Source organism: Polyangium sp. y55x31 (genome assembly GCF_029946505.1).
Lineage (GTDB): Bacteria > Myxococcota_A > Polyangia > Polyangiales > Polyangiaceae > Polyangium.
In genome coordinates this window covers 1-57,187 of record NZ_JARZHG010000018.1, presented here as the reverse complement: position 1 = coordinate 57,187, position 57,187 = coordinate 1, and the positions used below count along the sequence as shown (strand labels likewise).

Annotated in this window: 50 protein-coding genes and 1 pseudogene (1 of these 51 cut by a window edge); 30 read left to right on the top strand and 21 right to left on the bottom strand. The window is 69.5% G+C overall.

Translation table 11 applies throughout. The features are described from left to right. Positions 1-462 carry the 5' portion of a deaminase gene (locus tag QHF84_RS27860; RefSeq protein WP_281316481.1) on the bottom strand. 42 nt of this gene lie to the left of the window's left edge, so 462 of the gene's 504 nt are visible here — the first part of the coding sequence; it begins with the start codon at positions 460-462; its stop codon lies beyond the left edge, outside the window. 122 nt (positions 463-584) lie between these two features. Continuing rightward, positions 585-1,694: a right-handed parallel beta-helix repeat-containing protein gene (locus QHF84_RS27855; RefSeq protein WP_281316480.1), complete on the bottom strand. Its 1,110-nt coding sequence runs from the start codon at positions 1,692-1,694 to the stop codon at positions 585-587. A 317-nt stretch (positions 1,695-2,011) separates the two neighbouring features. Between QHF84_RS27855 and QHF84_RS27850 the strand changes: the two genes are divergently transcribed. After that, on the top strand, positions 2,012-3,148 hold the full coding sequence (locus QHF84_RS27850) for a hybrid sensor histidine kinase/response regulator (protein ID WP_281316479.1): 1,137 nt from the start codon (positions 2,012-2,014) through the stop codon (positions 3,146-3,148). 43 nt (positions 3,149-3,191) lie between these two features. Here QHF84_RS27850 and QHF84_RS27845 read toward each other — a convergent pair whose 3' ends face one another. Next, positions 3,192-3,779 carry a hypothetical protein gene (locus QHF84_RS27845; RefSeq protein WP_281316478.1) on the bottom strand — a complete coding sequence of 196 codons (588 nt, stop codon included), beginning with the start codon at positions 3,777-3,779 and terminating at the stop codon, positions 3,192-3,194. Between the two features lie 42 nt (positions 3,780-3,821). Here QHF84_RS27845 and QHF84_RS27840 point away from each other — a divergent pair, with 42 nt between their 5' ends. Continuing rightward, complete coding sequence (locus QHF84_RS27840) at positions 3,822-4,427, top strand: hypothetical protein (protein WP_281316477.1); 606 nt, start codon at positions 3,822-3,824, stop codon at positions 4,425-4,427. 16 nt (positions 4,428-4,443) lie between these two features. Then, positions 4,444-4,863, top strand: coding sequence for an NUDIX domain-containing protein (locus QHF84_RS27835; protein ID WP_281316476.1), 420 nt, complete (start codon positions 4,444-4,446; stop codon positions 4,861-4,863). Between the two features lie 51 nt (positions 4,864-4,914). On the opposite strand, the gene QHF84_RS27830 is transcribed toward QHF84_RS27835, so the two are convergent. The 3 genes and pseudogenes from QHF84_RS27830 to QHF84_RS27820 form a co-directional block, all read right to left on the bottom strand. After that, entirely contained in the window at positions 4,915-6,075 is a 1,161-nt protein-coding gene (locus QHF84_RS27830; protein WP_281316475.1) for a thrombospondin type 3 repeat-containing protein, read from the bottom strand. Positions 6,076-6,875: 800 nt separating this feature from the next. Continuing rightward, positions 6,876-7,172, bottom strand: a pseudogene (locus QHF84_RS50280) (thrombospondin type 3 repeat-containing protein); the annotation flags it as partial. Between the two features lie 646 nt (positions 7,173-7,818). Then, entirely contained in the window at positions 7,819-8,190 is a 372-nt protein-coding gene (locus QHF84_RS27820) for a hypothetical protein (protein WP_281316473.1), read from the bottom strand. A gap of 107 nt (positions 8,191-8,297) precedes the next feature. On the opposite strand from QHF84_RS27820, the gene QHF84_RS27815 reads away from it, so the two are divergent. The 3 genes from QHF84_RS27815 (at position 8,298) to QHF84_RS27805 (ending at position 10,040) form a co-directional block, all read left to right on the top strand. After that, positions 8,298-8,723: a hypothetical protein gene (locus QHF84_RS27815; RefSeq protein ID WP_281316472.1), complete on the top strand. Its 426-nt coding sequence runs from the start codon at positions 8,298-8,300 to the stop codon at positions 8,721-8,723. A 151-nt stretch (positions 8,724-8,874) separates the two neighbouring features. Continuing rightward, positions 8,875-9,525, top strand: a complete 651-nt coding sequence (locus tag QHF84_RS27810; RefSeq protein WP_281316471.1) for a hypothetical protein — start codon at positions 8,875-8,877, stop codon at positions 9,523-9,525. A 47-nt stretch (positions 9,526-9,572) separates the two neighbouring features. After that, positions 9,573-10,040 (top strand): hypothetical protein, encoded by a 468-nt coding sequence (locus QHF84_RS27805; protein ID WP_281316470.1) that lies wholly within the window; start codon positions 9,573-9,575, stop codon positions 10,038-10,040. An 18-nt stretch (positions 10,041-10,058) separates the two neighbouring features. Here QHF84_RS27805 and QHF84_RS27800 read toward each other — a convergent pair whose 3' ends face one another. Both QHF84_RS27800 and QHF84_RS27795 read right to left on the bottom strand, forming a co-directional pair. Further along, on the bottom strand, positions 10,059-10,649 hold the full coding sequence (locus QHF84_RS27800; protein ID WP_281316469.1) for a serine protease: 591 nt from the start codon (positions 10,647-10,649) through the stop codon (positions 10,059-10,061). A gap of 55 nt (positions 10,650-10,704) precedes the next feature. Beyond that, positions 10,705-11,751: a ParB N-terminal domain-containing protein gene (locus QHF84_RS27795; RefSeq protein ID WP_281316468.1), complete on the bottom strand. Its 1,047-nt coding sequence runs from the start codon at positions 11,749-11,751 to the stop codon at positions 10,705-10,707. 106 nt (positions 11,752-11,857) lie between these two features. Between QHF84_RS27795 and modB the strand changes: the two genes are divergently transcribed. The 5 genes from modB to QHF84_RS27770 all read left to right on the top strand — a co-directional run bounded on the left by modB (position 11,858) and on the right by QHF84_RS27770 (position 17,303). Then, positions 11,858-12,523, top strand: a complete 666-nt coding sequence (gene modB, locus QHF84_RS27790; RefSeq protein WP_281316467.1) for a molybdate ABC transporter permease subunit — start codon at positions 11,858-11,860, stop codon at positions 12,521-12,523. Beyond that, positions 12,520-13,245: an ATP-binding cassette domain-containing protein gene (locus QHF84_RS27785; protein WP_281316466.1), complete on the top strand. Its 726-nt coding sequence runs from the start codon at positions 12,520-12,522 to the stop codon at positions 13,243-13,245. Before modB ends, QHF84_RS27785 begins: the two co-directional genes overlap by 4 nt. Continuing rightward, positions 13,221-13,631 carry a hypothetical protein gene (locus QHF84_RS27780; RefSeq protein WP_281316465.1) on the top strand — a complete coding sequence of 137 codons (411 nt, stop codon included), beginning with the start codon at positions 13,221-13,223 and terminating at the stop codon, positions 13,629-13,631. Before QHF84_RS27785 ends, QHF84_RS27780 begins: the two co-directional genes overlap by 25 nt. A gap of 126 nt (positions 13,632-13,757) precedes the next feature. Continuing rightward, positions 13,758-16,127 (top strand): 3-hydroxyacyl-CoA dehydrogenase/enoyl-CoA hydratase family protein, encoded by a 2,370-nt coding sequence (locus tag QHF84_RS27775; RefSeq protein WP_281316464.1) that lies wholly within the window; start codon positions 13,758-13,760, stop codon positions 16,125-16,127. 12 nt (positions 16,128-16,139) lie between these two features. Then, on the top strand, positions 16,140-17,303 hold the full coding sequence (locus QHF84_RS27770) for a thiolase family protein (RefSeq protein WP_281316463.1): 1,164 nt from the start codon (positions 16,140-16,142) through the stop codon (positions 17,301-17,303). Positions 17,304-17,639: 336 nt separating this feature from the next. Here QHF84_RS27770 and QHF84_RS27765 read toward each other — a convergent pair whose 3' ends face one another. The 5 genes from QHF84_RS27765 to QHF84_RS27745 form a co-directional block, all read right to left on the bottom strand. Beyond that, on the bottom strand, positions 17,640-19,562 hold the full coding sequence (locus tag QHF84_RS27765) for a hypothetical protein (protein ID WP_281316462.1): 1,923 nt from the start codon (positions 19,560-19,562) through the stop codon (positions 17,640-17,642). After that, entirely contained in the window at positions 19,559-20,401 is an 843-nt protein-coding gene (gene hisF / locus QHF84_RS27760) for an imidazole glycerol phosphate synthase subunit HisF (protein WP_281316461.1), read from the bottom strand. The genes QHF84_RS27765 and hisF overlap by 4 nt, the downstream gene beginning before the upstream one ends. A 43-nt stretch (positions 20,402-20,444) precedes the next feature. Beyond that, the gene (locus QHF84_RS27755; protein WP_281316460.1) at positions 20,445-21,242 is read right to left on the bottom strand and encodes a hypothetical protein; all 798 of its coding nucleotides are present in this window, start codon (positions 21,240-21,242) and stop codon (positions 20,445-20,447) included. A gap of 175 nt (positions 21,243-21,417) precedes the next feature. Further along, positions 21,418-24,561, bottom strand: coding sequence for a multidrug efflux RND transporter permease subunit (locus tag QHF84_RS27750; RefSeq protein ID WP_281316459.1), 3,144 nt, complete (start codon positions 24,559-24,561; stop codon positions 21,418-21,420). Positions 24,562-24,603: 42 nt separating this feature from the next. Then, complete coding sequence (locus QHF84_RS27745; RefSeq protein WP_281316458.1) at positions 24,604-25,794, bottom strand: efflux RND transporter periplasmic adaptor subunit; 1,191 nt, start codon at positions 25,792-25,794, stop codon at positions 24,604-24,606. A 670-nt stretch (positions 25,795-26,464) separates the two neighbouring features. Here QHF84_RS27745 and QHF84_RS27740 point away from each other — a divergent pair. The 9 genes from QHF84_RS27740 (at position 26,465) to QHF84_RS27700 (ending at position 35,649) form a co-directional block, all read left to right on the top strand. Beyond that, on the top strand, positions 26,465-26,644 hold the full coding sequence (locus tag QHF84_RS27740) for a hypothetical protein (protein WP_281316457.1): 180 nt from the start codon (positions 26,465-26,467) through the stop codon (positions 26,642-26,644). 24 nt (positions 26,645-26,668) lie between these two features. Beyond that, a complete protein-coding gene (locus QHF84_RS27735; protein WP_281316456.1) occupies positions 26,669-26,836 on the top strand; it encodes a hypothetical protein in 168 nt (55 codons plus the stop codon). 494 nt (positions 26,837-27,330) lie between these two features. Then, complete coding sequence (locus QHF84_RS27730; RefSeq protein ID WP_281316455.1) at positions 27,331-27,615, top strand: sigma-70 region 4 domain-containing protein; 285 nt, start codon at positions 27,331-27,333, stop codon at positions 27,613-27,615. Positions 27,616-27,722: 107 nt separating this feature from the next. Next, entirely contained in the window at positions 27,723-28,382 is a 660-nt protein-coding gene (locus QHF84_RS27725) for a glutathione S-transferase family protein (RefSeq protein ID WP_281316454.1), read from the top strand. A 388-nt stretch (positions 28,383-28,770) separates the two neighbouring features. Further along, positions 28,771-29,475 (top strand): hypothetical protein, encoded by a 705-nt coding sequence (locus tag QHF84_RS27720; RefSeq protein ID WP_281316453.1) that lies wholly within the window; start codon positions 28,771-28,773, stop codon positions 29,473-29,475. 684 nt (positions 29,476-30,159) lie between these two features. Continuing rightward, on the top strand, positions 30,160-31,518 hold the full coding sequence (locus tag QHF84_RS27715; RefSeq protein ID WP_281316452.1) for a hypothetical protein: 1,359 nt from the start codon (positions 30,160-30,162) through the stop codon (positions 31,516-31,518). 22 nt (positions 31,519-31,540) lie between these two features. After that, entirely contained in the window at positions 31,541-32,425 is an 885-nt protein-coding gene (locus QHF84_RS27710) for a hypothetical protein (RefSeq protein ID WP_281316451.1), read from the top strand. Between the two features lie 105 nt (positions 32,426-32,530). Further along, on the top strand, positions 32,531-34,387 hold the full coding sequence (locus QHF84_RS27705; RefSeq protein WP_281316450.1) for a hypothetical protein: 1,857 nt from the start codon (positions 32,531-32,533) through the stop codon (positions 34,385-34,387). A gap of 2 nt (positions 34,388-34,389) precedes the next feature. Then, the gene (locus tag QHF84_RS27700; RefSeq protein WP_281316449.1) at positions 34,390-35,649 is read left to right on the top strand and encodes a PQQ-binding-like beta-propeller repeat protein; all 1,260 of its coding nucleotides are present in this window, start codon (positions 34,390-34,392) and stop codon (positions 35,647-35,649) included. Here QHF84_RS27700 and QHF84_RS27695 read toward each other — a convergent pair whose 3' ends face one another. Continuing rightward, entirely contained in the window at positions 35,650-37,851 is a 2,202-nt protein-coding gene (locus QHF84_RS27695; RefSeq protein WP_281316448.1) for an ATP-binding protein, read from the bottom strand. A gap of 134 nt (positions 37,852-37,985) precedes the next feature. Between QHF84_RS27695 and QHF84_RS27690 the strand changes: the two genes are divergently transcribed. From QHF84_RS27690 to QHF84_RS27680, 3 genes are read left to right on the top strand one after another with little or no spacing between them, the layout of a single operon-like run. After that, on the top strand, positions 37,986-39,575 hold the full coding sequence (locus QHF84_RS27690; RefSeq protein ID WP_281316447.1) for a L,D-transpeptidase: 1,590 nt from the start codon (positions 37,986-37,988) through the stop codon (positions 39,573-39,575). A 54-nt stretch (positions 39,576-39,629) separates the two neighbouring features. Then, positions 39,630-40,019, top strand: coding sequence for a hypothetical protein (locus QHF84_RS27685; RefSeq protein ID WP_281316446.1), 390 nt, complete (start codon positions 39,630-39,632; stop codon positions 40,017-40,019). Between the two features lies 1 nt (position 40,020). After that, positions 40,021-40,944, top strand: a complete 924-nt coding sequence (locus QHF84_RS27680) for an alpha/beta hydrolase (protein WP_281316445.1) — start codon at positions 40,021-40,023, stop codon at positions 40,942-40,944. On the opposite strand, the gene QHF84_RS27675 is transcribed toward QHF84_RS27680, so the two are convergent. The 4 genes from QHF84_RS27675 to QHF84_RS27660 all read right to left on the bottom strand — a co-directional run bounded on the left by QHF84_RS27675 (position 40,928) and on the right by QHF84_RS27660 (position 45,556). Beyond that, on the bottom strand, positions 40,928-41,956 hold the full coding sequence (locus tag QHF84_RS27675) for a hypothetical protein (protein WP_281316444.1): 1,029 nt from the start codon (positions 41,954-41,956) through the stop codon (positions 40,928-40,930). The two genes, QHF84_RS27680 and QHF84_RS27675, sit on opposite strands and share 17 nt — an antisense overlap. Before the next feature lie 74 nt (positions 41,957-42,030). Next, positions 42,031-42,789 (bottom strand): 4'-phosphopantetheinyl transferase superfamily protein, encoded by a 759-nt coding sequence (locus QHF84_RS27670; protein ID WP_281316443.1) that lies wholly within the window; start codon positions 42,787-42,789, stop codon positions 42,031-42,033. After that, positions 42,786-43,616, bottom strand: a complete 831-nt coding sequence (locus QHF84_RS27665) for a metallophosphoesterase (RefSeq protein ID WP_281316442.1) — start codon at positions 43,614-43,616, stop codon at positions 42,786-42,788. Before QHF84_RS27665 ends, QHF84_RS27670 begins: the two co-directional genes overlap by 4 nt. 20 nt (positions 43,617-43,636) lie before the next feature. Then, positions 43,637-45,556: a serine/threonine-protein kinase gene (locus QHF84_RS27660; protein WP_281316441.1), complete on the bottom strand. Its 1,920-nt coding sequence runs from the start codon at positions 45,554-45,556 to the stop codon at positions 43,637-43,639. 123 nt (positions 45,557-45,679) lie between these two features. On the opposite strand from QHF84_RS27660, the gene QHF84_RS27655 reads away from it, so the two are divergent. After that, on the top strand, positions 45,680-47,332 hold the full coding sequence (locus QHF84_RS27655; protein WP_281316440.1) for a DUF2961 domain-containing protein: 1,653 nt from the start codon (positions 45,680-45,682) through the stop codon (positions 47,330-47,332). On the opposite strand, the gene QHF84_RS27650 is transcribed toward QHF84_RS27655, so the two are convergent. Then, positions 47,333-48,379 carry a Ca2+-dependent phosphoinositide-specific phospholipase C gene (locus tag QHF84_RS27650; protein WP_281316439.1) on the bottom strand — a complete coding sequence of 349 codons (1,047 nt, stop codon included), beginning with the start codon at positions 48,377-48,379 and terminating at the stop codon, positions 47,333-47,335. 165 nt (positions 48,380-48,544) lie between these two features. Next, positions 48,545-49,399 carry a pyrroline-5-carboxylate reductase gene (gene proC, locus QHF84_RS27645; RefSeq protein WP_281316438.1) on the bottom strand — a complete coding sequence of 285 codons (855 nt, stop codon included), beginning with the start codon at positions 49,397-49,399 and terminating at the stop codon, positions 48,545-48,547. 300 nt (positions 49,400-49,699) lie between these two features. On the opposite strand from proC, the gene QHF84_RS27640 reads away from it, so the two are divergent. Beyond that, complete coding sequence (locus QHF84_RS27640) at positions 49,700-51,208, top strand: Do family serine endopeptidase (RefSeq protein WP_281316437.1); 1,509 nt, start codon at positions 49,700-49,702, stop codon at positions 51,206-51,208. Between the two features lie 52 nt (positions 51,209-51,260). Further along, positions 51,261-52,742, top strand: a complete 1,482-nt coding sequence (locus QHF84_RS27635; protein WP_281316436.1) for a 2OG-Fe(II) oxygenase — start codon at positions 51,261-51,263, stop codon at positions 52,740-52,742. Positions 52,743-52,755: 13 nt separating this feature from the next. Here QHF84_RS27635 and QHF84_RS27630 read toward each other — a convergent pair whose 3' ends face one another. Then, complete coding sequence (locus QHF84_RS27630; protein WP_281316435.1) at positions 52,756-53,229, bottom strand: hypothetical protein; 474 nt, start codon at positions 53,227-53,229, stop codon at positions 52,756-52,758. A 139-nt stretch (positions 53,230-53,368) separates the two neighbouring features. On the opposite strand from QHF84_RS27630, the gene QHF84_RS27625 reads away from it, so the two are divergent. The 4 genes from QHF84_RS27625 to QHF84_RS27610 all read left to right on the top strand — a co-directional run. Further along, on the top strand, positions 53,369-54,334 hold the full coding sequence (locus tag QHF84_RS27625; RefSeq protein ID WP_281316434.1) for a DMT family transporter: 966 nt from the start codon (positions 53,369-53,371) through the stop codon (positions 54,332-54,334). 19 nt (positions 54,335-54,353) lie between these two features. Next, positions 54,354-55,499 (top strand): ATP-dependent 6-phosphofructokinase, encoded by a 1,146-nt coding sequence (locus QHF84_RS27620; RefSeq protein WP_281316433.1) that lies wholly within the window; start codon positions 54,354-54,356, stop codon positions 55,497-55,499. Beyond that, positions 55,496-56,422, top strand: a complete 927-nt coding sequence (locus QHF84_RS27615) for a tetratricopeptide repeat protein (protein ID WP_281316432.1) — start codon at positions 55,496-55,498, stop codon at positions 56,420-56,422. Before QHF84_RS27620 ends, QHF84_RS27615 begins: the two co-directional genes overlap by 4 nt. A 76-nt stretch (positions 56,423-56,498) precedes the next feature. Next, positions 56,499-57,187, top strand: a 689-nt coding sequence (locus tag QHF84_RS27610) for a response regulator (RefSeq protein ID WP_281316431.1), incomplete at its 3' end; no start/stop codon positions are given.

Below are 57,187 nucleotides of genomic sequence, written 5' to 3'. Positions count from 1 at the left end.
CGGATCTTTCGGGCCCTCCGTCGTTTCCACGAGGATGCCGTGTCGGGTCAGATACTCGACGCCGTTTTCGCCCGCATACCCCTCGGCCACCACGATGACCTTCGTGATGCCCGCGTGGTGGATGAGCTTGGCGCACAGGATGCACGGCTCGCCCGTGACGATGATCCACGCGCCCCGCGTGGCCACGCCGCTCGCGGCCGCGTTGCAGACGACGTTCATCTCGGCGTGGTGGCAGCCGATCTCCATGCGCGTGCCGCTCGGGATGTTCATGCTGTCCCGCAAGCACACGTCGCCCCCGCAGAGGTCGCCGCCGCCGCGGGGGCCGCCGTTGTAGCCGTCCATCAGGATGACGTTGCGGTCGGGGTCGAGCAGGAGGGCGCCGAACTTGCGGCGGGGGCAGTTCGACGCCTTGGCGAGGGCCAGGCATTGCTCGATCCGGATGCGCAGATGTTTCGCCTTCATGACGGGGACGTCTCGGCGAGGGTTTTACCCGGCTCGCTCGATCGGCGCAAGGACGATCCCGCGCGAAGCGATCCAGCGAGCCGGGCCCGGGAGGGGCGTCGTCGAAATGGGCGCGGCGCGCCTCAATTCGTGCATTCGATGTTCGAGAGCATGCCCGTGCCCGTGATCGTGTTGTCGCATTTCACGACGTTGCCCGTCGTGCCAGGGCCGATGTTGATGCCGAGGTTCGGGTTGTCGATGCCGTTCGCCGTGTTCTTCTCGAAGATGTTGTCGTTGCCCCAGCCCATCGTCGCCTGGCGCACGACGAAGCCGTCCTTCGGGCTCTTTTCGCCGACGTTCTCCGCGAAGAGGTACTTGCTGCCCGTGACGGCCACCCACGAGTCCTCCGAGCCGTCGGGCGTGAGGCCCTCGCCATTGAAGGTATTTCCGCGGACCTCGCCGCCCTGCGTGCCCTCCTTCAGGTCGACGTGCTCGGTCTTGATGCCGGGGCCGAACTTGTTCCAGAGGATCTTCGTGCCGTCGCAGGCGTCCGGCGTATTCGGATCCGGCCAGGCGCTGTCGTCGCTGCCCACGTAGACGCCCTCGGCCGAATCCGGCACGGCGAGGCCCGTGTTCGTGATCTCGCAATACTCGACCGTGTTGCGGCTGGCCCCATTGCGGAGCTGAATGGCGATCTCGCCGACGTCGTGCACGAAGAGATTCGAGAGGACGTTGTCGCTCGATCCGTCGACGTAGATGCCCTTGCGGCCGCCCGTGATCGTGATGCCCGAGACGACCCAGTAATTCACCTGGAGCAAGCGCAGGCCGGTGTTCGAAGGCATGGCGCTCGCGTCGAGGATCGCCTCGCGCGGGCCGCACACGACGATGGGTTTGTCCGCGGTGCCGCTCACCATCTCGAGGTCGAACGTATCGGCATAGGTGCCCGCCGCGAGGCGGATGAGCTGGCCGGGCGCGGCCTTGGAGAGCGCGTCTTTCAAGGCCGCCGCGTCGGCGACCTCGACCACGGCGTCATGCGGCCAGTCGCAAGGATCGGCCGGCGGGCCGCCGCCCATGCCACCCATGCCACCCATGCCGCCCATGCCGCCCATGCCACCCGCGCCGCCCGAGGCCCCGGCGGCGCCCGAGCCGCCCGTTCCGCTGGACCCGTCCCCACACGCGGAAACGACGGGGAGCGCGAGCAAGAGAGCGGTCAAGGAGATGACACCCGAGCCCGAAAGGAAGGAACGGAGCATCGACGAAGTACGCGAGTTTCTGGCAATCATGAAGGTTCTCCAACGAAGAGCTTACCTTCTGGCGTGGCAGGCGGGAACCATTTTGCATCGAGCAGAAGCGTGCTCGCGCGGAAGGCGCGCGGGCCATTGTCGGCCGTGATGCATTGGATCGTTTGGCGCTCCGGAAAGCGCGCGCCGGTCCGCGAGCGCATTCGGAGATGCGGGCCACAAGGCCGATCCTGGGCAGATTCCTGCACCACGGACGGACGTTTCGTATGTGCTCCAATGATTGCCCGCTTGACCCGGCCCGGGGGGCCATGCGTATTTTTTGATACATCATGCAGGAGCCGCCGCCCCCGAAGGTGCTCGTCGTGGACGACAGCGAGCAGAACCGCGCTCTGGCCGAGGAGACGCTGCGCGTCGAGGGCTACGACGTCGTGACCGCGACGACGGGAGAACACGCGCTCGAGGTGTTCGTCCGCGAAGCGCCCGATCTCGTGCTGCTCGATGTGCGTATGCCCGGGCTCGACGGGTTCGCCACGTGCACGCGGCTGCGCGCCCTGCCACGCGGGGACGAGACGCCCGTCGTGTTTTTGACGGCCCTCCGAGACCTCGAGACGTTCGATCGCGCGAGCCGCGCCGGCGCCGACGATTTTCTCACGAAGCCGGTGCGCCCCGCCGAGCTCGTGACGCGCGTGCAGACGCTCCTGCGCATCCGGCAGCTCAGCGCGGAGCTGCACGATCACTTCCGGGTGATCCGAAAGCAACGCGACGACCTCGTGCGGCTGCAGCTCCAGAAAGAGCAGCTCGTGTCGTTCGTCGTGCACGATCTGAAGAGCCCCGTGAGCTCGATCGAGCTGCACGCGCACCTGCTCGCGCGCGAGGCGTCGCTCTCCGCGGACGGGAAGGAGAGCGCGGCGTGGATCGTGCGCGAGGTGCAGACGATGAAGCGGCTCGTGATGAACCTGCTCGACATCGGAAAGGCCGACGACGGCAAGCTCGATCCGCGGCGGAGCTCCGTCGACGTCGGCGCCGTGGCGGTGGCCGTGGCGAACGCGGCCGGCGTGCGAGCCGCCGAGCGCGATCAGCGCCTCCTCGTGCAGGTGGCGAGCGGGCTGCCCGCGATCGAGGCCGACGTGGATCTCGTGCGCCGCGTGTTCGAGAACCTGGTCGACAACGCGCTCCGTTATGCGCCGCGCGGCGCGCCGGTCTCGATCGGCGTGTCGGCCGGCGAAGGGCCGTTCGTGGTCGTGCGCGTGGCCGATACGGGGCCGGGCATTCCGGAGTCGATGCACGAGCGGATCTTCGATCGTTACGTGCAGGTCGACGCACTTCCGGGGAGCGACACGCGCGCAGGCCGCGGGCTCGGGCTCGCGTTTTGTCGGCTCGCGGTGGAGGCGCACGGCGGGTCGATCTGGATCGATCCTGCCGCGCAAGGCACGGTTTTCTGCTTCAGGTTGCCCCATGGGCGTTGACGCGCGGCTCGCCCACGCGACCCGACGAAGCACGAGGCGCGGATCAGTAGGACCAGCCGAAGCGAAGCTCGAAGCGCGGGGACGCGTCGCGCGGGATGACGCCGACGAGCTCCAGCGTGGAGGGGACGGGGAGGAAGATCCGCCGCACCGCGCCCAGGAAAAACGCCGGGGAGGAGGCGCCGATGCCGAACCGCGCCGCGCCGATGTCGAGGGCCGAGCCGAAGCGATAGCCGCCGAGGAGGTAGACGGTTCCATTGAGGAGATACCGGCTCGTCGTGCTGAACCAGGCCGAGCCGAGGCGGAGGTCGACGCCGAACGGCAAGGCGATCTCGTCGCCGGCGCTTTGAACCTCGAGCGCCCCGGCGAGGGACCAGAAAAACGTGTGGGGTCCCGACATGGGGTAGTGGGCCACGCCGAGCCAGGCGCCGCCGAGGAAGCGTGTCTTCGGCGCGCCGAAGCTCGGGCCGAGCACGAGGCCGGCCGTGGGCAGGAGCGGAAAGCGGCGGCGCTTGAAGGTGCGCAGGTCGTCGACGTCGACGTCGGGTGCGTCGCCTCCGCGCGCCGGCGTGGTGATCGTGGTCAGCGCCGCGAGGGCGACGAGGAGGGAAGGCAAGGCAAGGGTCAATCTCATGCCCCCGATCATGGCACGGGCTGGTAGGCTGCGGACGCCCTCATGAAACTTCGTGCCTCTGGGATCGTTTCGGTCGTCGTCTGTTGTCTGCTCTCCGCCTGCGGCGGCGAGAGCGCGTCGTCCCCGCCGCCGGAAATGCCGCCGCCGAGCGGCGCCGCCGAGCAGGAGGAAGCGCCGCCCCCGCCGCCCGAGGCCGATCACGGGCCGGAGCCCGGCGAGAGCCCCGAAGCGAGCAAGGACGAGCCGAGCCCCAAGGCGCCGCCGGCATCCGCGGACAAACCCCAGGCGCCGGGAGGAGGGGCCGCCGCGGCGGCGTCGGACGTGCCGGGCGCGAACTTGTCGGTCGGGCAGCTCGAAGCGGACGGGCTCGTGGCGAAGGACATCCAGTGCAAGACCGAGGGCGGTGGAATGGCGCTGCTCGGGGCGGTGCTGGTGACGGCGTGGATGTCGCCGCAGAAGAAGGCGCTCGACGCCTGTGCGCCGGCCGGTACGGAGACGCGCGTGGTGTGGAAGGCGCGCGGCGGGAAGGTGACCGAGGTGCAGGCCGCGGGGAGCCCCAAGGTGAAGGCGTGCGTCGAGCGAGCGCTCTCCGGGGGAAAACCCGTGCTCGAAGGGCATTGCGCCGCGACGGTCGTGCACGGAAAATGAAGGGGAGGACGATAGAATGACCCGTCGCGCATTTTCCGTTGCGGTGTATCCGCGGTATGAAGGGCGAATTCTGCTGATTCGTCATCGGAGGCTCGGCATCTGGCTTCCGCCGGGCGGGGAGATGCTGCCGGACGAGACGCCGCTCGAAGCGGCCGCGCGCGAGCTACGGGAAGAGACGGGGCTCGTCGGTCGGTTTCCCGTGGTGAGCGACGTCGACGGGACGCCGGCGGGGTTCATCGGATACGAGGAGCATCCGGCCGGGAGCAAAGGGATTCACCTGAATTTCGTGTTCGTGGCCGACGTGGACACGGACGAGGTGCATCCGAACGACGAGTTCGAGGAGTGGCGCTGGGTAACGCATTTCGACGACGTCGGCGGCCCGCCGAACGTGGCCCAGCTCGGGAGGATCGCGCTCGCGGCGCGGGCGCGCGGGTGAAGGGCGCGCGGGGCGGCAGATCGTGCGCCCCGCGCGTCGGTTCAGCGAGCGTCAGTAGACGTACTTGATCCAGTCCTGCATCGCGCTCGGGCTGCAGCCGACCTTCAAGTGGCCTGCGCCGAGGCCGAGCGCCTTGACGATCTGCGCGCAGGAGCAGCCGGACGTGTCCTTGATCGTGAAATCGAAGTCGGGGCCGTTCGGCGCGCCGATCTGGAAGTCGAGGCCGCCGACCCAGATCGAGTGGTTCGGGTTCAGGCCGCCGGGCGCCGTGTCATACTTCGTGTAGGGGCACTCGTCGACGTTGTTGCAGACGCCGTCGTAATCGCTGTCGCCCGTGCAGTCGTACTCGCAGGCGTTGCCGACGCCGTCGTAATCCGCGTCCTTCTGGGCGGGGTTCGCCACGTACACGCAGTTGTCGCAGATGTCGCCGACCTTATCGTAATCGCCGTCCTCCTGGTAGGGGTTCGGCTTGTACTTGCAGTTGTCGCAGGCGTCGCCGACACCATCGTAATCGCCGTCGTACTGATCGGCGTTCGCGGTGTACTTGCAGTTGTCGCAGGCGTCGCCGACGCCGTCGTAATCGGCGTCCTCCTGGTAGGGGTTCGCCGTATACGGGCAATTGTCGCAGGCGTCGCCGACGCCGTCGTAATCGGCGTCCTTCTGGTCGGCGTTCGCGGTGTACGGGCAGTTGTCGCAGGCGTCGCCGACGCCGTCGTAATCGGCGTCCTTCTGGTCGGCGTTCGCGGTGTACTTGCAGTTGTCGCAAGCATCGCCGACGCCGTCGTGATCGGCGTCGTACTGGTCGGCGTTCGCGGTGTACGGGCAGTTGTCACACGCGTCGCCGATCTTGTCGTAATCGGCGTCGCTCTGATCGGCGTTCGCGACGTAGGGGCAGTTGTCGCAAGCGTTGCCGACCTTGTCGTAATCGGCGTCCTCCTGGTAGGGGTTCGCGACGTAGGGGCAGTTGTCGCAAGCGTTGCCGACCTTGTCGTAATCGGCGTCCTCCTGGTACTTGTTCGCCACGTAAGGACAGTTGTCGTAAGCATTGCACACGTAATCGTAGTCGGCGTCCACGCAATCCAGGCGGCCTTCGGCCGTCCCGAGCTCCTGCGCCTCGTCTTCGGGTTCGGGAGTCGCGGCATCCATGCAACCCACGGCGATGAACGTCGTCAAGACGGCAGCCAAGGAGTAGAAGGCACTCTTTCGTTTCATGCGAAACACACCCCTCTTTTCCTGCGAAATAGGCATGCAAGTGCGCTGCTCGTCCCGCTCCATGAGACGAACGCGCGGCGCAGGTTCGGTGACGGCAAACCCCTCCGTGTGCGGCATTCGTTCCCCACACGAGGGCCAGGCATCATCATGGCCCCTGACCTGCGTCGAATTCGTGCGGGTACTATTCCCCACGATGGGTCGAGCATCAAGGCGAATTCGGGAGGTGAAGGCGAGGCAGGGAGAGCCCTCTCGAGGGTGGGGTTTTCCGGACGAGAGCGCTGGGCGGTTCCCATCGCTTCGTCGAATCGAGAGGCGAGCAGGGAGGGGCGACCGCTCGGCCGTGGAGGCGGCGGTTCGTCACGAAAGTGGAATGCGTCCGCCGGCGCGGGGACCGCGTGATCGGTGAATCACTTGTTCACGAGGTCGATCCAATGCTGCATGACGCCGGGGGGACACCCGAATTTCTCGAGGCCCTTGCCATTGATGCCAAGCGCCTGGCGGATCTGCTTGCAGGAACAGCCTCGGGTCTCCTCGATCGAGAACGAGAAGTTGGAGGGGTCGCCGTTCCCCAGGTCGCCGACGTCGAACTCGTCTCCGTGCGTCCAGATCGAGTGATTCGGTTTCAGGCCGCCCGGCGCCGTATCCGCGACCGTTCCGGGGCAGCGGTCGCCGTTGTTGTCATCGCAGACGCCATCTTTATCCGGATCACTCGTGCAGCCGACGACGACGACAGCATCGCACGCGTCCCCCTTGCCGTCGCCGTCCGTGTCCACCTGACCAGGGTTCGGGTCCTTCGGGCAGTTGTCGCAGGCATCGCCGACGTCGTCGCCATCCTTGTCCGACTGATTGGCGTTCGCGACCGTGGGGCAGTTATCCTCTTCGTTACAGACACCGTCTTTGTCCGCGTCCGCGCAGAGGACGGCCTCACACGCGTCGCCGGCGCCGTCGCCGTCCGTGTCCACCTGTCCGGGGTTTGACGTCGTGGGACAGTTGTCGCAGGCATTGCCGACGCCGTCCTTGTCGCCGTCCGCCTGCCCGGCATTGGCGACGGTCGGGCAGTTGTCATCGATGTTGCAGACGCCGTCGTTGTCGGTGTCCGCGCAACCGGCGATGAGCTGTTCCTCCGCGGTCCCCTCGAGCTCGTCCTCGCGGCGCGAAGAATCCATGCAGCCGACGGCGACGAGCGTGGCGAAGAGAGCAGTCACGTAGTGGAAGCCATTGGTTCGTTTCATGTCGAGACCCACCCCTCTCGTTCGTACGGGAACGATCATGGTCGAGCCCGGCGCTTCGCTGCGCGAAGGCGTTCGCTCGACCCGCGAAATTGCCATTGCGCTGTTCCCCCCGATGCTCGTGGGCGGAACGCGCGACGCGTGGGGACGGTGGCGGCAGAACCCCCCCTCCGTGCGCGGTTTTCACGCTCTCACGAAGGCCGGGACAATCAGGAGCACCGCCCCCGCGTCGAATTCGTGCCCGCACTATTCAACACGGAGCGAAGGTCATCAAGGAGAAATCGGGAGGTCGAGGCGAGGAGGGAACGGGTTCCACGAATCGACGGATCAACCGGGCCCGAGGCGCAAAGCCGCGACGAACCCGCTCCGTCGGCGAAAAGCCGCGGTCGTCGGGAACGCCGACGGTTTTCCCATCGCTTTGGTGATTGTCTGGAGGATCGGGAGGAGGGCCCGCGATATGGAGCGGGATGTGGTCAATGGAGTGACCAGGCGAGCGCGCGGGGCATTGCAGCGATTACTTGTTCATGTGGAAAATCCAGTATTCCATCGTGGAGATGCTGCAGCCGTGGTCGATCATCCCCTGGCCGAGCCCGAGCGCTTGAATGATCTGCTCGCAGGAGCAGCCGCGCGTATCCTCGAGCGTGTAAATGCGCGGCGCCGGCTGGCCCTTCAGGCCGCCCGTGTCGAAGACGGGATCACCGTCGACGAGGGCATAGCGATTGTACCAGAGCGAGATGGCCGGTACGGATACCTCGGGGATGACCGTGAACTTGCAGAAGTCGTCCTGGTCGCAGATGTAATCCCGGTCCTTGTCGGCGCATGCGCACGCCGGGTCCGGGTCCTCCGGGCAAACGTCGTCGAGGTCGCAGATGCCGTCGGCGTCCACGTCCGAGCAAGGAGGCGGGGGCGGCGGGGGCGGAGGCGGGGGCGGGGGCGGAGGCGGCGGCGGCGGCGGCGGCGGAGGCGGAGGCGGCCGGGGCGGCGGCGGACGCGGTGGCGGTCGGGCGCGGGGACGCGGAGGCGCGCGCGGAGGCGGTCGCGGGCGCGGCGGCGGACGCGGACGCCGTGACGGAGGCGGTCGGGGCAGCCGCGGGCTCCTCCGTGGTGGGGGCGGCGCTCGTGGTGGCGGCCGCAGCGGCGGCGCTCGGCGGCGGCGACGCGGGCGTGGCGGAGGGCGTCGGGAGCGCGGTCGGGGCCGGGTCGTCCTGGCAGGCGGCGAGGGCGAGGAGCAGGGCGGAGGTGGCGAGGAGCGGGCGCTTCGGCATGTCGATCGTCTCGGCTTGTAGCAAAGGACTGGAGGGGCGTCGTCGAGATCTTTCGGCGGCGCGGACCCCGGGGGAACGGCGCTGGGGCTCCGGAGGTTACATGCGATACGAGGGGGGCATTCCGCGCGGCGGAAGCTCGACGAGAGGAGCCTGACGGCCTTCTCGTGGGCTGTGGTCGTGGCCTCGATTGGGGAGCGCACGATTTCTGCGTGAGCCGTTTTCCTTCGCTCGGGCGTCCTTGGGTTTGGCGCGTAAACACGCGTATCGGTCGGGCGGATCGCCCTGGTTCACGAGGAGAATGGAAAATGATGGCGAAGAGGCAGCTCTCTCTGGTGCTCGTGTCCACGATGGCTCTGCTGGGTATCGCGTGCGGGGGCGGGGAAGTACCGCAGGCCGAGACACCGCCGCCGCCCCCGCCGCCCGCCGAGACCACGACGCCGCCGCCTCCGGCCGAGGCCACGCCGCCCGCGACGACGGCCGCAGCGCCCGCCCCGACCCAGGCCGCCCCGGCCCCCGCGCCCGAGGCTGCCCCCGCACCGAAGCCCGGCAAGGAGCGAATCGTGGGGCAATGGCAGTTCGATTTCTCGGGCGAGCCGCGCGCCGCCGCCGAGGCCGACGCCAAGAAGAAGGCCGGCAAGGACGAGAAGAAATATGCCGCGCTGATGAAGGAGCTCGAAGACGCCGCCGCCGGCGAGTGGATCGAGTTCACCGCCGATTCGATGTACGTCTCGCACGTCACCGAGAAGGGTAAGGACAAGGTCATCCTCAAGGTGAAGTACGACGTCACGAAGGACGAAAACGGGACGATCGTAATGAAGCCCGCAGGCAAGGACGAGATCTCGAAGAAGGAGATGCCCAAGGATCTCGAGATCACCGTTACGCTGAAGGATGACAAGACGTTGGAGCTGAAAGATCCGAAGAAGAAGATGACGCTCGTCTTCAAGCGCAAGTCCTGATCCTGCTCCGGGGCACGCGCGGCTTGCGAAATGCTCCTCGCGCTTGCATGATCGTTCCTCCGGAAAACGGAAAACCCCCGCCCGACGGAGGGATCATGACGCCCGATACACACACGGCTGGTGAGCACCGCATCGAGCGCGAGGAGCCGGACCTTTTCGTCTATCGTTTCACGCGCGGAACGGCGACCGGCGCGCACGTCGGCGAGCTGAGCAAGCTCGAGAAACCCTTGTGGGACGAGTGCGCGCCGATCTACAACCTCGTCGTGCTCGGCGAGGAGCTCTCGATCGCGCCCGGCGCGATCACCGAGACGGCCAAGCTCTTCCGCGCTTCGCCCCCGCGCACCGCCGCCTACGTAGTGCGACGGTTCTTCCACCGCACGTCGATGGAGTTCCTCACGCGCATGATCCGCGCGTTCGGGGTGAACATGTACGGCAAGGTGTTCGACAACGAGGCGAGCGCGCGCGCATGGCTCGCCGAGCGGCGCAGGGGACGGGGCCGCAAGAGCGTGATGTGAGCGCGATCGGAGGGGGCGTTACTTCGTGTCGGGTTCGTCGCCGGCCGGGTCGCGGCTCTCGATGACGATCGTGCCGCGCTTCGTGGTGGGCTTGCGCGGCGGCGGGGAGGGGTTCGTGAGGGAAGCCAAGAGCTCGGGCGCGGGGGCACCGGCGATGGGCAGCACGATCTCCTTGGTCTCGACGCCGCGTTCGTAGGTGACACGGAGCTCGGGCGCGGTCGCGAGCGAGGTCCACGCGTCCCAGAGCTGCTCGGGGGTCTCGACGGTCTTGCCGTTGATGCGCGTGACGACGTCGTCCGGGCGGACGTCGAGCCCGGTCCACTCCTCCGGGATGGCCACGAGGCGCCAGCCGACGAATTTTCCATCGCGGAAGACCTCCTCGGGCCAGACGCGGCGGAGCAGCCACGGCAGGCCCATCGGCAGGACGGTCTTCAAGGCCTCCCGTTCGAGCTTGTCCGGGGCCTTCGCCGGGCCCTTGGCCGCGTCGGCCGACGCGGTCTTCGCCGTGGCCGTGGGCGCGGCCGGCGGAGGGGTCACCTCGCTCCCGCCGCCACAACCGAGCAGGGCCAGGGAGCCCAAGCCGAACAGATACGCGTCTCGCCGCAGCATGCGAGGACTATGGGAGAGCGGCGCGCCGCTTGCCAACAATCCGGAGGGGCCCGCGTCAGGCGGCCTCTTCCAGCGGCGGGCCGCCCGTGCGTGCGATCTGCTCGGGCCGCACCCGGCCGACGTCGAAGGCGCGGGCGGCGTCGAGCATGCGATCGAGGACGTCGTCCACGGCCATCTGCGCGCCCTTGCGGAAGCGGAGCGGGTTCAGCCGCGCGACGACGAAGGGCTTGAGGAAGGGGCTCTCGAAGCCGCGGGCCTTGAGCGCGGCGGCGATCTCGGTGACCCGGTCGTCGAGCTCGAGGAGCCTTTCGGCCTGCGCCTCGCGGTGGGTGAGCGCCTCGGCGAGCGGGAGGTCGAGGAAGGCGTCCGAGGCGCGGAGCAGGCCATGGTACGAGCCACCCGAGAAGCGCGGGCGGGCCTCGTAGCAGAGGCCGAGCGTGAGCAGCGCGGGCTCCTCGAACTCGAAGGAAAAATCCTTCTCGGCGCGGTCCGAGCCGGCGTCGGCGAGGGAGCGGGCCATGCGGATGACCTCGATCGCGCGTTCACGGACGTTGTGGGCCTTTTCGGTGTTGAGGGCGAGGATCTGGTAGGCGACGCGTTCGTCCGGCACGACGAGGGCGACGAGGGCGCGGCCGCCGAGGCGCTTCATGGCCTCGAGGCGGTGGCGGCCGTTCGGGGTCCAGTAGCGGCCGTCCGGACGGCGGAAGGCGATGATCGGGTCGAGGAAGGTGCCGATCTTGTCGATGACGTCGGCGAGCTTTTTCGCGTGGGCCTCGGAGAGGTCGCGCTGGAACGGCGTGGGCTCGACGCGGTCGAGCGGCAGGCCCGCGAGGACGGTGGGGTGGGCGCCGAGCGGGTCGCGGTAGATGGCGAGGACCGAGCCGCCATCCTCCTGGATGGCATGCGCGAGGCTCTCGACCTCGGGCGGGACCGGGCCGGCGAGCAGGACGCCGGCGGGCAAGCCGCGTGATCCCTCGGCGGGGGTTTTCTTGCGGCGGGCGCGTTTCACCGGCGGCGCGGAGGCCTCGGCCGGCGGCGCGGCGGCGTCGGCCGTCGCGGGCGCTTTTTTGGGGCGGGGTGCGGCGCGTTTGGTCGTGGCCATGCACCACGTTCGTTCGGCGCGGCGTTCGTCCCGGCAACTGGATCCTCGAAGATCCGCCCCACGATCTGCGGCGGACGGCGTAGCATCGCCGCCGGTGGAGTCGTCCGTGTCGTTTCCGATCCTGCTCTCGCTGCGCGTCGCGAGCCTCGCGCTCCTCTTCGTGGGGCCGATCGGGCTCGCGGTCGCGCTGCTTCAGGCGCGGTGCCGGTACAGGTTGCGTGGGCTCGTCGATGCGCTCGTGCTCTTGCCGCTCGTCTTGCCGCCTTCGGTCGTCGGGTATTGCCTCGTCGTGGTGTTCGGCCGGCGGGGGCTCGTCGGGCGGATGCTGGAGGAGGGGCTCGGCCTCAGGCTCGTGTTTTCGCCGGCGGGCGCGGCGCTCGCGTCCGCGGTCGTGGCGCTGCCGATCCTCGTGAAGACGGCGCAACCGTCGATCGAGGCGGTGCCGGCTGCGCTCGAGGACGTGGCGCGGACGCTCGGGCTCCGGCCGTGGGAGGTCGTCTTTCGCGTGACGCTCCCGCTCGCGTGGCGCGGGGTGCTCGCGGCGCTCGTGCTCGGCTTCGCGCGGGCGATCGGCGAGTTCGGCGCGACGTTGATGCTCGCGGGCAACATCCCGGGCCGCACGAACACGATGCCGGTGGAGATCTTCTCGGCGTTCCAGGAAGGCGACGACGCGCGGGCCGGGCTCTACGTGGTGGTGCTCTCGGTGATCTCGATCGTGGTGGTGCTCGTGGCGGGCTTGCTCGGGCCGCGGGAAGGGCGGTCCGCGGCGTGAGCGGTGCGCCGGCCCTGGAGGTCGATCTCGAGGTCACGGTGGGGCGCGGCGCGGCGGCGTTCTCCGTCGCGTCGCGGTTCTCGCTCCCTTCGGGCGTGCTCGTCCTGTTCGGCTCGTCCGGCGCCGGCAAGACCGTGACCCTGCGCGCGATCGCCGGCCTCTTGCGGCCGACGCGTGGCTCGGTGCGGCTCGCGGGGGAGGCCTTGTTCGACTGGATGCGTGGCGTCGACGTGCCGGCCGAGAGGCGGCGGATCGGGTACGTGCCGCAGGATCAGGCGCTCTTTCCGCACCTCGACGTGCTCGGCAACGTGGTGTTCGGCCTGCCCCGGGCCGAGCGCAAGAAGCCCGGGGCCGCGACGCTCGCGCTGCTCGACGAGCTCGGGCTCACGGCGCTCCGTGATGCGCGCGTCGGCTCGCTCTCCGGCGGCGAGCGGCAGCGGGTGGCGCTCGCGCGGGCGCTCGCCGCGGAGCCGAGGCTGCTCCTGCTCGACGAGCCGCTCTCCGCGCTGGATCGGCCGTCGCGGCTCGCCATCGGTCGTTCGCTCCGGGAGGCGCTCGCGCGGCGTTCGCTGCCGGCGGTGCTCGTGACGCACGACGCGGAGGAGGCGGCGGCGTTCGGGGACGTGTTCGTTCGATTCGAGCGCGGAAAACCGGCCCGGGAGTTGCCGCGGGAGGTCGTGCTCGGTGAAAAAGGTCCATGTCCGCATTGCGGCAAGCCGTGATCGGCGAGCACACAGCGACGATCGAGCCCCCCGATCTCCTCATCCTCTCCTTCCGCGGCGTGATCCGCGCTCCCCACGTCGAGGCCTACGCCGCGCTGCGCGCCGAGCTGCTCGCCGATCAGCGTTATCTCCTCACGCTCGCGGATCTGCGCCGCGTCGAGGGCGTCGAGCCCGCGTGCCGCCGCAGCATCGCGACCATCCGGGACGAACGAGCGCAGGCGACCGCGTTCGTCGGCGGCAGCTTCCGCTTCCGGGTCGTCGCGGAGCTCATCGCCAACGCGGCGCGCGTCTTCGCGCGCAGGAAGCTCGCCTTCCAGTTCTTCCCCGACGAAGCGTCCGCCCGCGCCTGGCTCGCCGAGATGCGCCGGACGCTCCGTGGTGCGTGAGCGGGCCGGGGTGGACAGAACGTTCGGGCGTCCCTACCTGCCGCGTCGCGGCATCTGTCCGTAGACACCGGCCGGCCTCCGCGGTACCCGTCTGCCGGCAACAGTAACCCCAGGGAGCCTTCTCGGATGAAGCCAATCCACCGTGCAGCCGTCATCGGCGCCGGGGTCATGGGCAGCGGAATCGCCGCCCACCTCGCGAATGCCGGGATCCACGTGGTCCTGCTCGACATGGTCCCGCCGAACCTCGGCGACGCTCAGAAGAACGACCGCACGGCCCGCAACGCGTGGGCCCAGGGCGGGCTCGACAAGGCCGTCAAGGCCCGTCCCGCCGCGTTCTTCCACCCGTCCTTCGCCCGCCTCGTCGAGGTCGGCAACGTGGAGGACGATCTTTCGCGTGTGAAAGATTGCGACCTCGTGATCGAGGCGATCATCGAGAAGCTCGAGCCGAAGCAGAGCCTCTTCGCGCGCCTCGAAGCGCTGGTCAAGCCGGGCGCGATCGTCGCGTCGAACACCTCGGGCCTGCGCATCGCGGAGATGATGGCGGGCCGGGGCGAGGCGTTCCGGAAGAACTTCCTCGTCATGCACTTCTTCAACCCGGTCCGCTACATGAAGCTCCTCGAGCTCGTGGCCGGGCCCGACACGGATCCGGCCGTCTTCGAGCGCGTGCGCCGCTTCGGCGAGGACGTGCTCGGCAAGGGCATCGTCGTCGGCAAGGACACGCCGAACTTCGTGGGCAACCGCATCGGCGTGCACGCGATGCTGGCGACGCTCCAGGGCATGGTCGAGATGGGCCTCGAGCCCGAGGATGTCGACGCGATCACGGGCCCCGCGATGGGCCACCCGAAGAGCGCGACCTTCCGGACCGCCGATCTCGTCGGTGTGGACACGTTCGTGCACGTCGCCGACAACTGCTACGCGTCGCTGACCGAGGACGAGGACCGCGAGGTCTTCAAGGTCCCGGCCTTCGCCCGCGGCATGATCGAGAAGAAGATCCTCGGCGACAAGACGAAGGGCGGCTTCTACAAGAAGGGCAAGGACGGGCAGATCCAGACGCTCGACGTCAACACGCTCGAGTACCGGGCGAAGGGCGGCGACGAGGCGATCCGCAAGGCGACGAAGTCGATCGAGAAGATCGGCTCGCCGGAGGAGCGCGTGCGCAAGCTCGTCGCGGATCAGGGCAAGGCTGGCGCGTTCGCGTGGAAGGTGCTCTCGAAGTCGCTCGCCTACGCGGCGCGGCGGATCGGCGAGATCACGGACGACGTGACCGCGGTCGATGACGCGATGAAGTGGGGCTACAACTGGGAGCTCGGGCCCTTCGAGACCTGGGACGCGCTCGGCTTCGTCGCGACGGCGGAGCGCATGAAGAAGGACGGCATCGCGCTGCCGGAGTCGATCGAGAAGATGATCGCCTCGGGCGCGACGAGCTTCTACCAGGGCGACGAGGTGTACGACCTCGTGAAGGGCGCCTTCGTGAAGCGCGCGATCGATCCGCGGAACGCGACGTTCTCGATCCTGAAGAAGGGCGAGGCGCCGGTGCTCAAGAACGACGGCGCCGAGGCGTGGGATCTCGGCGACGGCATCCTCGGCCTCACCTTCAAGACGAAGGCGAACAGCATCGACGCGGACGTGATCTCGATGCTCTCGCTCGCGGCCGCGAAGGCCGAGGAGGACTTCCGCGGGCTCGTGATCTCGAACGACGGTGATCACTTCTGCGTCGGCGCGAACCTCTTCCTCGTCGTGATGGCGGCCGGCCAGAAGGACTGGGAGTCGATCCGCGCGATGGTGAAGAACTACCAGTACGCGACGCAGCGGCTGAAGTACGCGCGCGTGCCGGTGGTCGCGGCGCCGTGGGGCATGACGCTCGGCGGCGGCCTCGAGCTCTGCTTCGGCGCGGGCGCGGTGCAGGCGGCGGCCGAGACCTACGCGGGTCTCGTCGAGGTCGGCGTGGGCCTGATCCCGGGCGGCGCGGGCACCCTGAACATGCTGTGGCGCGCGCTCGAAGGCATCCCCGAGGGCGCGAGCATCAACACGCAGGAGATCGTGACGCAGGTCTTCAAGAACATCGCGCTCGCGAAGGTCGCGACGAGCGCGGACGAGGCGAAGGCGCTCGGCTTCTTCCGCAAGACGGACGGCGTCTCGTTCGACAAGGCGCGCCTCGTGACCGAGGCGAAGGCGAAGGCGATCGGCCTTTCCGAGTCGGGCTACCACCCGCCGGCGCCGAAGGCGTACCGGCTGCCGGGCGAGAGCGGCATCGCGACGCTCCGGATGATGGTCGACACGCTCGTCGCCGGCGGCTACGCCACCGAGCACGACGCCAAGATCGCGGGCAAGCTCGCGGTCGTGCTCTGCGGCGGCGCGAGCGGCAACGCGCACGACGTGACCGAGGACGAGATCCTCGAGCTCGAGCGCGAGGCCTTCGTGAGCCTGTGCGGCGAAGAGAAGAGCCAGGCGCGCATGCAGTCCATCCTGATGACCAACAAACCCCTGCGGAACTAGGCGAGGACGACCATGGCAGACATCGTGATCGTGGAGGCCGTTCGTTCGGCCGTGGGCCGTGCCCACAAGGGAGCGCTCGCGCAGAAGCGTCCCGACGAGCTCGCGGGTGAGGTCGTCGCAGGCCTGCTCGCGCGCGTGCCGCAGATCAAGCCTTCGGACATCGACGACCTGATCCTCGGGTGTGCGATGCCGGAGGGCGAGCAGGGGCTCAACGTGGCGCGGCCGGTGGGCCTGCTCGGGGGCCTGCCCGAAGAGGTCTCGGCGATGACCATCAACCGGTTCTGCTCGAGCGGCCTGCAGGCGATCGCGCTCGCGGCGGGCAGCATCACGGCCGGTTACGCGGACATCGTCATCGCGGGCGGCGTCGAGAGCATGTCGATGGTGCCCATGACGGGCAACAAGATCTCGGTCTCGCCCGAGGCGATGGATCGGTTCCCGTCGGTCTACACGCCGATGGGCATCACGGCCGAGAACGTGGCCAAGCGCTTCAACGTGGCGCGCGCCGATCAGGACGCGTTCGCGCTGTCGAGCCAGAAGAAGGCCTCGGCGGCGATCGAGGCGGGCCGCTTCAAGGACGAGATCGTCGCGGTGAACGGCGTGCGTTACAAGGGCAACGAGCGCATCGCGTTCGAGTTCACGCGTGACGAGCTGCCGCGCCCGGACACGACGCTGGAGGGCCTCGCGGCGCTCAAGCCCGCGTTCGCGACGGTGGGAACGGTGACGCCGGGCAACAGCTCGCCGCTCTCGGACGGCGCGGCGGCGGCGCTCGTGACGACGAAGGCGAAGGCGGACGCGCTCGGCGTGAAGCCGCTCGGCTACCTGCGCATGTTCGTGACGGCGGGCGTGGATCCGTCGATCATGGGCATCGGCCCGGTGCCGGCGGTGAAGAAGCTCCTGGCGAAGACAGGGCTCTCGATCAAGGAGATCGACCTCGTCGAGATGAACGAGGCGTTCGCGAGCCAATCGGTCTACTGCCAGCGCGAGCTCGGCATCCCGGACGAGAAGCTCAACGTGAACGGCGGCGCGATCGCGCTCGGCCACCCGCTCGGCTGCACGGGCGCGAAGCTCACGGCGACGGCGCTCTACGAGCTGCGCCGCCGCGGCGGGCGGTATGCGATCGTGACGATGTGCATCGGCGGTGGCATGGGCGCGGCGGGGCTGTTCGAGCGGGCCTGATCTGCAACCATCGCTGAAGAGGGCCCCCGTGCGGCAAGCGCGGGGGCCTTTTTCTTTCCATGGCGGAGGGTCGTCGGCGAGGCTTCGGGGAGGTCGGGAGCTCGGCGGAGGGTCGTCGGCGAGGCTTCGGGGAGGTCGGGAGCTCGGCGGAGGGTCGTCGATGGGGCTTCGGGGAGGTCGGGAGCTGGGCGGAGGCTCATCGCCGAGGCGGCGGCGGCGTGTCCACGACCGAATTCACGTTGCCGAAAGAGATGATGGATCTGCTCGTGGCCAATGGCGCAGCTGCGACGAAACAATGGTTCGAGCGGGGATGAACCACGCGGAGTCGCGCGCGCCCTACTCCCCCTCGTCCGTCGCTGCCACCGGCCTCTCGGCTGCCTCGCTCGGCGCCGCCTTCCAGAACCGCGGCACCCGCGCGAAAATGCCCGGCTTGGCCCAGGCGAGCACGCCCGTCCCGGCCAGCAGCACCAAAAGCAGCGCGAGCGGCAAAAGCACCCGCGCCCCCATTCTCCGTGAAACCGGCACCAGCGGCGCCGGCGTCATCTCCGCCGGCTCCTTTCGCGCTTGCGGCAGCCATTCCGGGCTCTTGCCTTCGGGTCGCGCCGGAATCCGGATCGCCGGCAATACCTCCGGCGCGTAAGGCGTCGGTGCCAGCCCCGCGAGCTCTTTCAAGCTCGACGCCGTCGCCCGGAACAGCGCCTCCTCGCCTCCCTCCGGCAACGCGAACCGATGGAGCAGCTCATCCACGCGGTCCGGCCCCGCCTTCGCGGGAGCCGCCACCACGGCCGCCTCTGCCGAAGCCTCTTCCACGACCGCCGCCGGCGGCTCCGCCGATACCACGGGCTCCTCTGCCACCACCGGCTCCACGGCCACCGCCTTCACCGACACCGAAGGCGCCACCGATACCGAATCCACCACCGACGCGGGCGGCGCCGTCGCTGGATGCTCGAGCGCTTCCACCATGCCCGAGAATCCCGACGGCGACAGCGCTTCCACGCCCTTTTCCACGGCCGGCGACGGCAGCGGCGTGAGCACCTCGAACTCGAAGCTGAGTAGCTCCTCGGCCGAAGGCGGCACCTCCGACGGCACGACATGCACCACGGCCGCCGTCTCCGCCTCGCGCGCCTCCTCCACCCGTACCGAGGGCGTCACGGCCGGCCGCGCCGATGCCGGCCGCGGCGTCGGCGGCCGCATCCCGAGCCCGACCGGCCAGGGCAGCGTCGACTCGTGGACCCCACGTGTCGCCGTGTCCTTCACGGACACCGGCGCAGCCACGGGTGACGCTTCTGCCGGCGGCAACAGCTCGACCGCCGCTTCCCGCGCCGAAAGCAACGTCGACTCGGCCACCGCGGGCACCACCGGCACCGGCGCCTGCGCGGCGACCGGCTCCGAGGCGGGCAAGACCGCGGCAGCGGGGCTCGACTTTTCGCTTTCGGGAGGCGCTTCCAGCAAGGCGAGATCGACGCTGCACAGCGGCGTCGCGTCGGTCGTCTCGATGGACATCGGATCCTGGAGCGTCGGCGTCGCCTCCCGCAGCGGGCCGGAGGGCGGCGCGGTGAACAGCAGATCCGACGGCAGGGAAGGGATGGCCGCGATCGAAACGGGCGCGTCCACGACGGTCACGGAGGCGGGAGCGGCCACGCGCACGGAGACGGCAGCAGGCGCGGGGGCGAGAGCGGCCACGGGAGCGGGAGCGGCCACGGGAGCGGCCACGGGAGCTGGAGCGGGCGCAGGCGCGGGAGCAGGTGCGGCCACCGGAGCCGCCACCACCGGCGCGGCCACGATTACGGGCGCCGGCAGCGGCGCCGGCTCCACCACGAGACCGGCCTCCAGTGCGCGCGCCGTCTCCTTCGCCAACCTCGCCAGCGTCCGCTTCGCCGCGCCCCGATTCAGCGGCACCAGCGCTGCCTCGATCTCCGCCGCCACCAAACCCGGCCCTCGCTCGGCGGCCTGCGCCCTTGGCCTTGCCACGGCATGCAAGCCCGGCGCGCCTCCCGCCGTCACCGCGAGCAGCCGCCCGAGCAGCTCCCGCAGCCCGCGCGCGGCTTCCGCGCCGGACAGCACCTCGCCTTGCCGGTTCACGGCCACCACGCCCTCGTGCGAGAGCGTCACGGCGGCGGGGTCCACTCGGATCGGCAGGTTCCCGAGCGCGTCGCAGAGCGACAGCACGAGGTAGCCCGCGCTCTCCGGCACCATCGCCGCAGCCCGCGCGGATGCGGCCCCGAGGACCTCCGAAAGCGTCACGTTCGCCCGATTCACGACCCACCTCTCCTCGGTTCGCCCAGCCGCACCGGCACCCCGCGTCCCGCGAGGTACGCCTTCGCCTCCGCCACCGAGTACGTCCCGTCGTGGAAGATCGACGCGCACAACGCCGCGTCCGCCCCTCCCACGACCAGACCCTCGTACAGATGCTCGAGCGTCCCCACACCTCCCGACGCGATCACCGGCACGCTCACCGCGTCCGCCACGGCCCGCGTCAGCGCGAGGTCGTAGCCCGCCTTCGTCCCGTCCCGGTCCATGCTCGTCAGCAGGATCTCCCCCGCCCCGAGCCCCGTGATCCGCTTCGCCCACTCGACCACGTCGAGCCCCGTCTCCCGCCGCCCCCCGTGCGTCACGACGGTCCACCGCGGGGGTTTGGGGGCAGAGCCCGGCTCGCCGGGCGGAGCCCCCATCGTTGAAACAGGCTCGTCCGTCCCGACCCGCCTCGCGTCGATCGCCACCACGATCGCCTGCGCGCCCCATCGCGCCGCCGCCCGCTCCACGAGCTCGGGCTCGCGCACCGCGGCCGTGTTGATCGCGATCTTGTCGGCGCCCGCGTCGAGCAGCGCCTCGATGTCGCGCTCGCTCCCCACGCCGCCGCCCACGGTGAGCGGCACGAAGATCTGGTCGGCCGCCGCGCGCACCATGTCGAGCAGCGTCCCGCGTTTTTCGTGCGAGGCCGTGATGTCGAGGAAGGTGATCTCGTCCGCGCCGGCCTCGTCGTAGCGCCGGGCGGCCTCGACGGGGTCGCCCGCGTCCCGGAGCCCGACGAACTGGACGCCCTTCACGACGCGTCCGTCCTTCACGTCGAGGCACGGGATGATGCGCTTGGCCAGCACACAGCGCGCTTAGCGCCGAGCGCCGCGATGGGCCAACTTCCCTTCAGCCGTCGGCCGGCAACGTGTCGTCGTCCCTCGCGTCCGTCACGGCCTTCTCGCCCGCATACCGCCGCTCGGCTCGCTCGGACGCACGCAGGACCGGCCTGCGGATCGCCTCGATGTACTCGGCCGGCGCCTCCGACAGCTCCAGGTTCGAAAGGACCTGCGACACGACCCGCAGCCACAAGCTGCGCGCGGCCTGCGGCGACAGCACGCCCTCGGGCTTCGTGGCCTCCTTCGCGAGGAGCTCGGTCCGCGCGTTTTCGAGCTCCGCCAGGCGCGCGCCGGCCGCGATCCACGCGTCCACCACGTCCCGCAGGGTGTGCGGAGGCGCGCCCGCGGGGATCTCCCCGAGGAACTCGCACATCCAGGGCTCCTCCTCCCGCACGAGCCGCGCCACGCGCGCCGTGTTGCCCGACTCCGCGAGCAGCGACGCGTTCACGATCGCGAGGCCCGTCGGGAAGAGCTTGCGCGAGATGTCCCGGGCCCGCGCCGCGCGCGCAAAGTCGGGCGGGTGCCCCGCGAGGTAGAGCTCGGCGCGCGCGTCGAGCGAGAGCGAGATGGCGCGGGCGAGGTGATCGTGCCGCGCATCCACGAGCGTCTCCTCTTCGAGGATCGACGCGAGCGCGGTCGGCGTGGCCTTCGTTTGCGGGATGTTGAGCACGGCCTCGTAGGCCTTCAGCACTTTGCCGTGCAGCGGCGCGATCTCCGGGATGGACAGGAACACGCCCTTGCGCTTCGACTCGTCCACCCAGGGCGCGATGATCGCCACCATCTCGTCGATGTTGAGGTGCTTCAGCAAAGTCGGCCTCCTGCCGTCAAGGATGCGTGCATGATGGTGGCCTTTCGGAGGGGGCTGTCAACAGTGTCGGACATTGCGGAAGCGGGGGCGGAAGCGGGAGCGGGGACGGAAGCGTCCAGCGCTCGAGAGCCCCGGCGGGGGCCTGGGGCAAAGGCCCAGCGCCGCGCCTTGACGCTCACTCGGTAGGCTGAATGGACGGCGCGGCCTCCGGGCGGCGGCCAGCGGCTTCAGGCGAGAGCCGCTTCACCACGCTTCTCACGACGACGTAAAACGCGGGGACGAGCACAAGTGCAAGCACCGTCGCGCTGATCATCCCGCCGAGGACACCAGTACCGAGTGCGCGCTGCGTTTCCGCGCTGGCGCCACTTGCGATCGCGAGGGGGACGACGCCGAGTGTGAATGCAAGTGACGTCATGAGGATGGGACGCAAGCGCAATCGTGCTGCCTCGATGGCCGCGCTCGCCGCCGAGCGCCCTTCCTCTTCGAGCTGCTTGGCGAACTCCACGATGAGGATGGCGTTCTTCGCGGAAAGCCCGATGAGCGTGATCAGACCGACCTTGAAGAAGACATCGTTCGGCATGCCGCGCAGCTTCACCGCCAAGAGCGCGCCCAGCAAACCGAGGGGAACCACGAGCATGACGGACACGGGGATCGACCAGCTCTCGTAGAGCGCGGCGAGCACGAGGAACACCACGAGCAGGGAGAGCGCGATGAGCGCGGGCGCTTCGTCGCCCGAGAGACGCTCCTGATACGAGAGCCCCGTCCATTCGACGCCGTAGCCCGGGGGGAGCTGCGCAACGAGACGCTCCATTTCGGCCATCGCTTCTCCGCTGCTGAAGCCGCTCGCTGCGGTGCCGGAGAGACGCATGGCGGGATACCCATTGTAACGAACGAGCTGGAGCGGGCTCCGCTCCCACCGAGGTGTGGCCACGGCAGAGAGCGGGACCATGCGACCTTCTTGGTTGCGCACCGGCAGCGCGAACACGTCGTCGAGCTGCATCCGCACCCCGGGCTCCGCTTGGAGGATCACCTGCTGCAGACGCCCCGCGTTGGGAAAGTCATTGACGTACATCGAGCCGAGCGCCGCCGAGAGCGTCGCGTTGATCGACGCGAACGACACGCCGAACGCCTCTGCGCTCTGACGATCAATCTCGACGCGCACCGACGCACCGTCGGGCAAACCCTCCGGATAAACCCCCTGCACCACGCGGCTCTTCGCAGCAGCGGCGAGGAGCTGATTTCGTGCTGCGAGCAGGCGAGCTTGCCCCTGGTTGCGTCGATCGACGAGGCGCATCGCGAACCCGGCGCTCGTGCCGAGAGAATCGATGGAGGGCGGGAGGACGTTGAACATCATTCCGTCGCGGAGGCTCGAGAAACGCTCATTCGCGGCTTGCACCTCTCCCTGGGCCGTTGCGCCTTCGCGCGCGTCCCAGTCTTTGAGGATCGTGAACATGAGCGCCGCGTTCGGGCCCGAGCCGGAGAAGCCGAAGCCTTGGATGGCCACCACTGCACGCACGCCCGGTCGCTCGCGAACGTAGGCTTCGTACGAGCGGATCACCTGATCGGTACGTTCGGCCGTCGCATCCGAAGGCAGCGCGACACTCGAGATCCAGTAACCCTGATCCTCCTGGGGCAAGAACGAGCCAGGCAACGCGCGGAAGAGCCACGCCGCGCCGGCGCCGATGGCAACGAGCGAGACGAGCCCGATCCAGCTACGCTTCACCACGCGTCCGACGCCCCGGCCGTACCGTTCGGTGAGCCACGCGAAGCCGCGATTGAAAGGCCCGAACACGCCGCGGTTTGCATCGTGGTGCGCGGGCACCGGCTTGAGCAGGGTCGCGCAGAGGGCGGGCGTCAGCGAGAGCGCGAGGAACGCCGAGAGCAGGATCGACACCGCCATCGAGAGGCTGAACTGCCTGTAGATCGTCCCGACCGAGCCCGACGCGAACGCCATCGGAATGAACACGGCCGACAGCACCAGCGTGATTCCGATGACCGCGCCGGTGATCTCCTTCATCGCCTTTTTCGTCGCGTCCTTTGGCGAGAGGCGCTCGGTCGCCATGATGCGCTCGACGTTCTCGACCACGACGATCGCATCGTCGACGATGATGCCGATCGCGAGCACCATCCCGAACATCGTCAGGACGTTGATCGAATACCCCGTCGCATACATGACGGCGAACGTGCCGAGCAGAGCGATCGGCGCGACGATGGCGGGCACCAGCGTGTAGCGGAGGTTCTGCAGGAAGACGAACATCACCACGAACACGAGCGCCATGGCCTCGAAGAAGGTCTTGAAGACTTTCTCGATCGAAATACGAACGAAAGGCGCCGTGTCGTACGGAATGCCGACCTCGATCCCGTCCGGGAAGCCCTCGGCGAGCTCGGCGACGCGCGCGCGAATGAGCGCTGCCGTCTCCACCGCGTTCGCCCCGGGCGAGAGCATCACGCCCGCGCCGGCCGAGGGGGAGCCGTCCGTTCGCGTCGAGGTGCGGTAGCTCTGCGCGCCGAGCTCGATGCGGGCCACGTCCGACAAAAGGACACGCGAACCATCCGGTCGTGCGCGCAGCACGATGGCGCCGAACTCCTCGGGCGTCTCGAGCTCGCCCTTCACCACGAGGGGAATCGTCACGCGTTGGCCCGGGACCGTCGGCGCGTCGCCCACCCGGCCCGGCGAAACCTGCGCGTTCTGCGCGCGGATGGCGTTCGCCACCTCCTCGACCGACACCTCGAGCGCCGCGAGCTGCGCGGGGTCGAGCCACACGCGCAAGGCGCGCGCGGCGGCGAAGACCTGCACGCTGCCCACGCCACGTACACGCTTCAGCTCTTCGACGAGACCCCGCGAGAGGAAGTCGCCGAGCGTCTGTTCGTCGTAGCGGCCATCGGGCGAGCGCAGATCGACGATGCAGAGAAAGTTCGAGGTCGATGCCTCGACGGCGAGGCCGATCTGCCGGACCATCTGCGGCAGTCGAGGCTCCACGGTGCGCAGACGATTCTGGACCGCGACCTGGGCCAGCTCGGGATCGGTCCCCGGCTCGAACGTGACCGTGATTTGCGCGACGCCCGACGTGTCCGAGGACGACTCGAAATAGAGCAGATGCGGCACGCCCGAGATCTCGCGCTCGATGGGCGCGAGGACGCTTTCGCTCATCGTGGAGGGCGTCGCGCCGGGGTACACGGCCGTCACGTTCACGCTCGGGGGCGCGACGGTCGGGTAGCGCTCGACCGGCAGGCGCCCGAGCGCGAGCACGCCGAGCAAAACGATGAAGAGGGAGACGACCCACGCGAAGACTGGGCGCTCGATGAAGAAACGCGGCATGATCTCGTTATTCGCTTGCGGGCATGCGCGCCGCGTCAGGGGTTAAGGTGGCGAGGCGCTCGGCGCGGCCGTCGCCGCCGGAGCTTCGGAGGGCGCGTTCGGCCGGTTCGGCGGCGGCTTCCAGTTCGAGGGACGCACCGACATGCCGGGCGTGAGCTGCTCTTGTCCCTCGACGATGACGCGGTCGCCCGCCGCGAGCCCGGTGCGGACGATCTGCTGTCCCTCGACGACACGACCCGTCGTCACGGAACGCGCTACGACGCGGTCGCCGGGGTCGACCACGAGCACGCTCTCCCCGAGCGCGGGATCGTGGAGCACGGCCTGCTGCGGCACCGTGATTGCCTGAGGCTCTCGGCCGACGGGGATGCGCGCCCGGACGAACATCCCCGGCAAAAGGTGGAGGTCCGCGTTCTTGACGAGCACGCGCAGCGTCAACTCGCTCGTCGACGGGTCGACGTTCACGTCGGTCGAGAGCAGTCGTCCTTGCTCTGCGTAGGGTTCGCCGCGCATCGAGAGCAGCGTGACCGGGAGGCCCTGGCTCGTTTCGAGCTCGCCACGCGCGAGGCGCTTGCGTAGCTCCTCGTAGCGCATCACCGGCTGACGGATGTCCACGTACACGTCGTCGAGCTGCTGGATCGTGACCATCGGCGTCGGATCGGCGGTCCCCACGAGCGCGCCCTCGGTGACGCGGGAGAGACCGATACGTCCGCTGATGGGCGCCGTGACGGTGGCGTAGCGCAGGTTGACCCTGCTCCGCGCGAGCGAGGCCTCGGCGATGGCGAGGTCGGCCCGTGCGATGTCGACCGTGCTGCGCGCCGTATCGGCCGCCTGCCCCGCGATGGCGCCGCTCGTTTCGAGGCGTTGCGCGCGCTCGGCCTCCCGTGTCGCGACCGCGAGGGCTGCGCGTTGCCGTTCCGTCGTCGCGGCGGCGCTCGCGACCTCGGCCCGGAAGACCGTGGGGTCGATGCGATAGAGCACCTGCCCTGCCTTCACGGTGTCGCCCTCGGTGAAGAGCCGCTCGCGCACGATGCCGGACACGAGCGGCCGGACGTCGGCGACCCGCACCGGCACGACGCGGCCTGGAAGAACGTCCTCGAGCACCACGGCGTGCGGCGTCACGGACACGACCGAGACTTCGGGGGGCGGCGGCGGAGGCGGCGGCGTGCTCGTCTCGGCGGACGCGCAGGCCGTGAGGAGCGCCGCGCACAAAAAGGGGAGACGAAGGTGTCGCATGTCGTTTTTCTATCGGTCTTTCGCGGGTTTGTCCGAAATGGCCGCCCGAGGGATGCCCGGACGAACGCGAGCGGGCTCCTGCCTGGTCCGATCGCGGAACATCTCCGTGAGGTTCGCGCGCGGAGGACGAGGCAATGGCGAGAGGCCCGTGCGTACCCCGACACCTCCCGCGTAGGGTGGTCACGTCAGGCCGGGAATTCGCCCTTCTTCACGCCCAAGCGCAACGGGGGCGCGGCGATGCCGTTCCTGTCATGCCGCCGTGGTGAAGGGAGGGGAACCTCGGAGCCAGAACGAGAGACATGCACGGCCCTGGGTCGTGGCGCCCCACACGGCTTTCCTTGGTTTACAGATCCATCTCGTGCAAAACGGAACGAGGTCTACCACGAACAATATGAGGTGCAAGGGTTCGGGCGAAGAGCAAACCATGGAGTCGATCTTCGCAAGCTCGGATTCGAACCCAAAGAGCTGTTTGGAAATCTTACCTTGACATACCACCTGGCACGTGGACCGCGCCGGTCAAAAGAGGTTCGCCTGCTGGCCATATTGTACACTCGTCCAAGTCGAGAGGAGGCTCCCGTTGGAGTGGACCCGACGATGAAGCACGATTCCCACGGCAACCTGCAGGCGCGTGAGCCCTCGAGATTGTCGTATTGGCGCAGAAGCGGTCGCCGTGTCGACGCCGCGAGTAAGCGGGCTCCTCGTGTTCGCCGCCTGTGGTGACGACCGCCCCTACGACGGGACGACGGATCACCGGCACGCGTTCGGGGCGGCGGTGCAGTCGCCCAAGGCCCCGCAGACCTGGGAGCGTGCGCACGCCTCGGCGTCGCCCTGGGAGTACGACAAGACGTGAAGGGTTGACCTCCCTAGGAAGCCGGTGACGCAAATCGTGTACATTCGCGGCAACCACGGTGGGGCGACTCGTACGCCGCGGCGCGCGGCGCTCGCCAGGGCGCATCCGAGCGCCTCCACGTCCGAGTCCGCGAAGACCACGATTTCACGACTCACGCAGCGCGTGAAGAGGTCCACCGTGCCGAACGTGTAGCTCGTAGCCCCAAGGCAATCGGTGCTGGCCGAGGCTGAACCACTCGCCGGGATGGTGGTAGCGGTGAGGAGGAGGGGAGCAACCAGGGCGTGCAGCCCTCTTGCAAGCAGGCTCATGGTTCTTTCTTTTTTCGGGTGCGCAGAGAGCGCGGTATCGTTTCGCACGTCAGCTCGCCCGTCGTGGGGCGCATGAGGTTTCCCTGGACCTCGGCAATCTCTGGGCCAGCCGGCGTAGCGGTCGGATCGAGGTTTGGCGTTCGCGGACAGCTTGCCTCTCTAGGCAAGGGATTGCGCATCCGTGCAAGGAGCAAGCGGTCGTCCTTGCCCAGTTCGGCCCGGGAGGTGCTGGCATGCGTCGAGGTCGCCCGGGCCATGCATTACTACCGCCGCGCCTCGTAAACCCGCAGGGCGGGCTGTCCTTTCCAGGGCGGCCCGCTCGCATGCCCTGGATCGCCGCGCCCATTGCGACGTCCCTGGAGCCATTCACGGTCGATCGTGCTTGCGCGTTACGAGCGGCAGGTTCTCGCAGGGTTTGCGGAGGACCTTCCCGAGCAGGGGGACGGGACGTCGGCGGAGACGTATTTACACGCGATGTACGGGATGTTCCGGCTCGAGCGGTTTCTGGAGAAGATGAGGCCGCGCATCCGGGCAGCGGTGATTCCGTACCTGGAGGGGTGCTCGGTCCCGGAGATTGCGGCGACGCTCGGAATCAAAGCAAAGGCCGTCTACAGTCGCCTGCGTCTCGCCCAAGAGCGGTTGGAGATGCTCTCGTTCGCGTGAGGGCCGCGCCCGCTCCCGCTGGGACCTCATGGAGCAGGAAATCCCGGTCGGTTTGCCCTACGCGCCCGAAAGCGTTATAGTCGGCCATCGCCGGAGGGAGATGCCGAATGGTCGACCTGATCCTCACCACCTTCGATTGGGTTCCCGAGACGCCGCGAGGCTATGTGCGTGACATACGTGTGCGTTGGGCGCTGGAAGAGGCCGGGTTGCCCTATCGCGTCGAGAGCGTGCCATTTCGCGCTCGGAATGCCGAGCATTTCTCGCACCAGCCCTTCGGCCAGGTACCGTGGTTGACCGATGGAGACATTTCGATCTTCGAGAGCGGCGCGATCCTGCTTCATCTGGGCGAACGTAGTGAAGCGCTGATGTCTGCCGATCCGCGCAATCGCTGCAAGGTTTTGGAATGGCTGTTCGCGGCGCTCAACTCGGTCGAGATGGCGAGCCTGCCCTGGTCCATATTGGCGTTCTCCGGTGACACGGGTGATACGCCGGCGTGGAAGCGTTTGGACGGGTTCCTCAAGGCCCGGCTCCAGCACATGGAGTCGGTCTTGGCAGGACGCGAATGGCTCGCCGGGACCTTCTCCATCGCCGACATCCTCATGGCGGATGTGCTGCGCCTTGTCGATCGGTTCGACGGGCTGGCGGGATATCCCGCCTGTCGTGACTATGTCGCGCGCGCTACGGCCCGCCCGTCCTTCGTGAAGGCACACGCAGACCAGATGGCGCATTTTGCTGCGGCAGACAGCAAGACCGGCGCCCAAAGCTGACCGCCGCGAAACCACGGTGCCCGGCGTCGGCGAGAACCTTCCGTCTCGAGCAGCCGTCCAGCAACGCCGCAGACTCCGTGGCTGATCCACGGGCTGTCAGGGAGTCCCGTGAGGCCCGCGCGGAGAGGCCGCGGAGGCACATGCATCGCGCGGGGAGGGGTTCCGGGTCGCGGAGGTTGGCCCAGGTGGAGATGGGCCGGTAAAATCCCGCGGATAGGGTCGAGGTGCGGCGATGAGCGACGGGGCACGAGGGGGCGGAGGGCGGAATGGGCGGTCGCCGCATGCGGCGACGGTGGTACAGAAGAAGGCGCCGCACCCGGCGACGGTGGCAGGGCGGCTCCCGCACCCGGCGACGGTGGCGCGGCCCAGGCCTCTAGGTCCAGCCGCGGTGGCGCAGAGGCGGGAGGCGCTGCCGCCCCATCCAGCGAAGCTGGTGGGCAAGCCCGCGCCTGGGGCCCGAATGCCACCGGCTCCTGCGCCAGCCGGCGGCCGTCCGGCGGGTCCCCCCGTCCAGGCCAAGCTGGTCATCACCAGCGGCCAGGGGAGCGGGACCTACACGAGCGACAACCTCTTGGCGCTCCTCGACGGGCCGCTCAAGACGAGGATCAACCAGAACGACCTCACCGTGAAGCGAGGGCCCTTGGCGTTCGTACGCGCCAAGGGGACATATACGATCGATACCCTCCAGGATCTCGTCGACTACATGACGGACCTCAGTGCCCCCGCGCCCGTCATGGAAATGGTCCTGGAGTACGGCGCCGCTCATGGCGACTATCATTTCACTGGAAACGTCACCGTAAAGAAGGCGCAGTGGACGGTCGACAAGGAGACGGCCAAGGGCTTGATGGAAACCGCCATCAATACCCACATGGCCACCTTGCTCGCCGGCTCCGGCGACGAGGGCTGGACAGCCTGGTACATCGGAGACGACGCCGGATACACCATCGGCAAGACCGTCGCGGGGGACGAGACGCAGTTCTGCATCCAGCTTCAGGTGTCCAAGGAGCACAACCTCATCAGCTATCATGGCTATCCGGACCAGCGGTTGAGGAAGCTCGGCGTGGGCAAGACGAAGAAGGACCTGGGAGATTGACCGACCCGAGCCCGGGCGCACCCCTCGACCCTCTCCGACGACAGTCCCATCCCCCCGAAAAACGCTCTCGTCTCTCTTCGATGACAGCGACCTCCCTCCTCGAAAAGGCTGTCACCCCTCTCGGAGGACGCTCTCGTCCCTCCCCTTGAATGCTACGTATCCTCTCCGAGACCCTCCCGGCCGCCGCTGGAGACCCCTCGTCCTTTCCGGGACAGGGGTCTCATTACACCGCGAGAACACGCTCGACCCTTTTGCATGACGGTCTCGTCACTTTCGCGGCGGTACTGTCCTTCCTCCCCGAGACACTCGCGCCCCTTTCGGAGGGGGTTCTCATCCCCCTCGAGGACGCTCCCAACCCTCCTGCAGGACGGTCTCGCCCTCCCCGGAGGACACTCTCATCTGTCTCTGGAGACAGTCCCACCCCTCCCGGAGACGGTCTCACCCCACCCGACGAACGGTCCTGCGAAGGAGTCGCCCATCTGCCCACCCACCTCCCGGCAGGGTCTTCCCCGGGTGGCTGGGTGACGATAGGCTCCGCGTGAGGTATTGCCCCATGCGCGGGACCCAGGCGAGGTTCCGGCGCGAACGAGTTCGCGCCCGCAGGCACGCCACGCAGGCATGACAGCCAGCAGGGAGCCGGCCCCGCCCAGTGCAGGTTGCGCGCGGCCACCTCGGGTTCCGTCGATGCTTCGTCGCGTCTTCGCCTGGTGTTTGCCGTTGAGCCTTTTCGTCCTGTGCGCGCCGTCGCGCGTCCGCGCGGAGGTCCGCGTCTGCGTCAAGCCGCCGGACATCGCATCGAACGTGAATGAGTGGGCCTATTCGCCGGGGGCGAAGGCCATGTGGACCACGAGCCGCGCGAAGTTCACGACGAAGGCCCAGGGGCTCACCGTCTACGTGTTCGACCCCTACGCGCCGCCCGAGAGCGCGAAGCTCCTGCCGATCCCGCACAACAAGTTGACGTGCCCCGCGCCGCCGCGCCCGAAGCCGGCGCCGCCGAAGGACCCGTCCAAGGCCCCGGCCGCGGAGAACAAGGCCGGAGCCTCCACGTCCGCCGAAGCTTCGGAGCCGCAGAAGCCGCCGCCAGCGAAGGACGAACGAGTGGAGGTCGTGCCGCCCGGCGTGAAGAAGATGCCGGAGCGCCCGCCGGAGAAGCCTCGGCCCTCGCCGCCTCCGCCCGAGGGGGTGCTGTCGAGCGAGCCGCAACTGCCGTCGGAGGGCGTGTTGCCGAAGCGGGACGAGGTGCACCCACCGAAGTGCGTGGACGAGCATTGCACGCTGGTGGATCGGGGCGGCGCGCTGCCGACCCTCGTGGATCAGCCGCGGAGACCGCTCGTGAGCGCGGTCCCATGCGAGCAGACGAAAGACGGCTGCAAGGGGAACGGGAAGGGCAAGGGTAAGCCGAAGACGCGGCTCGAAGAGATCGCGCTGGAGCTCGCGATCGCGTCTGCCATCGCGAACGGCGAGATGAACGCCGACCTTGCGCGGAAGGACGGCAAGCAATTCGGCGTCATCGGGGGGACGAACGAGGACGGCGTCGACAACCCCATCGTCCAGGCGGCGGTGGCCACCGCGGCGATCGCCTCGGGCGTGGTGCTCGGGCAGGCGGACAAGTTCGTGAAGAAGTTGGAGGAGGCGTGCGCGAAAAAGGCGCCGCTCATCCTTCAGGGGACCGAGGAGCTGTCGAAGGAGACGGCCGAGTTCCTAGCCAAGCAGTACGGGGCGGACATCGCGCATGCGCTGGAGCAGAACGGGGCGATAGGCGCGTACGAGGTGATGAAGAAGTTCACGGACAACCTCGGCGGGGCGTACCAGGCACACCACATCCTGGAGAAGGCGATGGCGCGAGAGTTGAGGCTAGCCAAAGACCTCGACAAGATACCGTCAGTGATCTTGACCGAGGCGCGGCACAAGGAACTCACGAATTTGTTGAACCTGAAGCGACCAGACGAACTGAATCCGCAGACCGTGTGGACGCTGTACGAGGAAGTCTATAAAGACTTTCCGCATTGGCTCAAGGCCATCAAGCCCTACTTCGGGAAGTAGTAGCCGGTCATCGAGGCGCGACATGTGGACCGAGGTACGAATCATCATCATCAACAAGCGCATTCCGGGAGGACCGCAGACGATCCTCGGCCCTGCGGGCTGCGGTCCCGACGTGGCAATCCTCGAAGCAGACGCGGGTGCCACCATCGTCACCCTGGACGAAAGGGACGACCGTCTCCCGCTCCTCCTCGACTCTCTCAAGCCGTACGACAAGGATTGGTCCGAACGACGTCGCGACCGTTTCACCGAAGAGGAGCTCGAATCCGCACGACTGCTCGTCATGCGGTACGTCTTCCCGGACGGCAGAATCTTCACAGGGCCGCGGATGGGAACGACGTACGACATGTCCCACGCCTGCAAGCGTTGCGGCGCCGGCGCCCGACAAACGTCCGCGCTGATCATCGAGGGCGAACACCTCGCTCTTCTGGAGGACCGGCGCGCGGCCGCGACCTGCTACAACGACATGCTCGTCGACGAGAAACTGGCCGCCGCGCTCGCGCAGAGCGGCGCGACGGGGCTCGAGCTTCGGGGCGTATTCGCGGCATTCGAGAATCGCGGCCACTTCCAGCTCCCTTGGCGGCAGCTATGCGCCACGCACACCTTGCCGCCCATGTCCCCCCGAACGACCGGAATCGAGCTCTCCCAACCATGTCCATGCGGGCGCGGTTGTTTTGCGAGGCTCGACAAGGCTCCCACCCGCCTCGCGTACCGCGCCTCGGACGTCGCCGATATCCGCGACGTGAACGTGACCTGGGAATGGTACGGCTACTCGAAGTTCAACGGCGACGTCCACGACGCTGTCCTCCCCTATCCCCTGTTCCTCGTCACCCCCAAGGTCTTTCGCATCTTCCGCGACGCAGGCGTCACCGGATTCGACTGGATCCCCATCCACGTCGTGGACGAGTAGGTCAGGCCGGAGGTGGGGCGCGCCCCAGGCAGAGGTCGTGCTCCCACGCCGCCGCCCGGGCCATGGGGCTTCCCCTGGCGAACTTCCACGGTAGTATCCGCCCTGATGCACTGCCCCGAGTGCGGTACCAAGGCCAGCCCCGGCGCCGCGAACTGCGGTGTGTGCGGCTTCGCGCTGGCCACGCTCGCGTCGGCGCAGAAAGGCGCCGCCACCGCACGCACGATGATGGGCGTGTCGCTGTCCGACCTCGCGAAAGGCCCGAACGCGGGGCTCGAGGTCGATCCCGACGCGCCGACGCTCGTCAAGACCAGCTCGAAAGGCACGGCGAAGCCCGTCGTCCCGCCGCCGCCCGAGAACCGCACCATCGTCGGCATGCCCGCGCTCGTGCCGTCCGCCGAGGCGAGGCCCACGCCCGCGCAAGCTCCCGCGCAGACGCTCCTCGGCGTCGCCGTCCCGAACGCGGAGTCGTCCGGCGCCGCGCCCGCCGTCAAGGTGCCGCCGCCTGCCGAGGGCACGCTGCTCGGCGTGGCGCGGCCGGGGATCGCGCCGCTCCGCGCGAGTGAGCCGGTCGCGGGTGATGCCCCTCAGGGTCGTGAGCGCGAGATGCCGCACGAGCTCGGCGCGACGATGACGCCCGAGGAGATGGAGCGGTACCGCGGCAATCCTCCGCGGCCGAGCTCCCGGGACAAGCTCGCGCGCAAGCGGCTCGTGTTGCCGCCCGTGCAGCCGCGCGGCGGCGAGGTCGTGCGTGAACGCTCGCGCAAGAACCGCAAGCGCGCGCTGCCGGTGATCATCACGGCAGGCCTGCTCGTCGTGTTCGCCGTGGCCTTCATGTTGCTCTACAGCAGCCCGCCTCCACTCACGGCGCGCGTGAAGGCGACGCCCGAGGGCCGCGAGGCCGTCGAGATCGAGTGCACGAGCTGTCCCGACGGCACGAAGGTGCAGATCGGCGCGGCGAGCGCGGACGTCAAGAAACACACGGCGCTCGTGACCTTGCCCGCGCCGCTCGCGCTCGGCGAGAACCGGCTCAAGGTCTCGCTCGACAGGCCGGGCAGCGGGCGCGACGAGTCCGTCGGCGTGACGGTGCACGTGAGTTATCGGCTGCGGCCGGATCTCACGGGGCTCGCCAACGAAAAACCGTCGGTGCACGTGGCGGTGGAGGCCATCGGTGGGACGGAGATCACGATCGACGGCAAGCCCGCGGCGGTGAAGGACGGGCCCGCGGTGCACGTGATCGACGTGGCCGCGGACTGCACGGGGCCCGCGGACGAACCCGCGACGCTCAAGCGCCGCGTGCCGTACGTGGTGCAGACGGAAGGCGGCACGCGCGAGGAGGGCGCGGTCGACGTCGCGGTGGGGATCGTGCCGCTGCACATCGACGCGCCAGGCCCACGCGTGATCGTGGACGGGGAGACGTTCGTGCTCGCGGGGCGCACGATGAAGGGCGCGGAGGTGCTTGCGGCCGGGAAGCCGATCCAGGTGTCCGCGGATGGATCGTTCGCGCAGCGGATGAGCGTGTCGTCGGTGGGATCGACGAACATCGAGGTGCGCGCGAAGGCGCCCGGGATGGCGCCGCGCATCGTGCCGATCGCGGTGCGGCGCGTGGAGAAGCTCGCGTCCGCGGCGCAGGAGTTCATGGCGGACAAACCGCTCGGGTACGGGGCGTTCGCCTCGGCGCAGGCGAGCGACGTGGGCAAGGCGGCGGTGGTGTCGGGCGAGATCGTCGAGGCGCGGACGCAGAACCACCAGACGATCTTCTTGCTCGACGTGCCGGCGAAGGAGGGCTGTCCGAAGGGGCAAGGGCCTTGCCGCGTGCGGCTCGTGCACGGTTTTCCGAACCCGGCGAAGGCAGGCGACGTGATCACGGCGTACGGTCAGATCGGAAAACCGTTCAGCGCGCCGGGCAGCGGCGTGGTGCCCGAGATCCAGGTGGCGTTCACGATGCCCGGAGAGCGGAAATGAGCATGAAGACATCGTCGCGCCTCGGGGCCGCGCTCGCCGTGGTGGCAGGGTTTTTCGCGCAGCCCGCGCCAGAGATCGCGCATGCGGAGGGCATCGACACGACGCGGCCGTACACGGTGGTCGTCGGGCCGCCGCGCGGGCACGCGCCGAGCGAGCGGGTGGATGCGCGGCGCACGGGACAGAGCCGGTCGCGGCTGCCGTTCCCGCCGGTCGACAAGTGGCGAAGGCACCTCGGCGGCTCGATCGAGGTGCCACCCGTCGTGGACGAGTCGGGGCGGATCTACGTGGCGCTGAGCGTGCCGGAGGTGGTCGCGTATTCGCCGGACGGCAAGGAGATCTTCCGGACGCGGCTCGGCAGCGCGCCGGCGATCGCGCCGCCCGTGCTGACGAGTGATGGGACCTTGTTGCTCGTGACGAGCGCAGGGACGGCGGTGGGCCTCGGGCGTGATGGTCGGGTGCGGTTCGCGACGCCGCTCGGGCAACGAGGCCGCGACCTCGACGTGGCGCCGCTCGCGCGATCCGATGGAAGCGTGGTCGTCGGGGGCCGGGCGCTCGTGGAGCTCGACGCGAACGGCGGGGTGCGGGCGCGGGCGAGCTTGCCGGAGCGCGCGGTGGGGGCGCTGATCGAGGGGCCGGAAGGGACGGTCGCGACGGGCGAGTCGGGCGGCGTCTACGTGTTCCGGCCGCCGAACCCGCCGAGGAAGGTCGGGACGTTCGGCGGTCCGCTGCGGCGCGGCGCGGCGCTCGAAGGCGGGCGGACGTTGCTCGCGGTGGTGAACGGCAAGAGCCTCGTAGGGCTCGACGTCAAGACGGGGCTCACGCACGTGCGGGCCGGCGACGTGGGGCTCGGGACGTACGACGAGCCGGTGACGATCCACCCGCGTGGGTTCGCGATGTTGACGACGTCGATGGGTCTCTTGTTCGGGGTGGACGCGGCAGGCAACGAGCGGCTGCGGATGGTGCTGGACAAGGGGGCGCAGCCGACGGGCCCGGATCCGGCGGCGGCGGGAGGGACGGCGGCGGCGACGGGGTTTTTTAATGCGCCGGCCGATGCACGACCGAGCCCGGCGCTCCTGGTGGATGCGGAGGGGCGCGTGGCGTTCGCGCGGCAAGGCGGGCGCGTCGGGGTGGCGCGGCCGGATGGGAACGTGGCGCTCGTGAGCGAGAAGCTCTGCGCGGCGCCGGTGGCGATGCAGCCGGCAGGGGATGACAAGCTTTTGGTGGCTTGTCGCGATGGAACGATCTGGATGCTGGGGCTCTAGTCAGGCCAGCGGAATCCGACAGACGAACCGCGCGCCGCCGCTCTCGGCGCGCTCCAGGGTGAGCGCGCCGCCGTGCCGCCGGGCGATGTCGCTCGAGATCGAGAGGCCGAGGCCGGTGCCCTGACCGCGGGGTTTTGTCGTGAAGAAGGGCTCGAAGATGCGGCACGCGATGTCGTCGGGGACGCCCGGGCCATTGTCGCTGACGGCGACGAGCGCGGCGCCGCCGTCGCGCCGGGCCTCGATGACGATGCGCGGAGGTGGTTTGCCTTCGCGCCCGTCGGTTTCGAGGGCCTGGATGGCGTTGACGAGCAGGTTCATGCAGACCTGGCTCATCTCGCCCGAGCGGCAGAGGACCTCGGGGACGTCGCCGTAACGCTTGTCGACCTCGATGCCGGCGTCGCGCAGACGGCGGCCGAGCAGGACGAGGGTCTCCTCGATGCCGGCCACGAGGTCCGTGGGCACGGCCTCGCCGGGCGATCGGGAAAAACTCTTCAGGTTGCCGACGATGCGGACCGCGCGGTCGCTGGCGCGGCGGAGCAGGTGCGAGATGCCGACGAGGTCGTCGAGGGCCGCGTCGACGTCGAGCTCCTTCATGATGCGCTCGAGCTCGTGCCTTCGCGCCGGGGAGAGCTCGGGCAAGGCGGCGCGGAAGGCGGCGAGGGTCTGGCCAAGCTCGGAGGAGAGGCGTTCGAGCGGGGCGGCGGCGCCGGCGATGGCCGTGAGCGGGTTGTAGATCTCGTGCGCGACGCCGGCGAAGAGCTCGCCGATCGAGGCGAGGCGTTCGCCCTGGACGAGCGCGGCCTGCGCGCGGCGTAACTCGTCGAGGGTCTTCGTGAGCTCGGCCGTGCGGGCCGCGACGTTCTCTTCGAGGCCGGCGCGCTCGCGTTCGAGCTCGGCGATGGTGCCGGCGAGGCGGACACGCATGCGCTCGATGCTCTCGCCGAGCCCGACGACCTCGACGGGCCCGGTGACGGGCGGCGCCGCGGCGTCGAGCGCGCCGCCGGCCACGAGATCGGCGGCGCCGGCGAGGACGGTGAGGGGGCGGCTGAGCTCACGCGCGGCGCGGGCGACGACGCCGAACGCGGCGACGACCATGGTGGCGAAGGCGGCGATGAGGGCGGCGATGGCGTCGACGTCCTGGCGGAGGTCGCTGCCGACGGAGAGGGCGCGGTAGAGGCCGACGGAGGAGAAGAGGGAGAGGGTGGTGGTGAAGAGCAGCGGCAGGCCGAAGTCGCGCAGCATGCGGCGGCGCAGGGTGATGGGCTCGGCGTGCATGGCCGCGCCGCGGCCGGTCCAGGCGCGCAGGCGTTCGAGGAGGGGCGCGACGGTGTCGAGGTCCCAGGCGCGCTGGTAGAAGGAGACGCCGAACGCGAAGAGGATGCCGAGGCAAATCTCCATGACGGCGTCGGCGAGGGACCAGGCGGCGCGGCCGGGCCGGGCGTAAAGGACGCCGATCGTGATGAAGGCCGACCAGACGGTGAAGTTCAGGTAGGAGAGGGTGATCGGCAAGGCCTTGGCCTGGGCGATGGCGCGCTCGTGAATGGCGCGGTCGCCGTTCGGGCCGGCGGCGAGGGCGCGGGCGACGTGGCGGGTGGCGGGGCGGACGGCGAGCGTGAAGCCGATGGTGCCGACGATGGCGAGCGCGGGGACGATTTCGAGCCAGGCCTTGAAGAGGACGGGGCTCTGCGTGCGGAGGAAAGCGACGCAGAAGAGCATGAGGGTGTGGCCGCCGACGATGCCGGCGACCATGGCGGACTCGGCGAGTTTGTCGCGGAGGTTGCGGGCGTCGGTGGGGATGTCGGCGAAGGGTTCGAGGCGGCGATAGAAGGCGCGACGGATGCCGCCGGCCATGAGGCCGAAGCCGGCGGCAGCGAAGAGGACACGGGAGCCGATGTGCGGGACGAGGGGGCTGACGGCGAGGGGCCACGAGAAGGTGCGGACGAGGGCGGCGACGAAGAGGCCGCGGGGTCCGCGGCGGACGAGGGCGGGGCCGGCGAGGGCGGAGAGGGTGAGGGAGACGACGCCGATGGTGATGGCGAGGGGCAGGGCCGCGGAGAGGGCGTCGGGGACGACGGTCCAGACGAAGAGGAGCGCGGAGAAGGCTTCCCAGGCGGCGGCGAGGAGCTCGGCCTGGAGGTGGCTCGGGGCCTTCGGGGGGCGGACGGTCGAGGGCGGGGGGAGGGATACGCGACGGGAAGCCATGGGGCGTCCAGCGATGCTACGGGTTTTTCGGCGCGGCGGAGTTGCGCGTGCGGGCGAATTCGGGGCATAGGTTCTGTCGACGATGGGGGCTACGCTCGGATGAACCGAGCTACGCCCCCAAACCCCCAGGAAGGATGCGCGGCTCCGCGTTTGCTCTCGTCGTGCTCGCGCTCGGATGTGGTCCGGCGGAGCCCGCGCTCGCGCCCGCGCCGCCGGCGAAGGCGCCCGTGGCCGCGGCCGTGACCGCTGCCGCTCCCGCTTCCGCTGCCACTGCGGCTTCCGCTCCCGCCGCCGCTTCCGCTGCCGCTGCCGCTTCCGCTCCCGTGGCCGAACCCGCGCCGGCGGCTCCTTCTGGCTCGCGCCTCTATGCCGTCGAGGGCATTCCCTGGATTTACCCCACGCCCGAGAAAAAGGGCGAGCGATACCTCGGGTACATCCGGGTCGGCGAGTCGGTCGCCTTGAAAAAGCCCGAGCCCGTGCGCGGGGCCGGGTGCGCGCGGGGGTTCTGGGCGATCGAGCCGCGCGGCTACGTCTGCAACGACCCGCTCGTCTCACGCGAGCCCCCGCCCGAGGTCCGGCCCGCGTTCGACGCCACGTTGCCCGTGGCCGGGCCATTTCCCTACAAATACGCCATCTCCAATGGCGCGCCCATGTACAACCGCGTGCCCACGCCGCGCGAGCAGGCGCGCGTCGAGAGGCTCCTCGGGCCCGCCGGCAAGGTCGAGCCGCTGTCGAAATTCCTCTCCGCGCACGAGGACCTCGCCCAGACCGAGCCGATCACGCCCGATGGCCCGCTGCCCGCGTTCCTCGAAGGCGGCAAAATGGTGCGCCCGGGTCGATTCGATCTCGTGCGGCAAAACATTCCGCACGGATCGATGCTCTCGTACACGAGGGCGTTTTCCGCCGAGGGACGCACGTTCCTGCTCTCGGTGGACCTCACGGTCGTGCCCGCCGATCGCGTGCGCCCGTTCCGTCCGAGCACGTTCCGCGGCGTGCGCCTCGGGGACGACGTCACGTTGCCCCTCGCCTGGTTCCGCAAATCGCCGCGCGCGAAATGGCGCAGGCTCGAGGGTGGCGCCATGGAGCGCACCGGGACGTCGTTCCCCGCGCGCTCGCATGCCATGCTCACGGGCACTTCTGCCGAGGTCGCGGGCGTGACGTACCTCGAAACGAAGGAGCGCGAGGGCGGGCAGCCGGTGTGGGTGGAGCAAGGAGGCGCGACCGTCGTCGAGCCGCGGGAAAAGCTCCCGTTCGGCGTGCGCGAAGGGTCGAAGTGGGTGCACGTGCGGATCACGCAAGGCACGCTCGTCGCGTACGAGGGCCTCACGCCCGTGTTCGCCACGCTCATTTCACCCGGATCCGGCGGCGTTCCGGTGAAGGGGATCGACAACGTGAAGGCCAGCACGACGCCGACCGGGACGTTTTACGTGACGTTCAAGGACAAGGCGGCCACGATGTCGCCCGAAAAAGGCGAGGATCGCTCGTTCTGGATCGCCGACGTCCCTCACACGCAGTACTTCCACCCGCCCTTCGCGCTGCACGCGGCGTACTGGCACGAGCGCTTCGGCGAGCCGACGAGCGCCGGCTGCGTGAACCTCTCGCCGATCGACGCCGAGACGCTGTTCCATTGGAGCGACCCGCCCGTGCCCCCCGGCTGGCAGGGCGCGTCGGGCGCCGGCGCCCCCGAGAACGGGCCAACGACGGCGGTCGTCATTTCGAGGTAGAATCGTCATACGCCGCCTTGCGTCACGTGGATTCGATGGCCATCGTGGGGGCCCATGCGAACCGAGATCCGACGCAGCACCTGGGTCAAGCCACTCCTCTCCGTATTCGGCGGAACGGCCGAGCGATCGTACGTCGACATCGAAGGCGACGAGATTCACGTGCGTTTCGGCTGGCTCTTCGACGAGCGCATCCCGCTCTCGCGGGTCACCTCGGTCGAGCGCGCGCGCTGGCCGCTGCTCGGTGGGCTCGGCTGGCGGACCAATTTCGTCGATACCGTCGCGGTCGTCGGGTCGTACGACGACGTGGTCCGCATTCGCCTCGCGCCCGCCCAGCCGATGCGCGTGCTCGTGCGGGTTCCGGCCGAGACGCTTTACGTGTCGGTCCAGGATCCGGACGCCTTCGTCGCCGAGGTCCGGCGCCGCATCGCCTCGCGAGCGTCCTGAGATGAGCTTCCCTCCGTATCACCCGTTCCGCTCCGCCGAGGCCCGCGCGCGGTTCCTCGCCCGCTACGACGAGCGCGCCGCGCGCTGGCCCGTGCCCTGCGAAGGCCGCACGATCGACACGTCCCTCGGGCGAACGTTCGTCCGGGTGAGCGGACGCGCGGGCGCCCCGCCGCTCGTGCTCCTGCACGGGGTCTCGGGCAGCTCGCTGCAATGGGCGCCGAACATCGAAAAACTCGCCGCGCGATTCGAGGTCTTCGCCGTCGACGGCATTCACGACTGCGGCCTCAGCGTCTACGCGCGGCGCGCGGAGGACGGGTTCGATTACGCGAGATGGGTCGACGAGGTGGCGGCGGGCCTCGGGATCCGGTCGGAATTCGCGCTCGCGGGGCTCTCGTACGGCGGGTGGATCGCGAGCCAGTATGGCCTGCGTTTTCCGCAGCGGTTGCGGGGCCTCGTGCTCGTCGCGCCGGCGAACACCGTGCTGCCCATCGCGGGGGGATGGATCGCGCGCGCCGTCCTGACCACCCTGCCCATTCCGTGGTTCACGCGGAGCTTCATGCAATGGATGCTCGCGGACACGGTGAAGCGAGGCGAGGAGGGCCGCAAGCTCGTCGAAGAGGTGAGCGAAGACTCCTACCTGGCCGCGCGATGTTTCGCGTGGAAGCCCATGACGCAGCCGACGGTGCTCCGTGACGAGGAGCTCCAGGCCCTGCCCCGGCCGACGTTTCTGATCGTGGGGGAAAACGAGACGATCTATTCGGCGAAGGATGCGATCGCGCGGGTGAAGCGCGTCGCGCCGCACATCCGGACGGAGCTCGTTCCGGAGGCGGGGCACGATCTCACGCTCGCCCAGGCGGACCGCTTTGGCGAGGCGCTGATCTCGTGGCTCGGCGAGGGCCGGGCGACGGCTACCGCGACGGGATGACCTTCGCCTCGTACTTCTCGCAGAGGAACGCCGGCCACCCCGTGCCGCACCGGACCTCGACGTAAACCATCGTCACGACGCTCGAATGCGCGAGGCCGTGCGCGCCCAAGATCACGCCCATCAGCGCGAGGCTCGTGTATCCGCGCCGAACCGCGCGGCGGAGCGCGCCGAGCGCCTGCTCCGGATTGCCTTGTACGAGCTCGACGGCGCGATCGCGGCCTCGATATGCGGCGGCGCTTCGCGCGAGGCGCGAGGCGAGGTCGTCGCCGAGGCCGAGATCGACGCGCGGAACGGATGGATCCACGAGCGGCGCAGGGCCGTCCTCCCCGGTCTCGAGCCCGGGCGCGAGCGCCGCCTGCGCGCGCTTCAGAGCACGAAGGTTGGCCGAGAGGACGACGAGCGTCACGGCGGTGGTCGCGAGCAAGATGACGAGCGCGGGAATGGGTGTTTCGGCCTCCTCCAGGCGCGCCGCCGGCCAGTCGAGGGCCGCGAGCAGCGTGGCCGCGGAGAGGGCGGCCGCGAGGATCCCCCAGACGGCGCGGCGATCGCTGTCCGCGACGATCGAGCCGAGGCGGGCCCGCTGCGCGCGGCGCGCGGACGAGAGGACGAGGAGGCACACGGGCAAGAAGAGGATCGCCGAGAAGGCCCCGCTCGCGGCGCCGCCGAGCGTGCCGCCGTGCGCGTCGTCGAGGGCCGCGACCATCGCGCCGGCCGCGGCGCCGGCGAGGAGCACGACGAAAACGTGGTACCCGAGCCGGTCCGACGTCGGTCGGTACTCGGGGTTCGGTGTGTCGATCTCGTACGAATATCGCCAGCCGAGGCATAGTTTTTTCAGGAGGACGCCAGTGACGGCGGCGATGAGCATGGTGCCGAGGGCGGCGAGGGGTTTGACCCCTTCGTACGTGACGCCGAAGAGCGGGTTCGACAGCAGGCCCGCGGAGAGCCAGCCTGCGGCGGCGCCGGTGATCGCGAACGGGGGAGCGAGCCTGGGGAAGCGGGAGCCGTCGGCCATCGGGGGGTCCTCCTTGCCTTGGACGGGGCGCGGGAGGGTGAAACGCAAGACCCGCGGCGGCCTTGGGCCGGACGTCAGGCCCTCGGCGGCACGTCCTCGAACGGAAGACACCGAAACATCTCGACGGCGATTGTTCCCTCGCCGGGCCTTCGTTCGATCGCCGTCGCCACGCGATGACGACCGCCCAGGGAGGTGAGCGAGAATTGCCAGCGCGAAGGGTCGTCGGGGAGCTCGGGCTCGAAGGAGATACGAATGGGGCCGCCCTCGTCGAGGTGATAGGAGAAATGATCGAGCGGGATGGCGAGGCCCATGCCGCGGGCCTTGATGTAGGCCTCCTTGAGCGTCCAGTAATCGAAGAATCGATCCCGCTGGCGATGCGCGGGCAGCCGGCGCAGCGAGGCGGATTCGAACGGGGAGAAGAAACGGTCGGCGATGCTGACGGTCTCGCCGCGCCTCTGGGTGTCCTCGACGTCGAGGCCGACTTCACGGTCGCGCGCGACGAGGATCGCGACGAGGCCGCGTGTGTTCGAGAGGTTGAAGCGTAGCCGCGGCGCGCCGCTCGGCCCTGCGATCTCCGGGCGACCGTGGCGATTTCGCTCGAAGACCCAGTCGCGCGGGGCGACGGGCGCATACGCGGTGAGCACGGCGCGGACGAGCGCGCGCGTGACGAGGTATTCGCGCCGGCCCTCGGCGAACCGAAAACGAGCCTGCTGCCTTGCCTCGTCGGGGGACATGACGGAATGGTAGGCCGCGAGCAGATACCAGTCGTCGATCACGTCGGGATCGACGTACCAGAGGTGCGCGGCGCCCGGCGGCAAGGAAAGAGGGCTCAAGGCGTGGCCTCCGGGGTCGGGAGGATCTGCTTCACGTAGGCGTCGATCGGGCGGTCGCCCCGGCGCTCGCGCGGGTATCCGTACGAGACCTCCTCGAAGCGGACGCCGTCGACGTGCACCGTCCTCCGGACGTGCAAATGGCCCTGCACGACGACGCGCGCATCGAAGCGGACGTGCCAATCCGTGGTTTTTCGCGTGCCGCACCAGGGCGAGAAGCGCGGCACGCGGGGCAGGAAGACGAGGTCCTGGCGCAGCGGGAAATGATTGATGAGCACCTTCGGCAGCGCGGGCGCGGCGCGCAGGCGCGCTTCGGTTTCGGCCACGCGCGCGTGGCACCACGCCTGCCGGCTCGGAAAGGGCGCGGGATCGAGCAGGACCTCGTCCGCCGCGGCGATGCCTTGCTCCGCGGCCCAGGCGACCGCTTCGCTCACGGGCACGTCGTCCGGGCGGAACGTGTAATCGTAAAGGAGGAACATGGGGACGACGAGGTGCGGCCCGCCTTCCCCTTCCCAGACGGGATACGGATCCTCCGGCGTGAGCACGCCGCGCTCGCGGCAGAGCTCGACGTACCGCGCATATCGGGCGGCGCCGCGCGGCTCGCCCGGCGGCGCGTGCGGATCGACGTAAAGCTCGTGGTTGCCCGGGACCCACACGAGCCTTCGGAACCGCGGCGCCAGCGTATCCAGGACGAATCGTACGTGCTCGAACGTTTCGCCGAGATCGCCGCCGAGGACGAGCCAATCGTCGGGGCGCGCGCCGAGGGACGCGACGGCGGCTCGATTGTCGGGAAATCCGACGTGTAGGTCGCTGATGGCGAGGAGCTTCATGTGGCAGGCCGTCACGCACTCTACACGCGGTCGCGCCGCGCGTCAGCCGTGTCCGCCGCGTGGACCGGCCTGGAAGCCCGGAGGACGAGCGCGACCGTGATGAGCGTGCCGATCGTGCTGATCGCGCCGGTCGCCCAGGGAACGTAAAGCGAAAGCAGTCCGCCCGCGAGCTGGATCGCCGCGGGCAAGAGGAGCTCGAGCGTGCTGTTGATCGCGGTGACCACGAGGCAAGAGCCGATGATGAGCTGGCCCATCGCGCCCGAGGTCCAGACGTGCTCGCCGCGGACGTAGGAGAGCACGTCGTGCAGGGTGTTCAAAGCGAACGAGGCGGTGACCGTGAAGAGCAGCCGGCGGTTGAAGAGGTTCGTGAGCAGCCGCTTGCGACCAAAAAAGAGCCCGGCGACGAACAGGGAGAGGATCACCGCGTCGAAGATGAGGACGTCGGCCCAGGGCGACGGCCTGTGCGTGCTCGCCTCGCGGATCGAGAGGGCGCCCATCGCGACCGCGCCGGTTGCGACCACGGCGCTGACGAAGAGCGTCCGCGCGCGGCGCCCCACGCTGGAATCCATCTCTTTCACCATCTCCGCGGCCCTGCGTTCGAGCCGCCTGCGCTCCTCGATTTTTGCTTCCAAGAGGGCGACGCGCGCTTCGAGCTCCGCGCGATCCCCTTCCATTCGTTCGAGCAAGGCGCGGGCATTCGCGGGGTTTTCCAGGATGATTTCTCGTTCGACGAGCAGCGCGAGGCTCCGCGCGAGCCCCTCCTTGGCGCGCGTGTTGTCGGGCCATTCGCGGAGGGCCTGCAAAAAGCCGAATCTGCATTCGCTGAGCCCGCCCAAGATCTCCGCGCTGGCGACGATTTCGGGGCCGCCCTTGCCGAGGGCCTCCTCCAAGACCTCGAGCCGCTCGCTCGCTGCATCCGCGATCCCGAGCGAGGAGCGGTGGCGCAAGAAATCGGCCATGCGCTCGCGAAACGCGGCGGCGCTCGGGGGCCGCTCGTCCCGCTTGCGTGACATGGCGGCATTGCAGAGCGCGACGAGCTCGTCCGGGGCCTCGGGCGGGTAATCCTGCGGCGTCCCCGCGCTCGCCGAGAGGAGCGCGTCGTACAGGCTCGGCCGCGCGTGCGGCGGGTTGCCCGTGAGGATCTCGTGGAGCGTCGCGCCGAGCAGGTACACGTCGGTCCGCGCGTCGATCTCGTGCGGCTCGCCGCAGGCCATCTCCGGGGCCATGTACGCCGGGGTCCCGACGAGCGGCTCGGCATCTTTGCCCGGCGTCGTGTCGATCGTTCGCGCGACACCCCAATCGAGCAGGTATACCTCGCCGAATTCGCCGACCATCACGTTGTCGGGCTTCACGTCCCGGTGGACGATCCCGCGGGTATGGGCGAAGTGCAATGCATTGCATACCTGCATCAGGATCTCGAGGTGCGCGACGAGGCGCGATTCTCCGCCGAAGCTCGCGCGCTCCCAGAACGGGTGGCTCGCATCCGCGAGGACCTCGCTCCACGAAACACCCTCGATCCGTTTGATGACCAGGATGGGCCTTCCCGTGTCGTCGAGCCCGAGCGCGTGCACCGGCACGATGTTGGGGTGTTCGAGCCCCCCGGCGACCTGGCCTTCGCGGATGATTGCCAAGGACGCACTGCGGGGTGCTTCGTCGTGCGGTATTTTTACGGCGACGTGGCGATCGAGGGATCGCTGATACGCGAGGTAGACCGCCCCCATGCCGCCTTGCCCGAGCTGCCGCTCGAGGGTGAGATCGACGCCCGGCGAGGAGAGCACAGGCGGTTTCCCCTCGATCGCCCCGGTCGAGAGCGACAGGCGCGGCAACACCGGCGTCTCGGCGTCCGGCGGATGGCTCCGCGGCGCGCCCACGGTCGTGGTCCCGAGGGCCTCCGCCGGGAGGTCTTCCACGCGGATCGTGTCGGAGATGGTCCATTCCATTGCGCGCCTCGAAGGATGCCCCATCCACGCCGCCCGGAGAAGTGCGGCCTCCGACTTTTCTCGTCCGCCGCGCACGAAAATGCGCTCGCCACGGGCGCGGCCTCGGCGCACATTGAACGGACGATGGACCGCACGATCCGCCGCGCTCGCGCCGCTTTTTTCGTCCTCGCCGCCGCCTCCTTTGCCGGTTGCAGCGATGATCCCCGCCCCGTGGTGACGCTGCCGCCGCCGGGCACGCGCGAGGAGCTCGCGGACGAAGCCGCGCTCGCGGCGCTCGCGGATTTCCGAGCATTGCCCGTCTTCGGCGAGGAGAGGTACGTCCAGACGGGGAGCCAGGATCGCCTGAGCGGCGCGCCCGCGCCGGCCGATTTCGTCGAACGCGGAAACCGCGACATGAACCATTTCGTATGTCGCGGCCGTGAGGCCTCCGTCAGCGAGAACCAGCTCATCCCCCCGATTTACGACGAGGCCGAGTGCCCCGAGGCGTACGTGCGGGGCGTCGTGCTCTCGCGGTTCGAAGGGTCGGGCTACCTGGCACGGCTCTGGCTCACGGCGAGCTCGCTCCGGAACGGGCTCGTGGCGAATGACGAGGTGCTCCGGATCTGGGTCGACGACGAGGCGAACCCCGTCGTGGAGGAGCCGCTCGCCGCGGTGATCGATGGTACGGCCGGGGAGATGTTCGCGCCGCCGTTCGGCGACGGGCCGGGAAACCACCTCGCGTGGTATTATCCGGTCGTCTTCTCCAAGAAAATCGTGATTGCCCTGGATGGGCTCGGACCGCTGGAATATTATTATCATCAGGCAGGGGCGGTCCTTTCCCCGGAGGCGGAACCACGCAAGGCGGCCCCGGCGCGTCTCGCCGCGCGCGACCAGGCGATTTCCGTCCTCTCGTCCACGGCGGAGGGGCCGATCCCGGGCGAGCCGCTCGTCGCGCCCGCCACGGTGACTCTGGAGCCCGGACAAACGACGACGCTGGCCGATCTCGCAGGGCCTTCCACGATTCATGCGTTTTCCGTGGAGGTCGCCGAGGCCGAGCTCGCCGCGCTGCGCGACGTCACGCTCTCCGTCACCTGGGACGACGACGCCGCGCCGGCCCTTCTGCTGCCTTTCTCGGATCTCTTCGCGGCGACGCTGGATCCGCCGGAAAACGCGAGCCTCGCGCTTTCGGGGTCGAAGGACGGAGGCACGGTGCGCCTCGCCTTGCGGCTCCCGATGCCGTTCACGAAGAAGGCGGTCTTTTCCGCGACGAGCGCGGCCGCGGCGCCGATCGAGTTCGCGCTCTCGATCCGCGGCGAAAAGACCGTGCCGAGCGAGGCGTTCGGCCACCTCCACGTGGTTCGCAACGAGACCGTCGCGCCCGCGCCGGGGCCCGAACATCCGCTCGCGAGCGTCACGGGTCGCGGGCGCTGGGCCGGGACGTGCCTCATGCTGGAAGGCCGCGGCATCGGCGACGGCAGCCTCTTCGACGAGCCGCTCAATTTCCTGGAAGGCGACGAGCGCGCCGTGCTCGACGGCGTGACGGCCGTCGTCGGGACGGGCACCGAGGATTACCTGAACGGCGCGTTTTACTTCGAATCCGGCCCCCACGCCTCACCGTTCGCGCAATGGTGGGGCACCGTGGTCACGCCGCCCTCGGCCCGCACGAGCGCGTGCCGGTTCCACGTGCTCACGGATCGAATCGACTTCCAGAAGAGCGCGGAGATCGCGCTGGAAATCGGTCCGGGCATCCCGGAGACGCTCGACCGGTACCGGAGCGTGACGTTCCTCTATCGATGATCAGGGCTTCATGAACCGGGGATCCTCGAGCGCCTCGGACGTGCATTCGGCCGGCGCCGTCACGGGATTGCAGCGCGCGGGCGTGCCGCCCGTGATGTCCACGTGATAGGTGGATCCGTCGATCGGCACTGGATAATCGGTCGTGACGAAATGCGCCCCGCCCGCGAGCGCCGCGTCACGCAAGGTCGTGTCGCCGGCGAGCGCGGCGTCGAGGTCGATCTCGGCGCGCGTGCGGACCAGCATGTTCGCGGCCGCGGCCTCGTCGATGAGCACCTTCGTCACCGTGGGATCGTCGTACAGCGTCCACGCGGCGTGGGGATCCGTGGGCACGGTCCGCGTGAAGAAGAGCCGCCCCGCGAGGCTCGTCCCCTGGCGTGAATACGCCATGCCAAACCCGTCGTTCAGGTTGTACATCGTGAAGATCACGCGGCCGCGCAGCTTGCCGAGCGTCGGCCACCCCTCGGTCTTCACGGCCTCGCCGAGCGTCGCGTAGCTGCCCTGCACGTCGTCGGGCGTCACGACGCGGTTTTCCGGCCAAACCCCGAGGATCCGCTCGTGCAGGGTGCCGAAATACGCCTCGACCGCGTCCGCGCCGGGCGCGAGATCCTTGAGGTCGAGCATGATCGTGAGCGGAAGGTGGGCCGGGTGGGCGTCCGACCAGCGCTTCACGACGCCGAGGCACTCGCCGAGCGTGGCGCACGTGCTGCCTTCGTCGAGGAACGGCACGTGCGCGACCTTGTAATCCCCGAGCGCCTCGTCGTACCGGAGATCGAGCTCGATGCAGCGGACACCCTGCTCCGAGAGCTGCACGTCGAGCGGCGCGTGATCGACGGCGTACTCGGGGCCGGAGAGATCGGGGTTCGCCACGTGGAAGCTGTTGTGCGTGGCCTTCGCCTGCACGTGGTGGAGGCGCAGGACGCCGTCGAGCGGATACTCGAACGCGGGTTTTATCGCGCCGGGGCTCTGGCCCTCGTCGGCGTCGCTGCACGCACAGACGGAGAGGGCCAGCGAAAGCAGGGAAAAACAGCGCGCAAGACGAGAATGCATGATTCCAGCATGACAGCTCTCCTCGCGAGGACCGTCAAGGCCTGGAGAATCGGACGGCGATGGGGAAATCACCGAGCACGGCGGGGACATGCCGCGCGGACGAGCAAGACCGCTGCCGAAAGCCCAGGGCGCTCGATCGGCGGCGCGGACGGAATGCGGGGTCGCTCAGCGCCGGAGCTTTTTCGCCATCTGCTCGCCGAGCTCGGCCGCGCGGTTCGTGGCGGCCTCGACGGCGTCGATGAGCGTGCGGCGGAGGCCGCCAGCCTCGAGCGTGTGCAGGCCCGCGATGGCCGTGCCGCCGGGGCTCGTGACCATGTCCTTGAGGCGACCCGGGTGCTCGCCCGTTTCGAGCTGGAGCTTGGCCGCGCCGTACACGGTTTGCGCCGCGAGGAGGAGCGCGGTGTCGCGGCCGAGGCCGACCTTCACGCCGCCGTCCGCGAGGGCCTCGATCATGAGCATCACGTACGCCGGGCCGCTGCCCGACAGGCCCGTGACCGCGTCGAGCAGCGATTCGTCGAGCACGACGCAGCGGCCGACGGCCTCGAAGAGCGCGCGGGCGACCTCGAGGTCGTCTTTCGTGGCGTGCATGCCGGGCGCGATCGCCGTGGCGCCCGCGAGCGCGATCGCCGCGGTGTTCGGCATCGATCGAATGACCCGCGCGCGGTCGGGCAGGCGCGCCTCGATGGCCTCGATCGGCACGCCGGCGGCGACGGAGATCACGACATCCCCCTCGCTCAGGCCGGCCGCGACGGCGCCGAGGATGCGGTCGACGATCTGCGGCTTCACGGCGATGACGACGACGTCGGCCCAGCGGACGAGCGCCTCGTTGTCGTCCGTGGTCTCGATTCCGTACGTCTGCCGGAGCTCGTCGAGCCGCTGTTCCTTCAGATCGCTCGCCCGGATCTGAGCGGGCGTGACGGTGGCCGAATGCAAGAGGCCCCGGATGAGGGCGGACGCCATGCTGCCGCCGCCCACGAACCCGATTCGCCGCCCATCCATGCGCTTTCGCAGATCGTTCATCGTATCCCTTTCGGCAACGCACCCTACCAGAGCAGCCCTCTCGACGACAGAGCATCGTCCCGAGGGGGACGCCTCGCGTCCCCCTCTCGGCCAGGCAGAGCCCGGCCGATTCACCCCCCGAGGCGACATCGCTGCGCGATGTCGCGAAGCGCCGAAAGGTTCGGCGCTTCGGCAGACGGGCGATCGTCCAAACCGCACGGCGAGGGGTTGCGCAACTCGGTATCGCGATTCATCCGTTAGGCTCGGAATGAAGTGGAGCCTCGGCTGGTTCGCTCGCCCGGAGGTTCGAGGGGAGAATTCATGATGTCCGTCCGTTCGTCCCAGCGCGCGTCTTCATTCGTATCTCGCTCGGCACTTGCCCTTTTGCTCGCCACGGGAATGCTCGGGTCCGCCGGCTGCGGGCACGAGGCCCACGCGACGCCGCCGCCGCCCTCCACGCAAGAGGTCGCCCAGCAGGTGTCGGCCGAAGCCGCCGCGGCCGTGACGGCAGCGCCCGCCGCGCCCGCGCCCGTGCCCGCGACGTTCGACGTCGCCGACCTCGCCCAGCGCGTGACCCCGATGGTCGTCAACATCACGACGACGCAGAAGGTCGCCGGAGGCCCGGGCTACGGCGGCATCGATCCTTTCGAGTTTTTCTTCGGTCCGCGCGGAGGCGGCGGAGGTGAGCGCGCGCCGCGCGCCCCGGAGCGACAGATGGCGCGCACCGCGCTCGGCACCGGGTTCATCATCGACCCCGAGGGGTTCATCGTGACGAACGCGCACGTGATCGAGGGCGCGGACGACGTGAAGGTGCGCCTCGCGGACGAGCGCGAGTTCGGCGCCGACGTCGTCGGCCGAGATACGAAGCTCGATCTCGCGCTGCTCAAGCTCCGCGGCGCGAGCGGCCTCCCGGTCGCGGCGCTCGGATCGAGCGAGGCCTTGCGCGTCGGCGAGCACGTGCTCGCGGTCGGCAACCCCTTCGGGCTCGGGCACACGGTGACGCTCGGGATCGTGAGCGCGAAGGCGCGCTCGATCGGCGCCGGCCCGTACGACGATTTCATCCAGACCGACGCGAGCATCAACCCGGGCAACAGCGGCGGCCCGCTCTTCAACTGGAAGGGCGAGGTGATCGGCATCAACACGGCCATCCGCGCCGGGGCGAACGGCATCGGCTTCGCGACGCCGGTCGACGCGCTGAGGGACATCCTGCCGCAGCTCCGCGAGAAGGGTCATGTCGAGCGTGGCAAGCTCGGCCTGCTCTTCCAGCCGCTCACGGCCGACCTCGGCAAGGCGTTCGGCATGGATACGCCGAAGGGCGCGCTCGTCTCGGATCTCGAGCCGGGCGGCGCGGCGGCGCGCGCGGGCATCAAGCCCGGCGACATCGTGGTCGCGGTGAACGGCACGCCCATCCACCACGCCGAGGACCTGCCCCGCAAGGTCGCGCGGCACGCGCCGGGAACGACGATCAAGGTCTCGCTCCTGCGCTCCGGCAAGCCGCTCGAGGTGACCGCGAAGCTCGATCAGCTCGGCGACAGCGACGGCGAGGACCTCGACGCAAAGCCCACGCGCGGGCAGAAGTCGCCCGCCGCGACGAACAAGTACGGCTTCCAGTTCTCGGATCTCGCGGGCGGCGGCGTGCGCGTCGATCGGGTCACGGATTCCGAGAGCGAGCTTTCGCCGGGCGACGTGCTCCTCGAGGTCAACGGCGCGCCTGTGCGTGACGCGAAGGCGCTCGATGCCGCGCTCGCCAAGATGAAGCCCGGCACCGTGGCGGCGTTCAAGGTTCGCCGCGGCAAGATCACGCGGTTCGCCGCGCTCCCCATCAAGTGACCCTTCGCCGCCGGGCTTGACAGCGCTCGTCCCGCGCGGTGCTGTCGGGCCCATGAACCCCGTATCGTCCTCGCTGCGGCGCCTTTCCGAGGCGCCGCGCCTCTACGTGCAGGAGGGTTTTGTCTCCGACGACGAGGCGCGCCACGTGCTCGCCTCGTACGGCGATCGCGACGCGCTCACCCGCCGCGGGCTCGCGTGGCAGGCGAACGAGACGGGGCTGTCGAGCGAGCTCCCCGTCGAGGCGGACCCCGTGCTCGCGGCGATCGCGGCGCGGATCGAGGCGGTCCTCGGTTTTTCCTGCACGCTCGTCGAGCCGACGTTCCGGTTTCGCCGGTACGCGCGGGGCGACGCGCATCCGCCGCACCTCGACGAATACACGATTGGCGGCGCGCGGCTCGTGGCGACCGCGATCGTCTATCTCACGGACGCAGAAGACGGAGGCGAGACGTTTTTCCCGCGCGCCGAGCCGCATCCGGTGGCCGTCGCCGCAAAAAAGGGGCGGCTCGCGCTCTGGTTCAATCATCGGCCCGACGGGAGCGTCGACGAGGCGGCGCTGCATCAATCGAATCTGCTCCGCGAGGGTGAAAAAGCGACGATCGCGTATTTCGTTTATGCCCCCGTCGAGGCCGCCCGCGTGAACGTCGCGGCGGACGAGGCGCCGGCGGGGACGGCTTCGTCTCGCCGGCGGTTCGTCTGCGTGAACGACGGCGTGCCCGAGGCGACGGTGCGCGTGCTGCGCGAGGCGTGCGCGTCGCGCGGGGTCACGTACGAGGAGGTGCAGGCGGCGAATTTCGATTTCACCGCGGCCGAGCCGCTCCCGCCGGGGACCTTGCTTTTCCGGCCGGCCGTCTCGTCATCCGCGGTGCGCGTGGAGCAGGCGCTCTCCGGGCCGGGGGTCGTGACGTTTCATCGGGAGCCGGATGGCGTGTTCCGTGATGTCGGGCCCGAGCATGCGGTGCTCGAACGGCGGGGAATCTCGGTGCCGCGGTGGATCTGGGGGAACACGACGGACCGCGTGCTTTTGCGGCGGTACGTGGAGGACCTCGGCGGCCTGCCGATCGTGATGAAGTTCGCCGGCGGATCGGGGGGCGTCGGCGTGCTCCGCATCGACAGCCTGGCGGGGCTGTTTTCCACGATGGATCACGCGCTCGCGTCGGGCCGGATGCCCGTGCTTTCGACGTACATCCCGGACGCGACGCATCATCGCTGCATCGTGGTGGGCGACCGCGTCGCGGGATACTGGCGCAATCAAAAGGACGAAGACGATTTCCGGACCCACGCCACCGACGATCCGGCCGATTACCAGACGCCGCCCGCGCCCGAGATCCTGGCGAGCGCCGTGGCCGCGACGGCGGCCCTCGACGTCGAGCTCGGCGGCGTGGACGTGCTCGAACATCCGAGCGGGCGCCATTACGTGCTCGAAGTGAACTTTCCGTGTTTTTTCGCGCGCGCCCGGCTCGTCGGCGGGCAGGACGTGGGGGGAGCGATGATCGATTGGCTCGTGCGAAAAGCGGAGCGGATGGCGGGCCGGTAGCGGCGACCGCGTTTCAGGCCCCTTTGTCGCTCTGCTCGGCCGTGCGCTTGTCGCTCTGCTCGGCGTTGCGGGCGCCGTGCTCCTTGTCCTTGTCCTTGCCGGCTTTTTTCTTGTCGCTTTGCTCGGCCTGGCGCTTCTCCTTCTCCTCCTGGTTCTTCCGCGAGGCGTCGTCGTCGTGCGCGAAGAGCGGCATGCCCGGCGAGACGCCGAGGGCCGGGGCGCTGTCGACCGTCGCGCCGCGGCGAACCCGAGGACCACCGGCCGGCGGGGCCACGCGCGCCTCGAGGAGGCCGAGATCGGCGAGCTCGTCGAGCGCACGGAACACCGCGTCACGCGTCCACCCGTCCGTTCCGGTGGCGGCCGCGAGGCCGGCGATGTCCGCGATGGAGCGGGTGCCGTCGGCGTGCGCGAGGGCGAACGCGGCGAGGGGCGAGAGCGCGGGCAGGGAGCCGGTGTCGATCGAGGCGCTGCGGGCTTTCGGGGTCATGCGAGAGATCTCCAGCGTAGGTAAGGTTCGTCCCAAACGTGACGATTCATATCACGGAGGGCCAGCACGCATACAGCGGAGACCAACCCTCACGTGGAAATGCGGGCTTCAAGGCTTGTCGCGTGGTAACGGGGCGCGGGTGAGCAGCGTCGAGCCGGGGGGCCGAGAGAGGAGCGCCCCCGAGGCCACGAGCGCACCACGCAAGGCGCTCGCGTGGATGGTGGCCGCGCAGGTGCTGTTCACGGTCATGGGGATCTGCACACGCCTCGGCGCGCAGAAGCTCCCGTGGTCCGAGGTCGCCGCGGCGCGCGCGGTGCTCGGGGCCGTGGTCGCCATCGTGGTCGCCCGGATGCGCGGCGCCCCGCTCGTGATCCACGATCGGCGCACGGCGTGGGCCCGAACCATCTGCGGGACGGTCGCGATGTTTTGCACGTTTTATACGTTCGGCGCGCCCGCGATCGCGCTCGGGGACGCCGTGACGCTCGGCGCGACGTCGCCGATCTTCATCGCCATCCTGGCGCCGTGGCTGCTCGGCGAGCGGAGCCCCCGGATCGTTTGGGTTGCAACGACGATCGCGTTCGCCGGCGTGGCGCTCGTCGCCGGCCCGAGCTTCCGCCTGTCCGGTCCGCTCTCGCTCGTGTCGCTGCTCGGCGCGGTCGCGACCGCGCTCGCCATGATCTGGCTGCGGCGCCTGGGCACGGGTAGGTCGGGCACGCCGCGCGAGAGCCCCGAGGCGATCGTCGCGCATTTTTCGGTCGTGGCGGGCATCTCGCTCTCGCTCGTCGCGCTCCCGACGCTGCGCGTTCCGGACCTCGAAGGCGCGCTTTTCCTCCTCGCCACGGGCGCGAGCGGCGCGTTCGCGCAAATCGCGATGACGCGGGCGTACGCGCTCGATCGGGCGGCCCGCGTGGGCGTGTGGAGTTACCTCGGGGTCGTTTTGACGCACTTCGCGGCGATCGTGATCCTCGGGGAGCCGGAGAAGCCGATCGGGCTCGCGGGCGCGGCGCTGGTCATCACGGCGGGCGTAGGGCTCACCTGGTCCGGCCTGCGCGAGGCGAAGTCGACCGTCGTGCTCGCGCCGCCCCCTTGCCAAACGGGCCGATGACCGCGATCCTCCCCGCAGGATGCCGCGCACGATTCGGAAGATCGCCATCAACACCGGGGGCGGTGACGCGCCCGGGCTGAACGCCGTGCTCCGCTCCGTCACGCTCTCTGCCATCGAGCGGGGCATCGAGGTCTGGGGCATCAAACACGGCTATCGCGGCCTGCTCGAGGACGAGCCCGGTGGACTCGTGCGGCTCGATCGCGACGCCGTGCGCGGCATCATGCACCTCGGCGGCACCATCCTCGGCACGGCGAACCGCGGCGATCCGTTCCACTACCCGACGCTCGAGGGCGACAAGCTCGTCCCCAAGGATCGCTCTGCCGAGCTCATCGAGCGGTTCCGTCGCGAGGGCTTCGACGCGCTCGTCGCGGTCGGCGGCGACGGCTCGATGCGGATCGCGAACGCGCTGCTCGAACGTGGTTTGCCGCTCGTCGTGGGCGTGCCGAAGACGATCGACAACGACGTCTACGGCACGGAGCTCACGTTCGGCTTCGACACGGCGGTCTCGATCGCGACGGAGGCGATCGATCGGCTGCACTCGACGACGGAGGCGCACGAGCGCGTCATGGTCGTGGAAGTGATGGGGCGGCACGCGGGCTGGATCGCGCTGCGGGCCGGGATCGCGGGCGGCGCGGACGCGATCCTGATGCCCGAGGTCCCGTTCTCGTACGAGCCCATCGTGGAGAAGGTGATGCAGCGAGAGGCGCGCGGTCGGCGCTTCTCGATCATCGTGGCGGCCGAGGGCGCGTGTCCGAAGGGCGGAGACGTGACCGTGCGCGACGCAGGCGACGCGTTCCGGCGCGTGGTCGTGCTCGGCGGCGTGGCCGAGCGCGTGGCCAAGGAGATCGCCGAGCGCACGGGCAAGGAGACGCGCTCGATGGTGCTCGGCCACCTGCAGCGTGGCGGCGGACCCACGACGTTCGATCGTCTGCTCGCGCTGCGCTTCGGCGCGGGGGCCGTGCGTTTCCTTGTGGAGGGCTGCGAGAGCGGCATGGTCGCGCTGCGTTGCCATCGCGTGGAGCTCATCCCGCTCTCCGAGACCGCGGGGCGCACGAAGACGGTGGATCTCGACTGCGACACGGTGACGACCGCGCGCGAGATGGGCATCTGCTTCGGCGACGAGCCACCGGGCCGCTTCGCGACGGAAGGGGCTTCGACGTCGTGAAGGCCGCGTGGCGGTTTTCGCTCGGCGCCGCGCTCGCGCTCGTCGCGCCTCGGGCGCTCGCGAAGGAGCCGAGCAAGGCCGAGGTGCAGCTCGCCAAGGACATGGTGAAGGACGCCATCGTCGAGGCGAAGGAGGGGCGCTGCGCGGACGCGATCCCGATGCTGGAGCAGGCGATCGCGATCCACGAGACGGCCGAGGCGTTCCTTTCGCTCGGGGAGTGTCAGGCCACGATGGGCAAGCTGCGCGCGGCCGTGGCCACGTGGAAGCACGGGGAAGAGGTCGCGGAGGCGCAGAAGGACAAGGCCCGTCGCGAGGCGATCGAGAAGAAACGCAAGGAGACCGAGAGGCGGATCGCCACGCTTCGGCTGGAGCTGCCGAAAGGTGTCTCCGGCGTCGTCGTGACGATCGACGGCGAGGTCGTGCCGGAGGCGAGCCTCGCCGCGCCCGTGCCGGTGGATCCCGGCGCGCGTGTGGTCGAGGCGAAGGCGCCGGGGCGTGAAGCGTTTTCGAGCCGGATCGAGATCGAGGACGGGGCGCGTCGCACGGTGGAGATCGAGCTCCCGGGGGACGGGAAGGCGGGGCCGTCGGAGCCGAAGGCGGGCCTCGGCGTGCCGCTCGGCACGTGGATCGCGGGAGGCGCTGCGGTCGCGTTCCTCGGCGGCGGCGTGGCGGCATACCTCCTGGCCGGCGCGCATGCCGAGGCGGGCGAGATCGAGTGTAGCAAGCGTCTGCAGTGTGGCGCGGATCGCATCGACTACGTGCGCACCTACGATGGCCTCGCGCTCGGGGCCTGGATTGGCGCCGGCCTTGCGGCGGGCGCGGCGGTCGGGATCTGGGCGCTCGCGCCGAAAAAGGCGAAGGACGAGGTGTCGGCGCGTGTCTTCGTGGGCCCGGCCTCCGTCTCGATCGTCGGTCGGTTCTGAGCGGAGTTTGACAGTCCTCGAACGAGATCGATATCTTGGCGAGGAAGGCTCCGAGCCTGTCGAAACGGCCCGAAACATGACAAAAGTCCTCGTCTTCGAGAGCGATCACGCGTTCGCCGGAGAGCTCCGTACCGAGCTCGGGCGTCTCGGCTGCACCGTGCAGGTCGTCGACGACGGCAACGCCGGGCTGCAGCTCGCCGCGAACGACAGACCGGACCTGATCCTCCTCTCCATCGAGCTGCCGCGCATGAACGGCTTCTCGGTGTGCAACAAGCTGAAGAAGGATCCGCAGCTCAAGGACGTGCCGCTCGTCATCATGTCGAGCGAGTCGACCGCAGAGACCTTCGAGCAACATCGCAAGCTGCGCACGCGGGCCGAGGACTACGTGCACAAGCCGATCGCGTTCGGCGAGCTGCTCGGCCACATCCGCGCGCTCGTGCCGATCGATGCGACGATCGAGCCGGATGCGATCGTGATCGACGACGCGGAGGTGATCGAGGCCGACGAGGTCGAGGAGGTCGAGGAGGAGAACACGCCGCCCAACGAGGCCGCGGGTGAGCGCGAGATCGACGACTTCCTCGGCGGCGCGTTCGATCGGCTGATGGCCGACGACGACGAGGAGAAGACGCGCGCGCAAGTGTTCCCGATCGTGCCGCCCGCGCCGCCTGCGCCGGCCGCACCGCCGCCCGTGCCGCAGCCCGCGCCCGTCGCTGCGGTCGCGCCGCCACCGCCTGCACCGCCGCCCGTGCCTGCGGTCGCGCCGCC

Excerpts from the sequence above, each read along its gene's own strand:
- QHF84_RS27855 (WP_281316480.1), bottom strand. The coding sequence starts at position 1,694 with ATGCTCCGTTCCTTCCTTTCGGGCTCGGGTGTCATCTCCTTGACCGCT.
- QHF84_RS27850 (WP_281316479.1), top strand. The coding sequence starts at position 2,012 with ATGCAGGAGCCGCCGCCCCCGAAGGTGCTCGTCGTGGACGACAGCGAG.
- QHF84_RS27845 (WP_281316478.1), bottom strand. The coding sequence starts at position 3,779 with ATGAGATTGACCCTTGCCTTGCCTTCCCTCCTCGTCGCCCTCGCGGCG.
- QHF84_RS27840 (WP_281316477.1), top strand. The coding sequence starts at position 3,822 with ATGAAACTTCGTGCCTCTGGGATCGTTTCGGTCGTCGTCTGTTGTCTG.
- QHF84_RS27835 (WP_281316476.1), top strand. The coding sequence starts at position 4,444 with ATGACCCGTCGCGCATTTTCCGTTGCGGTGTATCCGCGGTATGAAGGG.
- QHF84_RS27830 (WP_281316475.1), bottom strand. The coding sequence starts at position 6,075 with ATGAAACGAAAGAGTGCCTTCTACTCCTTGGCTGCCGTCTTGACGACG.
- QHF84_RS27810 (WP_281316471.1), top strand. The coding sequence starts at position 8,875 with ATGATGGCGAAGAGGCAGCTCTCTCTGGTGCTCGTGTCCACGATGGCT.
- QHF84_RS27805 (WP_281316470.1), top strand. The coding sequence starts at position 9,573 with ATGATCGTTCCTCCGGAAAACGGAAAACCCCCGCCCGACGGAGGGATC.
- QHF84_RS27800 (WP_281316469.1), bottom strand. The coding sequence starts at position 10,649 with ATGCTGCGGCGAGACGCGTATCTGTTCGGCTTGGGCTCCCTGGCCCTG.
- QHF84_RS27795 (WP_281316468.1), bottom strand. The coding sequence starts at position 11,751 with ATGGCCACGACCAAACGCGCCGCACCCCGCCCCAAAAAAGCGCCCGCG.
- QHF84_RS27780 (WP_281316465.1), top strand. The coding sequence starts at position 13,221 with ATGTCCGCATTGCGGCAAGCCGTGATCGGCGAGCACACAGCGACGATC.
- QHF84_RS27775 (WP_281316464.1), top strand. The coding sequence starts at position 13,758 with ATGAAGCCAATCCACCGTGCAGCCGTCATCGGCGCCGGGGTCATGGGC.
- QHF84_RS27770 (WP_281316463.1), top strand. The coding sequence starts at position 16,140 with ATGGCAGACATCGTGATCGTGGAGGCCGTTCGTTCGGCCGTGGGCCGT.
- QHF84_RS27750 (WP_281316459.1), bottom strand. The coding sequence starts at position 24,561 with ATGCCGCGTTTCTTCATCGAGCGCCCAGTCTTCGCGTGGGTCGTCTCC.
- QHF84_RS27745 (WP_281316458.1), bottom strand. The coding sequence starts at position 25,794 with ATGCGACACCTTCGTCTCCCCTTTTTGTGCGCGGCGCTCCTCACGGCC.
- QHF84_RS27725 (WP_281316454.1), top strand. The coding sequence starts at position 27,723 with ATGGTCGACCTGATCCTCACCACCTTCGATTGGGTTCCCGAGACGCCG.
- QHF84_RS27715 (WP_281316452.1), top strand. The coding sequence starts at position 30,160 with ATGCTTCGTCGCGTCTTCGCCTGGTGTTTGCCGTTGAGCCTTTTCGTC.
- QHF84_RS27710 (WP_281316451.1), top strand. The coding sequence starts at position 31,541 with ATGTGGACCGAGGTACGAATCATCATCATCAACAAGCGCATTCCGGGA.
- QHF84_RS27705 (WP_281316450.1), top strand. The coding sequence starts at position 32,531 with ATGCACTGCCCCGAGTGCGGTACCAAGGCCAGCCCCGGCGCCGCGAAC.
- QHF84_RS27700 (WP_281316449.1), top strand. The coding sequence starts at position 34,390 with ATGAAGACATCGTCGCGCCTCGGGGCCGCGCTCGCCGTGGTGGCAGGG.
- QHF84_RS27695 (WP_281316448.1), bottom strand. The coding sequence starts at position 37,851 with ATGGCTTCCCGTCGCGTATCCCTCCCCCCGCCCTCGACCGTCCGCCCC.
- QHF84_RS27690 (WP_281316447.1), top strand. The coding sequence starts at position 37,986 with ATGCGCGGCTCCGCGTTTGCTCTCGTCGTGCTCGCGCTCGGATGTGGT.
- QHF84_RS27685 (WP_281316446.1), top strand. The coding sequence starts at position 39,630 with ATGCGAACCGAGATCCGACGCAGCACCTGGGTCAAGCCACTCCTCTCC.
- QHF84_RS27680 (WP_281316445.1), top strand. The coding sequence starts at position 40,021 with ATGAGCTTCCCTCCGTATCACCCGTTCCGCTCCGCCGAGGCCCGCGCG.
- QHF84_RS27675 (WP_281316444.1), bottom strand. The coding sequence starts at position 41,956 with ATGGCCGACGGCTCCCGCTTCCCCAGGCTCGCTCCCCCGTTCGCGATC.
- QHF84_RS27665 (WP_281316442.1), bottom strand. The coding sequence starts at position 43,616 with ATGAAGCTCCTCGCCATCAGCGACCTACACGTCGGATTTCCCGACAAT.
- QHF84_RS27660 (WP_281316441.1), bottom strand. The coding sequence starts at position 45,556 with ATGGAATGGACCATCTCCGACACGATCCGCGTGGAAGACCTCCCGGCG.
- QHF84_RS27655 (WP_281316440.1), top strand. The coding sequence starts at position 45,680 with ATGGACCGCACGATCCGCCGCGCTCGCGCCGCTTTTTTCGTCCTCGCC.
- QHF84_RS27650 (WP_281316439.1), bottom strand. The coding sequence starts at position 48,379 with ATGCATTCTCGTCTTGCGCGCTGTTTTTCCCTGCTTTCGCTGGCCCTC.
- proC (WP_281316438.1), bottom strand. The coding sequence starts at position 49,399 with ATGAACGATCTGCGAAAGCGCATGGATGGGCGGCGAATCGGGTTCGTG.
- QHF84_RS27640 (WP_281316437.1), top strand. The coding sequence starts at position 49,700 with ATGATGTCCGTCCGTTCGTCCCAGCGCGCGTCTTCATTCGTATCTCGC.
- QHF84_RS27635 (WP_281316436.1), top strand. The coding sequence starts at position 51,261 with ATGAACCCCGTATCGTCCTCGCTGCGGCGCCTTTCCGAGGCGCCGCGC.
- QHF84_RS27630 (WP_281316435.1), bottom strand. The coding sequence starts at position 53,229 with ATGACCCCGAAAGCCCGCAGCGCCTCGATCGACACCGGCTCCCTGCCC.
- QHF84_RS27620 (WP_281316433.1), top strand. The coding sequence starts at position 54,354 with ATGCCGCGCACGATTCGGAAGATCGCCATCAACACCGGGGGCGGTGAC.